This is a genomic window from Vibrio sp. 10N.261.55.F4 (assembly GCF_041470465.1).
GTDB classification, from domain to species: Bacteria; Pseudomonadota; Gammaproteobacteria; order Enterobacterales; family Vibrionaceae; genus Vibrio; species Vibrio crassostreae_C.
Genome location: NZ_JBFRMM010000024.1, coordinates 1 through 57,671 on the forward strand (window position 1 = coordinate 1; position 57,671 = coordinate 57,671).

Below are 57,671 nucleotides of genomic sequence, written 5' to 3' on the forward strand. Positions count from 1 at the left end.
ATCCGCGATGAACCAAAAAAAAGCCCGTCTAAAACGGGCGAATAGTCACAGATGCATTACACAAAAGTGGATACTGATGTTACTCAGTGGATTCACTTGCACTGATTTGCTTAATAGCTAGTCAGTAAATTTACAATAACGCAAATTTAACTTTGTGACTACTTATGCTTTTATTTTGAGTAACTATTTATTGATGGTGTGTTCTTCTTATGACGAGGTTCACACTAAAAATGTACTCAATGAAATATTAAAATGAAGTTTGCGAAGCATGATCTAAACGATCATCGACTGATGTCCGCGACGGTCGGTGCACATAGCGCCATAAGATCATTGAGATCCAGCGCAACGCCAGCCATTCGGTCGCCGGAGCTAATGGTTACGGTCGAGTTGTTTTGAATGGAAGGATCAAAAATGATCGGCATGTGTCTCTTGAGAGCGAGCGGACCAACACAACCCACTTTAAAACCGGTGATCGCTTCAACATCAGCGAGCGACACGCAGGTCATTCGACGGCAATTCAGTACCGAGCGTACTTTCTTGGGGTCGACAGAGCGATCGCCAGCAGTACAGGCTAACGCATACTGGTTGCCCATATCCTTGAGCAGGATGCACTTCACCATTTGAGAGGCGTCGATGCCTCGCTCTTGTGCAGTTTCTTCAATGCTGGTGGTTGGCTTGCTTTGCATCAGCAGGCGATAATTCACCTGCTGTTGATCCAGCCATTGTGTAATCTGCGTTTCCACGTGGTTACTCGTCGTCAAGGCTGTACGGCAGTGGCAGGATATTCCATGTTTGATCAGGCTGCGCGGTCAGTCGCAGCTGAACATCGTCATCAAGGTTGTTTGGCAGTACCATCAAACCAATCGCTCGGTTATCAGCAAATTGATAGACGTTTAATAGTCGGCCTGCGCCACGCCAGTTCTCACCCACACTACGTTCCAGTTCAATAGGGTTTTCTAACGACAGCACGTCCGCAGTTGTGCCCGACACAATGCGCATCTCACGCTTGTTCATGCCACGGTACTTAGCACGAGCAACCGTTTCTTGACCTGTGTAACAGCCTTTTGAAAAGCTGATACCGCCAATCGCTTGCAGGTTAAGCGCTTGAGGGATGTGCTCGTTTTGCTCTGCTTTCGATAGGTTAGGCTGAGCATCAAGAATTTCATGATATTGCCAAAGTGTTTCTGATACTTTCTCCGCAGCGCTGTTTGATACCAAGGCTTCAGCGGCTTCTTCTGTCACAAGTAGAGCCCAGCGGTTATCTGCAACTTGAACCGCTGTACCACCAGAGATAGCACGCACATTACCTTGGCTTTCTGAAATAGAATCAATGTATTGATTAGCTGACGAACCCATCACACCGATAACAACGTCAGACGTTTGCTCGATATCGACCTTAGAGAACACCGCGTACTTCTTGATTTCAACGAGCTCGACTTCAATCGCTGATTTAGGTTGCATGAGTGCGTAGCCACCGTTGTGGTGGAACAAACGAAAGATACTCCATACCTTTCCTTTTGCATCACAGTGCGCGCCTAATGTGGATTCATCATTAGGAAGAGTGACGACATCGCACGTTACTTGACCCTGTAGGTACGACTTTTTGTCATCGCCTATCATGGTAATTGCACTCCAGTCTGATACGTGTGTCATCATCAGTTCTGGAAGCGATTCATTTTGCGTATGAGCGAGTGGCTGAAATATGTTTTTCCAATCCATTTTATCTTTCCTAAGAATTTTATTTGGCTCTATGTTAATCCGGTTCTGTTTCTTTGTCAGCCTAGGTTTTTTTGTGAGCTTAGATAGGGACTGTGACTCACATAGTAGTTGCAGGGCGTATGACTTGTTACACTCCGAGAAAGAAAAATTATAGGTGAGGATAGCCAATGTACACTGCAGAGCAGAAAGCACGAATTAAATGGGGTTGCCGTCGCGGCATGTTAGAACTTGATGTAGTCATCATGCCATTTTTCGAAGAGTGTTTTGATTCATTGCAAGAGCAGGAACAGCGCGAGTTTGTTTCTCTATTAGAGTGTGATGATCCAGATTTGTTTACTTGGGTAATGGGCCACGGACGCAGTGAAAACCTAGGCCATGCATCAATGGTTGATAAAATTGTCGCACACAACCTCAGCAAGGTTCGTTAAGCTTCAGCTTAACCCTTCGTATTCCGCATTATTTGCAAAAGGCACTATTTTTGGGTGCCTTTTGTTTTTCATCGTCCTGTCTTCTATTCCACTTGCCGCCAGCCTTTATTGCTTAGCTTTAATGATCCGCTTGTTCAGAAACAATCATGTGATTCTAAATAGTGTCTATGGGCGTTTTGATTACAGAGAGGATGGTGATATTCGACTCAATGACCGAACTTACCGACTCAAGTCCGTTGATAAGATCTGGGCGCAGTTCTTCGTTAAATTGCAGTTTGAATGTGGGCACTCGGTACTGCTTTGGCGGGACAGCTGTTGCGAGCGAGAATATCGCCATTTTCTGGCGAACTTACAACGAGCGCGCTAGAGAAGCCAAACTATTCGATGAAAGAAAGTATTAGATAAAAGAAAGCGTTAGACAAAAGAAAAGGGAGCACTCGGCTCCCTTTCGTTTAATCATTTTCCGCTGACGGCTAATTCGCTAAGCACGTTTAACCAATTATTATGATTGGCGTTTCTCTGGCGTCAGAATCGTTGGGCCACTGTCTTCTGCAAGTTCAGGGTAATCCAACGTGTAGTGGAGGCCGCGGCTCTCTTTACGTTGCATTGCACAACGAACCATTAGTTCTGCCACTTGTAGCAAGTTACGCAGTTCTAATAGGTTATTCGAAACCTTGAAGTAGCTGTAGTACTCATGAGTTTCTTGTTGCAGCATCTGAATGCGACGCAATGCTCGCTCTAGTCGTTTATCCGTTCGAACAATGCCCATGTAATCCCACATGAATAGGCGCAGTTCGTGCCAGTTGTGTTGAATGATAACTTCTTCATCACTGTTGGTGACCTGGCTTTCATCCCATGCTGGCAGTTCAGCGCACAGTTGAGATTGGTCGATGTTCTCAACGATATCTTTTGCTGCTGCCCATGCGTAAACCACACACTCAAGCAGTGAGTTAGAAGCCATTCGGTTTGCACCGTGTAAGCCGGTGTAGCTCACTTCGCCAATCGCATACAAGTTCGTTAGGTCGGTTTGACCCTGCTTATTCACCATGACACCACCACACGTGTAGTGAGCGGCTGGTACGATAGGGATCGGCTCTTTGGTCATGTCGATGCCCAAGTCCATCAAGCGAGTATGGATCATCGGGAAGTGCGCTGTGATGAATTCTTCAGGCTTGTGGCTGATATCAACATACATACAGTCGGCACCCAAGCGCTTCATTTCGAAGTCAATTGCACGAGCAACCACATCACGTGGCGCCAGTTCACCGCGCTCATCGAAGTCCTTCATAAAGCGAGAACCATCTGGACGACGCAAGTAAGCACCTTCACCACGCAGTGCTTCCGTTAGTAGGAAGTTACGCGCTTCTGGGTGGAATAAACAAGTTGGGTGGAACTGGTTGAACTCAAGGTTTGCCACACGACAACCCGCACGCCAAGCGATAGCAATACCATCACCTGAAGAAACATCTGGGTTAGAGGTGTATTGGTAAACCTTTGAAGCGCCGCCTGTTGCTAATACAACAAACTTAGCGCGCACGGTTTCAACATGTTCTTGGTTACGGTTCCAAATGTAGGCACCGATCACCTTGTCTTTTGAACCACCAATCTTATCTTCCGTGATCAAATCCAGCGCATTGTGGCGCTCGAAGATCTCGATATTTGGGTGGTTGTTGACGTTATCTTGTAGTGAGGTTTGCATCGCCATGCCAGTTGCATCGGCAGCGTGCAGAATTCTGCGGTGACTGTGGCCACCCTCACGAGTGAGGTGATATTTTGGTTGGCCTTCTGTGCTGTTCTCATCTTTATCAAATGGAACACCACCATCAATCAGCCATTGCACACACTCTTTCGCATTTTCAGCAATGAATTGAACTGTATCTTCTTCGCATAACCCAGCCCCAGCGATTTGAGTATCCTCTACATGAGACTCAATACTGTCCGACTCATCGAACACCGCGGCGATACCACCTTGTGCGTAATACGTCGATCCTTCGCTGCGTGGTCCTTTGCTTAATACAATTACTTTTGCATGTTCTGCTACGCGTAAGGCTAATGACAAGCCTGCCGCACCACTTCCTACCACTAATACATCACACTGATGTTCACGGTTTGCGTTCATAAAACTTATTAAATCCCGGGCTATAGTCGAGTTGTCCACTCTCAATTGACTTTGTCTTGTTTTAGGAGTTTGGCTAAGACTGTTATAATCTCTCCAGAGTCATCCTTAAACGCTATGCAAAATCAATATATAGACAGCTATCTAGAAATATTTAATTGCTCAATACCATTGCTTTTGCTCAAGTTTCCCCAAATTGATAGGGATAGCTATTTTTATTACATCACATTGTGAAACAATAATGGCAAATAATTTTAAGAAAGTTGGAACTTTCGGTATTTGGCTTAGTCACAATAGTGCTCTTGTAGACGGTGGTGTCAATACTACATTTCGCATAATTAGTACCCATATCTGTGAAGGTGAGGGTTATAACAATAGGAGTACCCGCTCGAATGAACGAGCAGCTAACCGATCAAGTGTTGATTGAGCGAGTTCAGAGTGGAGATAAGCAGGCATTTAACTTACTAGTGGTTAAGTATCAAAACAAAGTTTGTAATCTTATCTCTCGATACGTGAATAATTCCGGTGATGTACCTGATGTAGCACAAGAAGCTTTTATTAAAGCTTACCGCGCGATACCTAACTTTCGTGGCGAGAGTGCCTTCTATACATGGTTATACCGAATTGCCGTGAACACCGCTAAAAATCATATCGTTGCCCAAAGCCGTAGGCCGCCAGCAACCGATGTAGATGCAGAAGATGCAGAATATTACGAAACAGGCAGCGCGTTAAAAGAAATATCGAACCCTGAGAACTTAACGCTGTCTAAAGAATTGAAACAAGTTGTTTTTGGAGCGATTGAAGCGCTACCAGAAGACTTAAAAACTGCAATGACGTTGCGAGAGCTCGAAGGTTTGAGCTACGAAGAGATTGCAGAAGTAATGGATTGCCCTGTAGGAACCGTACGTTCGCGTATTTTCCGAGCTCGTGAAGCGGTGGAAAAGAAAATCAAACCTCTTTTGCAACGCTAGAACTTGTAATAATTATGGTGAAAATAATGGCTGATAAAGAAAAGCTTTCGGCACTCATGGATGGTGAAACGATCGATAAAGCTCTCATTGTAGATCTAGAATCTGATCAAGAAAGCATGGATACTTGGCAGAGTTACCATTTAATTGGTGATGTTATGCGTGGGGATTCGCCAGAAACTCCAGAGTGGAACATTGCTAATAGTGTAGCGGCAGCGCTTGAGAACGAGCCTGCACATGGTTCAATGTCGAACCTGCACCAAGTGAATGTTGAACCTACTGTTGCTCCAATTGAAGAGCAACCTAAACCTCAGCAAGCGAAGCGTCAGCTTCCGGCGTGGTTACAACAGTTTGGACAAGTTGCCGTGGCAGCGTGTGTTTCATTAGCCGTTGTATTAGGTGTTCAACAATATGGTGGTAGCGACCCTGCAGCACCAGAGCAGTTGCCTGTACTCCAGACGATTCCATTTGCCGGTTCTGCGGAACCAGTAAGTTTAACGCGTGACTCTGTTGAGAAACCAGCATCTGAAGCTAACTTGCAAGAGCAGCGCAAACGCGTTCATGCATTGTTAGAAGATTATGAGCTGCAGCTAAGATTAAACAGTGATGCATCGCCAATGCAAGATGCACATCTAGAATCGGACATTGAATGAAGAAAATCCTGGTCAGTGCACTGACACTGTTCAGCTTGATGTCTCCAACAGCCTTTGCAGAGGAAACCACTGCAAAGGACTTGTTGCATCAAATGAACGAGGCCAGTCAGCATCTAAATTACGAACTCTCCTACATTTTGATAAAGAAGAGCAGTATTGAGCCTCTTGTTTATCGCCATGCGGTTAACGACGACCAACAACTTGCACACCTTGTTTATCTAAGCGGCCCTGTTCGTGAAGTCATTCGACGTGGCAACGAAGTTAGCTACATCGAGCCGGGTACAGAGCCATTTACGATTCAGTCAGGCAGCATGGTTGCGCCTGTTATTCCGATGATTAATCGAGATATCGAATCTCTGAATCAGTACTACGACTTTGTGAAAGTTGGTCGCTCTCGTGAAGCAGGTAGCACCACTCAAGTGCTGCGTGTCGTGCCGAAAGATGGCCTTCGCTACTCTTACGTGGTTTGGGTAGACGAAAAAACGAATCTTCCTTTGCGTGCCGACCTTTTGGATCGTGATGGCGAAGTGCTTGAACAGTACCGCACTATCTCTTACGTGGTGAACGATAAGATTGCTGAGGCTATGGGTGGCTTGAGCCAAGCTCAATTGCCGAAAGTTTTATCATTACCGGAAGGCTTAGTGAGTGAAACTAACTGGCAAGCGTCGTGGATTCCTGAAGGGTTTAAATCAAAAGAGCTTAGCCGCTATCAAATGGCTGCGACCGATAAAATGGTTGAAAGTCAGCTTTTCAGTGATGGACTGTTTAACTTTTCGGTTTATATCGCGGAAAAAGATGAGCATTCATTGAAAGGGCAGCTGGTGCGTCAAGGGCGTAGAACCTTGCACAGCTTAGTGATTGGCGATAAAGAGATCTCTGTGGTTGGTGACATTCCGCCGGCAACTGCAAAACGTATTGCTCAGTCAGTTACATTTAATAAATCGGTACAAGCGCAATGATGACCGCGCTGGCGACCGTTAGCTCGGTTGAACAAAAAGGTAAGCAATACTTTGTTCAATTGAGCTGCGAACAACAAACCAGTTGTAGCAGCTGTTCTTCTCAAAAAAACTGCGGTACGGGTATTGTGACCAAGGCTGTTGGCAATAAATCTTTGTTTTGGCAGCTTAAAACCAAAAGCTTAGTCAAAGCTGGACAAATCGTAGAAATTGGCTTTCCAGAAAAAAGCCTACTTCAGTCGGCGGCGATTGTTTATCTCATCCCACTTTTTATGTTGATGATTGGTGCTGGTTTTGGGCAACTCTTGTTACAACCCTTACTCCAGGGCGGCGAGGGCATTGTTATCTTAAGTGCAGCACTGTTTACTGCTGGTGGGATTGCCTTAGCGAAGCGGTTAGCCAAACCCATGGAAGACAAATCCAAGCAAGAAGTCGTCTTGATTCGAATCCTAGGTGAGTCTCTCGTCTAATTTATGATGCTTCTTGCCCTTAAATTGGGTAGAATCTGCCAACTTGATTGAAATGCCGCCACCAATGCTGACTGTAGATTGGACGCGTCGCGGCTTTCTTATTATCCCTATTCAAAGAGTTTAGTCACACCAAGCCTATGAAGCACATTCGTAATTTTTCGATTATCGCCCACATCGACCACGGTAAGTCGACCCTTTCTGACCGCTTAATCCAAGTTTGTGGAGGATTAAGTGAACGTGAGATGGCAGCTCAAGTCCTCGATTCTATGGATATAGAACGCGAGCGTGGTATTACAATTAAAGCGCAGAGTGTGACTTTAGATTACAAAGCTAAAGATGGTGAAACTTACCAACTTAACTTTATCGACACTCCTGGACACGTAGACTTCTCTTACGAAGTATCTCGTTCTCTAGCGGCTTGTGAAGGCGCACTACTTGTAGTGGATGCTGGCCAAGGTGTTGAAGCACAAACTCTAGCAAACTGTTACACAGCAATCGAAATGGAACTGGAAGTAGTGCCAATCTTGAACAAGATTGACCTACCAGCTGCTGAACCAGAACGTGTTGCTGAAGAAATCGAAGAGATCGTTGGCATCGATGCGATGGAAGCGACTCGCTGTTCTGCGAAAACAGGTTTGGGTGTTGATGATGTTCTAGAAAACATCGTGACGGCAATCCCGCCACCGGAAGGTGATCCTGAAGCGCCTCTACAAGCGTTGATCATTGACTCTTGGTTCGATAACTACCTTGGCGTAGTTTCTTTGGTTCGTATCAAAAACGGTAAGCTGAAGAAGAACGATAAGATCAAAGTAATGTCGACAGACCAAGTATGGGGTGTTGACCGTCTAGGTATCTTCACGCCTAAGCAAATCGATACTACAGAGCTAAATACTGGCGAAGTAGGTTGGGTTGTTTGTGGTATTAAAGACATCCTAGGTGCACCAGTTGGTGATACGTTGACGCTTGCAAAAGGCGGCAGCACTGAACGTCTACCTGGTTTCCAAAAAGTGAAGCCTCAGGTATACGCTGGTCTATTCCCTGTATCATCTGATGACTACGAAAACTTCCGTGACGCGTTAGGCAAATTAAGCCTGAACGATGCATCACTGTTCTTTGAACCAGAAAGTTCAGCAGCACTTGGTTTTGGTTTCCGTTGTGGCTTCTTAGGAATGCTTCACATGGAGATCATCCAAGAGCGTCTAGAGCGTGAATACGACCTAGACCTAATCACAACTGCTCCAACAGTAGTGTATGAAGTTGTAAAAACAGATAAAACGGTTCTGTACGTTGATAGCCCGGCTAAACTGCCAGCAGTTAATGACCTAGAAGAAATTCGCGAACCAATTGCACGCTGTAATATTCTGGTACCTTCTGATTACCTAGGTAACGTAATTACACTGTGTGTTGAGAAGCGTGGCGTACAAGTCGACATGGTTTACCACGGTAACCAAGTTGCTGTGACGTATGATCTTCCTATGGCAGAAGTCGTTCTAGACTTCTTCGACCGTCTGAAGTCAACGTCTCGCGGTTACGCATCATTGGATTACAACTTCCAACGCTACGAGCCATCAAACATGGTACGTGTCGACGTATTGCTGAATGGCGAAACCGTTGATGCATTAGCGATCATTACGCATAAAGATATTGCCCAGTCTCGTGGTCGTCTACTGGTAGAGAAGATGAAAGAATTCATCCCTCGTCAGATGTTCGATATCGCGATTCAAGCAGCGATTGGTAACCACATCATTGCTCGTTCTACAGTGAAACAACTGCGTAAGAACGTAATCGCAAAATGTTATGGTGGTGATATCAGTCGTAAGAAGAAACTTCTTAAGAAACAAAAAGAAGGTAAGAAGCGTATGAAGCAGATCGGTAACGTTGAACTGCCTCAAGAAGCTTTCCTTGCAATCCTTCATGTTGGAAAAGACTAACTTTATCCAGCATTAAACGAATAATTTAAAGTGAAAGAGTAGCTCGCTACTCTTTCACTTTCGTTATTTTTAAAGAAATGAAATTTAAGGGATATCAATGGCTAATACATTTTCGCTTATTTTAGTGATCGTAACTCTAGTGACCGGCATTGTATGGGCGTTGGAAAAGTTTGTGTGGGCGAAGAAACGCCAGCAAAAACTTGCTGACGTTGAAGCACAATCGAATGGCCTAGACGCTGAAACCAGCGCAAAAGTTACGGCTCAGCCTTGGTGGGTTGAGAACAGTGTGTCCATTTTCCCGGTAATTGCATTTGTTTTGGTTCTGCGTTCATTTATTTATGAACCGTTTCAAATCCCTTCTGGCTCGATGATGCCAACGCTTTTGGTTGGTGACTTCATCTTGGTAGAGAAGTACGCGTACGGTCTAAAAGACCCAGTATGGCGCACTCAACTGGTAGAAACGGGCAAGCCAGAGCGTGGTGATTCAATCGTATTTAAGTACCCACCTCAGCCTAACATCGACTACATCAAGCGTGTTGTTGGTATGCCAGGTGACACCATTCGCTACAGCAGTCGTAAAGAGATCTGCATTCAGGCGAAGGGTACAAGTAGCTGTGAACCAGTGAAACTAAGTAATGTTGAAGAGAGCCAATTTATTCAAGATGGTGTGCCTCTGATTCAGCTGAACGAACAGCTTGGAGACGTAGAACACCAGATTTTAGTTAACCCATTGCGCCGCGATCGTGTGCAAGCATATCAGCCTCGCAATGGTGTTAACGAATGGGTCGTTCCAGAAGGCCAGTACTTTGTGATGGGTGATAACCGTGACAACAGTGCCGATAGCCGTTACTGGGGCTTTGTCCCTGAAGCAAACCTTGTTGGTAAGGCCGTTGCTATTTGGATCAGCTTCGAATTCGAACGCGGTTCAGACAGTGTACTTCCAACATGGATTCCTACTGGTGTGCGTTTTAATCGCATCGGTGGGATTCATTAATCGATCACATAACACATCGAGAGAGCATGAATTCTCCAATTGATAAACTAGAGAGAAAGATTGGCTATCAGTTTAATGATGCCGATCTTATCCACTTGGCGCTGACTCACCGCAGCGCCGCAGGTAAACATAACGAACGTCTTGAGTTTCTGGGCGATTCAATTTTAAGTTTTGTTATCGCTGATGATCTTTACCACCGTTTTCCTAAGGTAAACGAAGGTGATATGAGCCGCATGCGCGCAACATTAGTACGTGGTCATACATTGGCAGAACTAGGTCGTGAATTCGAACTAGGAGATTACTTAAAATTAGGTCCAGGTGAGTTGAAGAGTGGCGGTTTCCGTCGTGATTCTATTCTAGCGGATGCGGTTGAAGCGGTCATCGGCGCTGTCTATTTAGATAGTGATACCGAGACGGTTCGCGGCATTATTTTAAGCTGGTACCAATCTCGCCTAGATGCTATTCAGCCTGGAGTATCTCAAAAAGATCCGAAAACTCGCCTACAAGAGTTTTTGCAAGGTCGAAGAAATCCTCTACCTGTCTACACAGTGACTAATATTAAAGGTGAAGCACACAACCAAGAGTTTACGGTTGAGTGTGAAGTGGCAGGTGTGGATAAACCTGTTATCGGTAAAGGCACTAGCCGCCGCAAGGCAGAACAAGCGGCTGCTGAAACAGCATTAGAGCAACTAAGCAATGTCTGATAACAACCAAGATTTCGATATCGATGCATTCTTTTCATCTGATAGCAAAAAAACAGGCCTACCGGAAAACCAACACTGTGGCTTCATCGCTATTGTCGGTCGCCCAAATGTAGGTAAGTCGACGCTTCTGAACCATATTCTGGGTCAGAAGATTTCTATTACATCACGTAAACCACAGACGACACGTCACCGTATTATGGGCGTTGAAACTGAGGGTGATTACCAAGCGATCTTTGTTGATACTCCTGGACTTCATATTGAAGAAAAGCGTGCCATCAACCGCTTGATGAACCGTGCGGCGAACAGCTCATTGAGTGATGTAAACCTAGTATTCTTCCTTGTCGATGGTACTCACTGGACTGACGACGATGAGATGGTTCTGAACAAACTGAAGAAGACTGACTTCCCAGTTGTACTTTGCATCAACAAAGTAGATAACGTTCAAGACCGTACTAACGTGATGCAGCACATGATGGAAGTCTCTAAGAAGATGGACTTCATTGATGTAGTGCCAATCTCAGCGAAGCAAGGTAAAAATATTGATGTACTGCGTAAGCACGTACGTGAACATTTACCTAAAGCGACACACCACTTCCCTGAAGAATACGTGACTGATCGCTCGCAACGTTTTATGGCCTCTGAAATTATCCGTGAAAAGCTGATGCGCTTTACGGGTGACGAGCTACCTTACTCGGTAACGGTTGAAATCGAACGTTTCGATTACAACCCAGATAACGATGGCTTCCACATCAATGCACTGATTCTTGTTGAGCGTACAGGCCAGAAGAAAATGGTGATTGGTAAAGCGGGCGAGAAGATCAAAACGATTGGTCGTGAAGCGCGTATCGATATGGAAGAGCTATTCGGCCGTAAGGTTTACCTAGAGACTTGGGTCAAGGTTAAATCTGGCTGGGCTGATGATGAGCGTGCACTTCGCTCGTTAGGCTACATCGACGATCTATAATATATTGAACGTCACTTTCTGAGATTAAGAAAGTTGAACTGAAGATAAACCCAAGAGAGAGTGCGAACTCTCTCTTTTTGTATCTGTAATAAGGGTAAGTGATTGAGCGAAGGGTTACAGCGATGCTTTGTGTTGCACCGTCGACCATACAGTGAGTCGAGCCTGATCTTGGACGTCTTCAGCGAAGAGTTCGGTCGGGTGACGTTGATGTCTAAAGGCGCTCGCAGCAAGCGTTCCAATTTGAAAGGTGCATTACAACCTTTTACGCCGCTATTGCTTAAGTGGTCTGGTAATGGTTCGATGAAAACCTTACGCCAAGCTGAACCCATCAGCTTGGGGCTCCCTCTCGCCGGTATTAATCTGTATTCAGGCATGTACGTGAACGAGCTTATCGGTCGGGTATTGATGGCGGAAGTACCGATGCCTGCACTTTTTCACGACTATCTTCATGCTTTAACAGAGCTGGCGCATAATGATAATCCTGAGCCAGCACTGCGTCGCTTTGAGCTGGCTCTATTATCTGCTATGGGTTACGGCGTCGACTTTTTACACTGCGCGGGCACTGGCGAAGCGATTGATCCGAGCATGACTTATCGCTATCGAGAGCAGAAAGGTTTCATCGCTTCAGTACGTCGAGATAACCTGACTTTTATGGGCGATGAACTTATTGCAATCAGCGAACGTAGGTTTATCACTAAAGAGCAGTTAAAAGCGGCAAAACGCTTTACACGCATAGCCTTAAAGCCGTATCTTGGCGGCAAACCATTAAAAAGTAGAGAGCTATTTATGCCAACAATAGCCCTCTCCAGAGCACGGAGTATTGGAAAATGAGCTCAATCCTTTTAGGCGTTAATATCGACCATATTGCAACACTACGTAATGCACGTGGTACTAAATACCCAGATCCAGTACACGCAGCTGAAATCGCTGAACGTGCTGGTGCAGATGGCATTACTATTCACCTGCGTGAAGACCGTCGTCACATCGTTGATCGCGATGTGCGTATTCTGGCTGAAACACTTCAAACTCGCATGAACTTGGAGATGGCCGTAACGGACGAGATGGTTCAAATTGCACTCGATACTAATCCTGAGTTTGTTTGTCTGGTTCCTGAAAAACGTGAAGAGCTAACCACTGAAGGTGGCTTGGACGTAGTTGGTCAACTAGAGAAGATCAAAGCGGCGACACAAAAACTGTCTGCAGCAGGTATCAAGGTATCTCTGTTTATCGATGCTGACCGTGAGCAAATCGACGCAGCAAAAGCGTGTGGCGCACCGTTCATTGAACTGCACACTGGTCATTACGCGGATGCTAAAACAGAAGAAGACCAACAAGACGAGCTGAAAAAGATTGCTGCAGGCGCAAGTTACGCAGACGATCTTGGTATCACAGTCAATGCGGGTCATGGTCTGACTTACCACAACGTAGCCCCAATTGCGGCTCTTCCTGAGATCTACGAGCTGAACATCGGTCACTCGATCATGGGACGTGCAGTGTTTGATGGTTTGAACAAAGCCGTTGCAGACATGAAAACCGTGATGGAAACAGCACGCAACAACGCTTAATTTTCTAAACAGTAAGCGTTAAGTCGTATGCGACGAATTAGTAGAGTTAATAGATAGAAGTTTGTTAGTAGGGTAAGCATGGCTGTTGTTGGATTGGGTACAGATATCGCAGAAATTGAACGTGTCGAGAAGGCGCTGTCGCGAAGTGGCGACGCTTTTGCTCAGCGTATTTTGACTGATTCTGAATTTGAAGTATTCCAGCAACTCAAGCAAAAAGGGCGTTACCTTGCAAAACGTTTTGCTGCCAAAGAAGCGGCATCTAAGGCGTTAGGTACGGGTATCGCGCTGGGTGTGACCTTCCACGACTTTGAGATTTCAAATGATGAGCATGGCAAGCCAGTTCTGAGCTTGCATAAAAAAGCGCGTGAAATCGCAGAGGCGAATGGCACAACATCGATTCATCTGACTATCTCGGATGAGCGTCACTACGCTGTGGCAACGGTGTTACTCGAATCGTAAACAGATTATCGCGACTTTATATCTAGTGCTCTTGGCTCTAGACAGAAAAAAGCAGAGCTCATGAGCTCTGCTTTTTTATTGGCGGGTAAACCCTCTAAAGAATACTAGTGAGTAACAAGTACCCGCTAGGCCTTCGCCTGTTTCAAGTAGTGAATCGCGGTTGCTTGAACCTTATCTAATTCATCCTGAAGCTCGAAAAGCTCAGGTTCAATGTCTTCAACAGAAGTACCTGAACGCAGCTCTTTCTCTATTGTCGCACATACCGATTTTAGCCTTGGTACGCCGCTGTACGAGCTGCTGCCATGCATCTTGTGAATGATGTGTATCAGCTCTTCAACTGGATAGTCACTGTCTTCTATCGCTTTGTCTGCTGCCTCATACACCTCTGGAATAAAGTCGACGAGCATTTGCAGCATATCGCGTGCGAGGTCTTCTTTATTGGCGGCTTGTTTCATCGCAGCTTGCCAATCAATGATGATGTTTGTGTGTACGCTGGCTTCAGTTTCTGACACTGGACCGTTGTCGACTTCAGCGGAGACCGCTGGGTGGTCTGGATCTATTTTTTCGATGAGCTCAACCTCAGAGGTCGAGCTCCAATGAATCAGAACCTGCTGTAAAACATGCTCTTCAATCGGTTTGGTTAGGTAGTCATCCATGCCCGCTTCAAGCAGTCGATCTCGTTCGCCAATCATTGCATGTGCGGTCACGGCAATTACAGGTGTATTCGCATTGTTCGCCAGTTTTTTGATGTTCTGACAAGCGGTTACACCGTCCATCTGTGGCATTTGAATATCCATGAAGATGATATCAAATGGCGTCTCTGTCGCTTTGTCTATCGCCTGCTGACCACTGGTACAACTGATGACGGTTTCTACACGCTCTTTAAGCAGCGCGGTAATCAACTTAAGGTTGGCTGGGTTGTCGTCTACTGCCATCACAGTAAGCGGTAACTTCTCTTCAGAATGCGTTTCAATCGCTGGTGCAATCAAGGTAGGTGCCTGATTCGATACCAGAGTTTGCAGCAACTTCTTACGAGAAAGAGGCTTGGTGATGCACTGAACATCGACCTCTTTCATTAGTTGCTCACCCAACGCTAGCTCGGTACTTGGTGTACCAATAATCACGTTTTGAGCAATCTTCTTCGCACCGATCGCCCAACCACTCACAGTATCAAATTGATACTCTTGGTTGGCGGCTAGGTTAAGCAGAACGTAGTCATACGAGGTCGTCTCATCTGGCATCACCGAACGATACGTTACCACTAAGCCTTCTTGGGTTAGGATTTGCTGAGTAATCGATGCCGCTTGCATGTTTGGCTCGATAAGCAGCAGTTGTTTGTCTTGCAGACACTGCGTCTCAATCAGCTCTGTCATCGGCATATCAGTCGTTGATAGTCTCAAGGTGAACCAGAAGGTAGAGCCTTGGTGAAGACGACTGGTTAGGCTGATCTCTCCGCCCATTTGGCTGACCAGTTTTTGGGTGATAACCAGACCTAAGCCTGTACCGCCGTAACGACGAGAGATACTTGCATCGGCTTGGCTGAAAGCTTGGAAAAGCTGAGCTTGTTGACGCTCAGAAATACCAATACCCGTATCGCGAACCATGAATTGCAGCTCGATGTTGTCTTCACTTTGTGAGCGAAGCTCAACGCTGATATCAATGTTGCCGCGTTCGGTAAACTTGATTGAGTTACCAACAAGGTTGGTTAGGATCTGCTGAATACGCAGTGGATCGCCCACCACACCTGGCGGTACTTTAGGGTCGATCTTCAGTGTCAGTTCTAGGCCTTTCTCATGAGCGTTGGTTGCTTGAAGGTTTACTACCTCTTCAAGGCTGGCTTGGAATTCAAATGGGATGTTCTCTAGGGCTAATTTACCGGCTTCAAGTTTCGAGAAGTCCAAGATATCGTTGATGATGCTAAGCAGGTTGTTTGCCGAGCGTTCAATGGTTTGTAGGTAATCGGTTTGACTGTTCGATAGGTGAGTCTTGAGCATTTGACGAGTAAAGCCAATCACACCGTTCAGCGGCGTTCTCAATTCGTGAGACATATTCGCTAAGAACTCAGACTTAACACGAGCCGCTTCTTGAGCGCGTTTCTTCGCGATGTCTAACTCAACGTTTTGAATCTCTAGCTGTTCAAGAGTTTCACGCAAATCTGATGTGGCCTGGTCGATACTGTGCTGCATCTCGACGTGATACTCTGATAGCGATACCGCCATCGCATTGATACCGTTTTTCAGCGAGTCTAGCTCACCATGCATCTTACCTTCGATACGCACATCTAGGTGACCTCGACGAATTCGGTCGACCATGTTTTTCATGTGTGTGATCGGTTGAGTGACATCGTGCATTAAGCGGAACGCAAACACGCCCGATAAACCAAGCCCGAGAATCAACACTAAGAATGCAGAGAACACTTCTTGATATTGCTGCAATCGAAGTGATGAAAGATCTAATTCAATCGCAATGTAGCCGATCGCTTGATTAGCTTGAGACTGACCGTTGGCTGAATTGATGTACTGGCCTTCGGCGATGATAGGTGTCCGCAGAATCAGCGTATTATCGAGAAGGTTCGATGAGCTTAAATGCGGGATCGGTTTATCTTTGGGGTAGGTCAGGCTTTCAAAATCGGGGTGGAAGTTTGAGGTTACAAACAACTCATGACGCTCATCAAACACCGCGATACTGCGCACTAGCTTAGAATTCTTTCGATGCGCATAGCTAATAAGCTGACGAACAGACTCTCGACTTTCGAGCTTCATGCCTGATTCACTCGCAATCGCAAGTGGCTCAATGATGCTAGTACCAGTGTTAACCACTTGACCTTCAAGGTCTTGATAGCGGTTAAATGAGAAAAATGCACTCAATAGCAACCCAATAATCAGGGTTGGAGCTAGAGTTAAGGTAATTACACGGGCTCTTAAGCCATATCTGGTCATGTTCTTTAATTACATCGAGGTCTGGATATGGGAAAATAACGCACACAATGGCGGTTAAGTGAACGGTAAGCTTAATCAAAGCCGTGACGTTCGACAATGATTCCAAGACATAATAGTGAGTCCTGGATACCAATTACTTATTAAAAGATACATTAGGCACAAGCAATGGCACGTTTTTTCCAACCAAAAAAGAAAACTCAACTCGAGACCAAGCATCAATCGGTTTTGGTTGAACGAATGGATCACAATGGCGCTGGCATCGCTTATCAAAAGAATAAACCGGTTTTCATTGATGGCGCATTGCCCGGTGAGCAGGTGGTTATTCAACTTACTGAGAGCAAAAGTAAGTTTTCGCGAGCTAAACTCATCAAGTTATTGAAGCCGAGCGAGCAGCGTTTAAAGCCGTTTTGTAAGCACTTTAATCAGTGTGGTGGCTGTCACCTTCAACACCTAGGTTACTCTTCTCAGGTTGAGCATAAATCGCAATCTCTGACGCACCTGATGAGCCAATACCAAACGGCGAACACTGAAGTTGCACAACCTATTGTCGGTGATGAAACCGGTTATCGACGTCGCGCACGTATCAGCCTATTTGTTGATAAGAAGACACAACAGCTTCAATTCGGTTTCCGTAAGAAGCAGAGTAAGCAGATTGAAAACATCACCGACTGTGCCGTGCTTGATCCTCGCCTTAATGTGTTGCTGCCAAAACTGAAAAATTTACTGAACACTTTCAACAGCCTTACGTCTTTAGGACACGTTGAATTGGTGTTGGGCGATACTGGCCCTGTTATGGTGCTACGTCACCTTAAACTTCTGGTTGAAAAAGATGAGCAAGCGCTGATTGCGTTAGCAAAAGAAGAAGGCGCTACGCTGTATTCGATGCCTGAAACCGATAAGTTGGTTCGCTTAGTCGGCGATACACCTTCTTACAGCGAAACTGGCGTGACGTTACCGTTTGAGCCAAACCACTTTATCCAAGTAAACCAGAAAGTGAATCAGCAGATGGTGGCTCAAGCGATTGAGTGGCTAGAGCCTCAAGCGGATGAGCGAGTGCTAGACCTGTTTTGTGGTCTCGGTAACTTTAGTCTGCCTATCGCGCAACAATCGGCGTTTGTGGTTGGTGTAGAAGGCGTTGATGAAATGGTTCAGCAAGCCGCATCTAATGCAGCGTTAAACCAGTTAAGCAATACAGAATTTTACCAAGCTAACCTTGAAGAAGACTTATCTTCACAGCCTTGGGCAAAAGAGAAATTCGATAAAGTATTGCTTGACCCGGCACGTGCGGGAGCGAGTGGGATCGTTGATCAAATTTCAGCGTTAGGAGCGAAGCGTGTGGTTTATGTTTCGTGTAATCCTGCTACTCTAGCTAGAGATTCTGAGAGCTTAGAAAAACAAGGCTATCAATTAGCCAAACTGGGTATGTTGGACATGTTCCCACACACCAGTCATCTAGAATCTATGGCTCTCTTTATCAAGGCTTAGAGGCCCTTAAACAAGGCTTCAAATGAATCACAAAGGCGCAGGGAAGCCTGCGCTGATATCAATATGGTCGAACTAACTTGGAACCAGTTAGTCATATTGAATTGGGTATAAAACATAATAACTAGGAAGGCATGATGGTTGCGGTACGAAGCGCACATTTAAACCCAAGCGAACAGTTTGAGCTAGAAAGTTGGATTGCGTCATTGAATCAAGACGCAAAAACCTCGAATAAACTGATTAAAGTTTATCGTCACTGTGAAGAACTTTTAAAAGATCACGAGCAAGCATCGCTCTTGCTTTGGCGTGGCCGTGAGATGATCGAAATCTTGGTCACCTTGTCCATGGACCGTGCCACTTTAATTGCTGCACAACTTTTCCCCGTCGTCTCAAGCGGCGTTTTTGAGCGCGAAGCGTTTGAAGAAAGCTACGGTAAAGAAACCGTAAAGTTGATCGATGGCGTTGAAGAAATGGCGGCCTTAGGCCAGTTAAACGTGACCCTTGAAGGCAGTGCTGCCTCGGGTCAAGTTGATAACGTTCGACGCATGCTACTGGCTATGGTCGATGATTTCCGCTGCGTAGTCATCAAACTCGCTGAACGAATCTGTAACCTTATCGAGGTAAAAAAAGCGCCTGATGCTGTGCGTCGCGCGGCCGCAAAAGAGTGTTCTAACATCTATGCCCCACTGGCAAACCGTTTAGGTATCGGCCAACTTAAGTGGGAAATCGAAGATTACGCATTCCGCTACCAACAACCAGATACCTACAAGCAGATTGCAAAACAGCTGTCTGAGCGTCGTATCGTTCGTGAACAATACATCACAGATTTCGTTGATGATTTAACCGCAGAAATGCAGCGTTCAAACATCAATGCTGAAGTGAGTGGCCGACCAAAACACATCTACAGTATCTGGCGCAAAATGCAGAAGAAAGGCTTAGCCTTCGATGAGCTTTTTGACGTAAGAGCAGTACGTATTATCGCTGACCAACTGCAAGACTGTTACGCCGGCCTTGGGGTGGTACACACTAAATACAAGCACCTCCCGAGCGAATTTGATGACTATGTGGCGAACCCTAAGCCAAATGGTTACCAGTCGATTCATACCGTAGTACTTGGCCCTGAAGGCAAGACCATTGAGATTCAGATCCGTACTAAGCAAATGCACGAAGACTCTGAGCTTGGTGTGGCGGCGCACTGGAAGTACAAAGAAGGAGCTTCAAGCGGCCGTAGTGGCTACGATGAGAAAATCACTTGGTTGCGTAAACTTATCGACTGGCAAGAAGAGATGTCGGACTCTGGCGAGATGCTGGATGAGGTACGTAGCCAAGTCTTCGATGACCGTGTATACGCATTTACTCCACGTGGTGACGTGGTCGACTTACCAATGGGCGCAACCCCGTTGGATTTCGCCTACCACATCCACTCGATGGTCGGACACCGCTGTATCGGTGCCAAAGTAGCGGGGCGTATCGTACCGTTCACTCATAAACTATCGATGGGCGATCAAGTTGAGATCATCACGCAGAAAGAGCCGAACCCATCTCGTGACTGGTTAAATCCAACCACAGGTTTTGTTCATTCTGGTCGAGCTCGAGCGAAAATCAACGCTTGGTTCCGCGCACAAAGCCGTGAGAAAAACCTAGAAGCGGGTCGTGATATCCTGGAAGTTGAGCTAGCGAAAGTAGGCGCAACCCTAAAAGATGCTGATCAATACGCACTAAAACGCTTTAACGTGAATACGCCAGACGAACTCTATGCAGGTATTGGTAGTGGCGACTTGCGTATTAACCAAGTGGTTAATCACATCAATGCGCTAGTGAATAAGCCAACGGCGGAAGAAGAAGACAAGAAAGCGCTAGAGAAACTGCTTGAGTCGGAAAACAAGCCGGCACAACAGAGTCGTCCGAAGAAAGATGCGGTAGTGGTTGAGGGCGTTGATAACCTAATGACGCACCTAGCGCGTTGCTGTCAGCCAATCCCAGGTGATGTGATTAAAGGTTACATCACTCAAGGTCGTGGTATCTCAGTGCACCGCGCTGACTGTGAACAGCTAGGCGAGCTAAGCGTGCATGCGCCAGAACGTATCATTGATACCGTTTGGGGTAATGGCTTTGTCGGCTCATACATCCTAACGCTGCGTGTTGAAGCGCTAGAACGTAATGGCTTGTTGAAAGACATCACCTCACTGTTCTCGAACGAGAAGATCAGTGTGACGACAATGAAGAGCCGCATCGACTACAAGCGTCAGCTATCGGTAATGGATTTCGATTTGGAAGTGACCAATATTGAGATTCTGAGCCGAGTGACAAGTCGAGTCGAGCAGATCAAAGATGTAATGAGCGTTAAGAGACTTGGATGATCCTTTTGTGTCATTTATGTCATTCCCTACAGTGAGGGACGAACGTGATAGGGAATCTCGCCAAGCGGTTTGAGATCCCCAACTCGCTCATACTTCACTCTTGGAGATGACGAAAAATAGAAAGGTGAGTGGTTTTGGCTGCTCACCTTTTTTAGTTTTAAGAAAAGAATTAGATTAAAACAATCAAACAGAATAATAGGAAAGCACCATGAGCCACCCGATTGAACAACTAGAACAAATTATGACTAAGCTGCGCGATCCAGAAGGTGGCTGTCCTTGGGATTTAAAACAAAATTTTGAAACAATTGTCCCGCATACTATCGAAGAGACGTACGAAGTGGTGGATGCGATTCACAACAAAGATTGGCCGAACCTACAAGAAGAGTTGGGTGACTTGTTGTTTCAGGTGATCTTCTATAGCCAGTTAGCGAAAGAACAGGGGTTGTTTGAGTTCTCTGATGTGGTTGATGGCATTAACGAAAAGCTAACACGCCGCCATCCGCATGTGTTTTCTGATACCGAGTTTGCGAGCGATGAAGAAATTAATGCCAACTGGGAAGCTGAAAAAGCCAAAGAAAAAGCTCAGGCAGGCAAAACTCAAGAAAGTATTCTAGACTCAATACCAAACTCTCTACCTGCGCTTTCACGTGCTACAAAGATTCAAAAACAGGTAGCGAAATATGGCTTTGATTGGGACTCTATTGGCCCAGTGGCTAATAAGGTTTTAGAGGAAGTCGATGAGGTGCTGGAAGAGGCACTTCAAGTGACGCCAAATGAAGATTTGGTTGAAGAAGAGTTGGGAGACTTGCTGTTTGCGACGGTCAATTTGGTACGACATTTAGGTAAAAACCCAGAATCGGCACTCAATAAAGCCAATCTCAAGTTTTCGCGTCGCTTTAAAGGGGTGGAACAAAAAGTTCGTCAGCAAGATAAAAATTTGACTGACTTTTCACTACAACAGCTTGATTCCATGTGGGATGAAGTCAAAGTGGCGGAGAAAAGATAACCAAAGCTTTTATCATGAATTGATTTGAAGCAAAAAATAAAAAATAGCAGTGTGATAGATTTCACGTTGTGGCGATAAGGGGCTTCTGGTATATTTTCATCCCGTCCAGAAGTAGTCCATTTCCCTCATTCAACCAATTTCAGGTTAAACATGACGACAAATTACATTTTTGTTACTGGCGGGGTTGTATCCTCTCTAGGTAAAGGTATTGCTGCAGCATCTCTTGCAGCTATTTTAGAAGCTCGTGGTCTTAAAGTGACCATGATGAAGCTTGACCCTTACATCAACGTTGATCCAGGCACTATGAGCCCGACTCAGCACGGTGAAGTGTTCGTTACGGAAGATGGCGCTGAAACAGACCTTGACCTTGGTCACTATGAGCGATTCATTCGCACCAAGATGACTAAGCGTAACAACTTCACTGCAGGTCGTGTTTACTCAGACGTACTAGCAAAAGAGCGTCGCGGTGATTACCTAGGTGCAACTATTCAGGTTATCCCACACATCACTAACTCTATCAAAGAGCGTGTAATTTCTGGCGCAGCTGGCCACGATATCGCGATCGTTGAAGTTGGTGGTACGGTTGGTGATATCGAATCTCTACCATTCATGGAAGCGATTCGTCAGCTAGCAGTAGAACTAGGCCGTGAACGCGCAATGTTCATGCACCTTACTCTAGTGCCATACCTAGCAGCTGCGGGCGAAGTGAAAACTAAGCCAACGCAACACTCTGTAAAAGAGCTACTGTCTATTGGTATTCAGCCAGACATCCTAGTTTGTCGTTCAGACCGCAACATTCCTTCGAACGAGCGTAAGAAAATTGCTCTGTTCTGTAATGTGCAAGAAAATGCAGTTATTTCTATGCGCGATGTTGACTCTATCTACAAGATCCCTCAGCTTATTAAAGCTCAAGGTACTGATGAACTTGTATGTAAGCGTTTCGGCATCACAGCTCCAGAAGCAGACCTGTCTGAATGGGAACAAGTAATTTACGAAGAAGCTAACCCAACGGGTGAAGTGACGATTGGTATGGTTGGTAAGTACATTGAACTACCAGACGCATACAAATCAGTAAATGAAGCGCTAAAACACGCGGGCTTGAAAAATCGCCTAAGCGTTAATATTAAATACGTAGATTCACAAGACGTTGAGTCTCGTGGCGTAGAAGTTTTAGAAGGCCTAGATGCAATCCTAGTTCCTGGTGGCTTTGGTGACCGTGGTGTTGAAGGTAAGATTCTTGCTGCTCAATACGCTCGTGAAAACAAAGTACCGTACTTAGGTATCTGTCTAGGTATGCAAGTAGCACTTATCGAGTACGCTCGTAACGTTGCGAAAATGGAAGGGGCACACTCTTCTGAATTCTGTACTGAAACTAAGTACCCAGTTGTTGGTCTTATCACTGAGTGGACTGATGGCGAAGGTAAAGTTGAAGAGCGTACAGAAACATCTGACCTTGGCGGCACAATGCGTCTTGGTTCACAGCTTTGTCACCTAGCGAAAGGGACGAAAGCTTACGAATTATACGGTAGCGCGACGATCCATGAACGTCACCGTCACCGTTACGAAGTGAACAACAATCTTCGTCCACAAATCGAAAAAGCGGGCCTAAAAGTATCGGGTCTATCTGCGGACAAGAAACTGGTTGAAGTTATTGAGAACCCGAACCACCCATGGTTCGTTGCTGCTCAATTCCACCCAGAGTTCACTTCAACACCTCGCGATGGTCACCCATTGTTTGCAGGTTTCGTTAAAGCGGCTGGTGAGTTCCAGCGCGGCGAGTTAGAGAAGTAAAAAGGAATACAGGTAGCTGCGTAAGTTGTGCTGCTACCTTTAAATTTGACATTTATATATTCAACGAGAAGGAAACATTCAATGTCTAAGATCGTTAAAGTTCTAGGTCGTGAAATCATCGATTCACGTGGTAACCCAACTGTAGAAGCTGAAGTACACCTAGAAGGCGGTTTCGTAGGTATGGCTGCTGCTCCATCTGGCGCATCTACTGGTTCTCGCGAAGCTCTTGAGCTACGTGACGGCGACAAATCACGTTTCCTAGGTAAAGGTGTTCTTAAAGCTATTGAAGCTGTAAACGGCCCAATCGCTGAAGCTCTAGTTGGTACTGACGCTAAAGCACAAGCTGACGTTGACCAAATCATGCTTGACCTAGACGGTACTGATAACAAGTCTAAGTTCGGCGCGAACGCTATCCTAGCTGTATCTCTAGCTAACGCAAAAGCTGCTGCTGCTGCGAAAGGCATGCCTCTATACGAGCACATCGCTGAGCTAAACGGTACTGCTGGTCAGTTCTCTATGCCTCTACCAATGATGAACATCATCAACGGTGGTGAGCACGCAGATAACAACGTTGACATCCAAGAGTTCATGATCCAACCAGTTGGCGCTAAAACTCTTAAAGAAGGTCTACGTATCGGCGCTGAAGTATTCCACAACCTAGCTAAAGTTCTTAAGTCTAAAGGCTACAGCACTGCAGTTGGTGATGAAGGTGGTTTCGCTCCTAACCTTAAGTCTAACGCTGAAGCTCTAGAAGTTATCGCAGAAGCTGTTGCAGCTGCTGGTTACGAACTAGGTAAAGACGTTACTCTTGCTATGGACTGTGCAGCATCTGAGTTCTTCGACAAAGAAGCTGGTATCTACAACATGAAGGGCGAAGGTAAAACTTTCACTTCTGAAGAGTTCAACCACTACCTAGCTGAGCTAGCGAACAACTTCCCAATCGTTTCTATTGAAGACGGTCTTGACGAGTCAGATTGGGATGGCTTCAAGCACCAAACTGAACTTCTAGGCAACAAACTTCAAATCGTTGGTGACGATCTGTTCGTTACAAACACTAAGATTCTTGCTGAAGGTATCGAGAAAGGCGTAGCTAACTCTATCCTTATCAAGTTCAACCAAATCGGTTCTCTAACAGAGACTCTAGCTGCTATCAAGATGGCTAAAGACGCTGGCTACACTGCAGTAATCTCTCACCGTTCTGGCGAAACTGAAGATGCAACTATCGCTGATCTAGCGGTAGGTACAGCTGCAGGTCAAATCAAAACTGGTTCTATGAGCCGTTCTGACCGTGTTGCTAAGTACAACCAACTTATCCGTATCGAAGAAGCTCTAGGTTCTAAAGCTCCTTACAACGGTCTTAAAGAAGTTAAAGGTCAATAATTCGTCCTATTTGGCACTGTAGCTGCGTTAACTGCAGAAGATTCACTAAGTCACATAGGAAACTATGCTCCATAGCTGAATCTTCTTTGTTGCCTTGCTACAGCACCAACTAGTTAGAATTATGCACTAATACTTTTGAATGCCTCGCTTATGCGGGGCATTTTTTTGTCTGTAGAAAACTGAATGAAAGAAGCTCTAGGCTCTAAAGCTCCTCCTTGTCACATATAAAGTTCGTCATTCCCTAGACTGACGAAGGAAGGAGTAGGGAATCTCATTGTTTTCCTGACAATGACTCCCCGACTTATTGATTCCCTGACACCACATATCTCGCACCAATAAGCTCATTATGGTATATATGTGCCTTATTCTAGTTCCTTCTTTTTCAACCGGCGAAAGGTGTTATGCGAATTTTTGCTTTAGTACTGCTCATAGTGTTTGGCTGGCTACAACACACACTGTGGCTCGGTAAAAATGGTATCTCTGATTACTACGGTGTGAACAACGAAATCCAAGTTCAACAGCAAGTAAATGAAAAGCTGCATATTCGAAATGCAGAAATGTTTGCTGAAATTGACGATCTACGCCAAGGCTTAGACGCGATAGAAGAACGCGCACGTCATGAACTTGGAATGGTCAAAGAAGGTGAAACGTTTTATCGCATCATTGGTGAGGAATCCCATTAATGTCGACTCAACTTCAAAGTGTGATTGCCGTTGTACCTGCGGCGGGCGTCGGTAGCCGAATGAAGGCAGACCGCCCTAAGCAATATCTCAAGATTCACGACAAAACAATTTTAGAGCACACCATTGAGAAATTACTGTCTCACCCACAAGTCGCTCAAATTGTCGTTGCGATCAGCGATGATGACCCATACTACCCTGATCTAGCACTCAACCTGAACCCGCAAGTGATCAGAGTGTCAGGCGGAAGCGAGCGAGCGGACTCCGTACTCTCTGCTTTAGATTACATTGCAGAGCAACAGCTCGGTGAGTGGGTAATGGTGCACGATGCTGCAAGACCTTGTGTCCAGTTGGGTGACATCGATAAGTTGATTTCAGGCGCGATGAACCACGATGTCGGGGCTATTTTGGCCGCGCCCGTTCGTGACACGATGAAGCGAGGTGCCCAAGGGCAGATTGAGCATACCGTTGAACGAGCTGATCTATGGCACGCACTGACGCCGCAAATGTTTAGAGCAGAACCTCTCTGGAATACATTAAGTGAGGCGCTTCAACAAGGTGTTTCAATTACCGATGAAGCTTCAGCCTTTGAGTGGAAAGGTTTATCGCCCGCATTAATCGCTGGGCGTTCAGATAATTTTAAGATTACTCAGCCAGAAGATTTAGCGCTCGCTGAGTTCTATTTAAGTCAGAATAAGGAATAATGATGATTCGTATTGGCCATGGCTTTGATGTACATAAGTTTGGTGGTGAAGGCCCGGTAATTATTGGTGGCGTGAGCGTCCCTTATGAACAAGGTCTTATTGCACACTCAGACGGTGATGTTGCCCTACATGCGTTATGTGACGCTCTATTAGGTGCGATTGCTGCGGGTGATATTGGACGTCATTTCCCAGACACTGATGATGAGTGGAAAGGTGCAGACAGTCGAGAGCTATTGAAAGATGTTTATCGTCGAGTAAAAGAGCAAGGCTACGTGATTGGTAATGCCGATATTACTATCATGGCGCAAGCACCAAAAATGGCGCCTCATATAGACTCTATGTGCCAAGCTATTGCACAAGACTTAGAAACCAGCATCAGTAATGTGAATGTAAAAGCGACGACCACAGAGCGTTTAGGTTTTACAGGTCGCAAAGAGGGCATCGCATGTGAAGCGGTGGTCCTAATTACCAAAAGTGCGTAAGCACCAACACGAAAAGAACAGCATGTCAGATATTTTATCTTCATTGGCTTATCTAAACGGTAAACCAACTGCGAAAGCAAAACTAAAAGCAAAAGCCGAACACTTTGTCGTTAATGAAGACTTGGGTTTTGAATTTACCGGCGAAGGCGAGCATCTCATGGTTCGCATCCGTAAAACGGGTGAGAACACGAGCTTCGTGGCCAATGAGCTGGCTAAAGCTTGCGGTGTTAAGTCGAAAGACGTGAGCTGGGCGGGTTTGAAAGACCGCCACGCTGTGACAGAGCAGTGGTTGAGTGTACACCTACCAAAAGGTGAGCCTGACTTTTCAGGGTTCTTAGCACAGTACCCAAGCATTGAGATCTTGGCGACAGCAAGACACAACAAAAAGTTACGTCCGGGTGATTTAGTTGGCAACCAATTCGAGCTGACTTTGTCTGAAGTAACAGACTGTGATGATGTCGTAAAACGTTTGGAAAAAGTCGCTCAAGTCGGTGTGCCAAATTACTTCGGTGCTCAGCGTTTTGGTAATGAAGGTAACAACTTATCTGAAGCTCGTCGTTGGGGCCGTGATAACGTTCGTACTCGTAACCAGAATAAGCGCAGCTTGTACCTTTCTGCGGCTCGCTCGTGGATTTACAACCTGATCCTGTCGGACCGTATTGAGCAAGATGCGTTTGCATCGGCATTGGTTGGCGATATTGTCATGAAAGACGGCGCTCAACTGGCAGTAACAGCAGACAACATTGAAGCTGTAAACCAAGACATTGCGAACGGTTCTGCTTTGATAACTGTTGCTTTGGCTGGCGATAATGCCTTACCAACGATTGATGAGTCTCAAGCGTTAGAGCAAAAACATCTTGATTCTGAACCTGACCTAATGGCGCTGATTCGCGGTAACCGCATGCGCCATGACCGTCGTGAAGCATCGTTAAAACCAACCGATTTAACTTGGGAAGTGAACGAAGATAATGTCACTCTTAAGTTCTCTCTAGACGCAGGTTGTTTCGCAACCGCTATCGTTCGAGAGTTGGTTGAAGAAGTACACGTAGAGAGAACCTACGAGCAATAACGATTCTGCTTGGAGCTGAGTCACTTGATATTGGAATTTAAGTGACTTGGCTTAGCATAGGAACAAAAGAAAGGATACAAGATGAAGATTTTACTCAGCAATGATGATGGTGTGCACGCTCAAGGTATTCATGAGCTAGCAAATGAATTACGTGATCTTGCTGAAGTTATCATTGTGGCACCTGACCGAAATCGCTCAGGTGCTTCAAATTCATTAACTTTAGAACAACCTTTGCGCGTTCAAGAAATTGCAGAAAATACCTACTCGGTACAAGGCACGCCGACCGACTGTGTGCATTTTGCGTTAAATGAACTGCTCAAGAACGATATGCCCGATCTGGTTTTAACGGGTATTAATCACGGTGCTAACCTTGGTGACGATGTGCTTTATTCAGGCACGGTGGCTGCAGCAATGGAAGGGCATTTCTTAGGCGTTCAATCGGTGGCATTTTCATTGGTGGGTAAAAAACATTTTAAGACAGCGGCAGCGATTGCTCGTCGTATCGTCGAACAACATTTAGTCAACCCAATCCCAACTAATCGCCTGTTAAACGTCAATGTGCCTGATTTGGCTTTAGAACAACTCTCTGGTACTCAAGTTACGCGCCTCGGTGCTCGTCACCATGCCGAAGATATGATTAAGCAAAAAGACCCTCGTGGTCATGAAATCTATTGGCTTGGTCCTCCGGGTAAAGAGCAAGATGCTGGCGAAGGTACCGATTTTTACGCAATCGAACATGGCTTTGTATCGGTAACACCGTTACAAGTTGATCTGACGGCGCACGAGTCGTTAGGTGCGATGACAACATGGTTAGGGGAGAAGTAAGTGAGCAATCCACAAGCCGAGCGCTTAGTTACTTTTCTGATTGAAAATGGTATCCGAGACCAAAAGGTTCTTGATGCGATTTACCAACTGCCGAGAGAGAGCTTTTTATCACAGGCGATGTACCATCAAGCTTATGATAATAATGCGCTGCCGATCGGACAGGGGCAAACCATCTCGCAACCATATATTGTTGCTAAAATGACAGAGTTACTTGAGTTACAACAAGATAGCCGCGTTTTGGAGATTGGAACGGGTTCTGGTTACCAAACCGCAGTATTGGCTCAGCTTGTTGATCATGTCTATTCGGTTGAAAGAATAAAGTCGCTACAATGGGATGCTAAGCGTAGGTTGAAGCAACTCGATTTCTACAATATTTCAACTAAGCATGGTGATGGTTGGCAAGGGTGGTCTTCAAAGGCGCCTTTTGATGCGATTATTGTTACCGCTGCTGCAGAGTCGATTCCTCAAGCGCTTCTGCAACAGCTGAAAGATGGTGGTCGTTTACTGATTCCTGTTGGGGATGATGAACAACAACTGTTGAAGATCGTTCGTCACGGCGATGAATTTTTGTCGAGTGTTATCGAAATGGTGAGATTTGTACCTCTTGTTCCTGGTGAACTAGCTTAATAACAAGATTAATGGTGTAGGTGGATAGAGAGTCGATGCGTTCGAAGTTGTTTAAAGGAAGTACTTTACTGCTTAGCTGTGCCCTTGTTGGGTGTGCAGCGAATTCGCCTGCGCCCGTTTCAAACCTAAACAAGAATTACTCATCGATTGATCGTGGTAGTTATCGTGGCAGTTACTATGAAGTTAAAAAAGGCGACACCCTTTACTTCATTGCTTATGTCACCAATAAAGACGTTAAAGACCTCATCGGTTATAACAAGTTGTCTGCTCCTTACACTATCCACCCAGGGCAGAAGCTTAAGTTATGGCGTCCTAGCTACAACGCGCCAGCGTATGGTAAGTCAACGGTAGCGGCAGCAGCAGTTGCTGCGCCTGTCGCCGCATCCACAACGTCATCTGCGGCAAGTAAACCGAAAACCACACCACAAAAGAGCAAAAACTCTAAACCGGCTCCAGCTCAAACTACCACCAAAGTGGTGAAAAAAGATCCACCAAAGAAGGTTGAACAATCCAAATCAAAGGAGTATGTTGGTTCTAAAGGTAAACAGAATGTTACACCGCCCACCAAACCAACAAGTGATAAAGTATCCAAATGGTTATGGCCAACTAAAGGGAGAGTAATCAAGAGTTTCTCTGTAGGCGAACAAGGAAATAAAGGCATAGACATAGCAGGACAGCGAGGTCAGCCAATAGTATCTACTGCAGGGGGAACGGTTGTTTATTCGGGTAATGCACTACGAGGCTACGGCAATCTAGTGATTGTGAAGCACAATGATAATTACTTAAGTGCATACGCGCACAACGACCGACTATTAGTATCTGAAGGGCAAAGTGTGAAACCAGGGCAGAAGATTGCAACAATGGGAAGCTCTGGAGCCAGCAGTGTTAGGCTGCACTTTGAGATTCGTTACCAAGGTAAGTCCGTTAATCCAAAACGATATTTACCTTAAATACAATATGCAAAAATTACGTATTGTATGGAGTGACATAGTCATTTAGCGACATATGAAGTTGTAATGTCATGCTAATTTCGCCAGGGGGAGGCGTTATGAGTATAAGCAATGCAGTAACCAAAGAAGAGTTCGATCTTGACCAAGCAACCACGGAACCGGAAGCTCTTGGAAAAGCAAAACGAACAGTCACTAAGAAAACCGAAGCGAAAGAAGAAGTTGAAGTTACGTCTAAAAGTTTAGATGCCACTCAACTCTACTTAGGCGAAATTGGTTTCTCACCACTACTAACCGCTGAAGAAGAAGTGCTATATGCACGTCGAGCTCTACGCGGTGATGAAGCAGCACGTAAACGCATGATCGAAAGTAACCTGCGTTTAGTGGTAAAAATTTCACGTCGTTATAGCAACCGCGGCCTTGCACTTCTCGATCTAATCGAAGAAGGCAACCTAGGTTTGATTCGCGCCGTAGAGAAGTTTGATCCAGAGCGTGGCTTCCGCTTCTCAACTTACGCGACATGGTGGATTCGTCAAACCATTGAACGTGCGTTAATGAATCAGACTCGCACTATCCGTTTGCCAATCCATGTTGTGAAAGAGCTGAACATCTACCTACGTACTGCAAGAGAGCTATCACAAAAGCTTGACCATGAACCAACGGCAGAAGAAATTGCTTCTAAGCTAGATAAGCCGGTTGGTGATGTGAGCAAGATGCTTCGTCTAAACGAAAGAGTGAGCTCTGTTGATACGCCAATTGGTGGTGACGGTGAGAAAGCGCTGTTGGATATTATTCCAGACATCAATAATTCAGATCCTGAGGTTTCAACTCAAGATAGCGATATCAAGAACTCGTTGATTTTCTGGCTTGATGAGCTGAATCCTAAGCAGAAAGAGGTGCTTGCGCGTCGCTTTGGACTACTGGGTTATGAACCGTCAACATTAGAAGAAGTGGGCCGCGAAATCAGCCTGACTCGTGAACGTGTTCGTCAAATCCAAGTTGAAGGTCTTCGCCGTCTACGTGAGATTCTTATCAAGCAAGGTCTGAATATGGAAAACCTGTTCAACGTAGAAAACGACTAATTGAACGGATGATGCTTCTCTAAATAGAAGACAAATAAAAACGCTGACTTTAAGTCAGCGTTTTTTTGTTTGTGGCTTTGGTATTTCATGCCGTCTAATCAAAATAGCAGTACGGCCATAACAAGCTACTTGGTAAGAAACTAAAGCAGCTTCTTCAAGCGGTAAAGTTCTTCTAATGCTTGGCGAGGAGTTAGATCATCAGGATCAACATTCGCTAGCGCTTGCTCTACTTCACTCGGTTCTGGGATCAGGCTCAGTTGGTTTGCGATATCGACACCGCTTGGCTTCGATGTTGGCGACTCCATACTTAACGCTTCTAACTGAGTCAGCTTCGCACGAGCATTCTTGATCACTGCTTTCGGTACGCCAGCTAAACCTGCAACCGCTAGACCATAAGATTTACTTGCAGCACCTTCTTGAACTGCGTGCATAAAGGCAATGCTATCACCATGCTCAACCGCATCTAAGTGTACGTTTGCTAAAGTTGGAAGTTGGTTAGGTAGTTCAGTTAGCTCAAAGTAGTGCGTTGCAAACAGTGTCATCGCATTGATTTGATTGGCTAGCCACTCTGCACTTGCCCAAGCCAGAGACAGGCCATCGTAAGTACTGGTACCACGACCGATTTCATCCATTAGCACAAGGCTGTTTGGTGTTGCATTGTGCAGGATATTTGCGGTTTCTGTCATCTCAACCATGAAGGTTGAACGGCCAGAAGCCAAATCATCGGATGCGCCAATACGCGTAAAGATACGGTCGATAGAGCCGATGGTTGCGCTTTCTGCAGGAACATAACAACCGATATGAGCCATCAATGCGATGAGTGCCGTTTGGCGCATGTAGGTCGATTTACCACCCATGTTGGGACCCGTGATGATCAGCATCTTACGTTGATCATTCAGGTCGATAGGGTTAGCAATGAAAGGTTCGTCCATCACTTGTTCAACAACAGGGTGACGACCGGCCTGAATTTGTACGCCAGCAGACTCTGTCATGGTTGGACGACAGTAATCAAGGGTATCTGCACGCTCAGCCAAGTTCTGTAGAACATCAAGCTGAGATACTGAAGAGGCGATATTTTGTAGGCGCTCTAGATACGGCAGTAGTAAGTCAAACAACTCTTCCCACAGCTGTTTCTCGATAGCGAGTGCTTTCGACTTAGAGTTAAGTACTTTGTCTTCGTGCTCTTTTAGCTCAGGAATGATGTAACGCTCAGCATTTTTCAGCGTTTGACGACGAACATAGTGTGGCGGCACAAGATGGCTTTGCCCACGGCTTACTTGAATGAAGAAACCATGTACGTTGTTGTAGCCAACTTTTAGCGTGTCGATGCCATGACGTTCACGCTCTTCTTGCTCAAGCTTATCAAGAAATTCAGTTGCGCCAGCTGCAAGGTCGCGCCATTCGTCTAACTCGGCATTGTAGCCTTCTGCAATCACACCACCGTCACGGATAACCACCGGTGGGTTCTCTTTGATTGCACGTTCAAGCAGCTCAGAAACCTCATCCACAGGAGAAGCATATTGAGCAAGTTGAGTTAGGTATGGGTGCTTCAGTTGCGTCAGTGTTTCAGCAAGCTCTGGCAAATATTCCATTGCTTGGCGAAGACGCGCCATATCGCGAGGGCGAGCAGAGCGAAGTGCTAATCGAGCGAGAATACGTTCGATATCACCAATCTGTTTTAAGGTTGGCTGTAGTTCTGTGAATAGAGCCAAATCTTTCATTTCACCAATTGCATCTAAGCGCTGATCGAGTGCAGATATATTGCGCATTGGTTGATGTAACCAACGCTTAAGCATACGGCTACCCATTGCTGTCGCAGTGTGATCAAGTACTTCGGCAAGGGTGTTATCAGTACCACCCCCAAGATTTTGCGTGATCTCCAAATTACGACGAGTTGCAGCATCAAGGATCACCGAGTGATCTTGTTTATCCATCGTGAGTGAACGGATATGAGGGAGGGCAGTACGTTGGGTATCTTTCACGTATTGGATCAAACAACCAGCCGCACATAGACCCAGTTTCGCGCTTTCTACGCCAAAGCCAACCAGATCGCGAGTACCAAACTGCTTATTCAATTGCTGCTTAGCGGTGTCTAATTCAAATTCCCATACAGGGCGGCGGCGGTTGCCATTACGGCTTGCCATTAAATCGACGGGTTCGAAATCTTCAGGGAACAGCAGCTCACGCGGAGAGGTTCTTTGTAGCTCAGCGGCCATCGCTTCTTCTGTTTCTGGCTCGCAAAGTTGGAATCGGCCAGAGGTAATATCAAGTGTCGCATAACCGAATTTACCGTTGTGGTGATAAATGGCTGCAATTAGGTTATCAACGCGTTCAGAAAGCAAGGCTTCGTCGGTTACGGTACCCGGTGTCACGATACGCACTACTGCGCGCTCAACAGGGCCTTTTGAAAGTGCTGGATTACCAATCTGTTCACAAATTGCTACGGACTCACCAAGTTGCACTAACTTTGCAAGGTATCCTTCAACCGCATGGTATGGAACACCTGCCATCGGAATCGGTTCACCATTTGATGAGCCACGCTTAGTCAGTGAAATATCGAGGAGTTGAGAGGCTTTTTTAGCGTCATCGTAGAAAAGCTCGTAGAAATCGCCCATGCGGTAGAACAGCAGAATTTCTGGGTTTTCTGCTTTCAGTTTTAGATACTGCTGCATCATGGGAGTATGTTTTTGATCGGCTTTCACAGTTAACTTCTTTCGTTTATTTCTATTGCGGCTTAGGATACGTGAAAGCGTTTCGTGCGAAAAGCGGCTGATGCGAAAAGATGCGAATCCAAATGATATGACAGTAAATAAAGGGAAGCAGATGATGCAGATGACTCAAGACCTTAGTGAGCAGCTTGGACATTTACTCGCTAAACACAAACACGTGTTAGTGACGGCTGAATCTTGCACTGGCGGAGGTGTCGCGAGTGCAGTCACCGATATTGCGGGCAGCTCTGGATGGTTTGATCGCGCTTTTGTTACGTACAGCAATGAAGCCAAACAAGAGATGATCGGTGTACAGCTTAAAACCTTAATGGAGTTCGGCGCCGTGAGTGAGCCTGTCGTAATAGAAATGGCGAGCGGGGCATTGCAACATTCAAACGGGACGATCTCTGTATCAATCAGTGGCATCGCTGGCCCAGGTGGCGCGACCGAAGATAAGCCTGTTGGTACAGTATGCTTCGCGTGGAAAGCGCTAAATGGCTGGGATAAAGTAGAAACGCATGTATTTACAGGCGACAGATCACAAGTACGCCAACAAGCCACGCACCATGCCCTGCAAGTTATTTATGATTACCTATCAATGGAAGGTAAGTAACATTTGTACAAATTATTTTCATACAGGTATAGACACTGTATGAATCAACAGTATAATGAAAGCCAATTAGTCACCCCTATGTGGGTTAGAAATAGATTCTAGATCGCTTGTTGAGACAACCGATTATGTGGAGATAGAAATGGACGAGAATAAACAAAAAGCGTTAGCCGCAGCCCTTGGTCAGATTGAAAAGCAATTTGGTAAAGGTTCTATCATGCGTCTTGGTGATAACCGCACAATGGACGTAGAAACTATTTCTACAGGTTCTCTATCTCTAGATATCGCACTAGGTGCTGGTGGCCTACCGATGGGACGTATCGTAGAAGTTTACGGTCCAGAATCATCAGGTAAAACAACGCTAACGCTTGAGCTTATTGCTGCAGCACAGAAAGTGGGAAAGACGTGTGCATTCGTTGATGCGGAGCACGCACTTGACCCTATCTACGCTCAAAAGCTTGGTGTTGATATCGATGCACTTCTTGTTTCTCAACCAGATACTGGTGAGCAAGCGCTGGAAATCTGTGATGCACTGGCTCGTTCAGGTGCAATCGACGTTCTTGTTATTGACTCAGTAGCAGCCCTAACACCAAAAGCAGAAATCGAAGGCGAAATGGGCGACAGCCACATGGGTCTTCAGGCTCGTATGCTTTCTCAAGCAATGCGTAAGCTGACGGGTAACCTTAAGCAGTCTAACTGTATGGCTATCTTCATTAACCAAATTCGTATGAAAATTGGTGTGATGTTCGGTAACCCAGAAACAACAACAGGTGGTAACGCACTTAAGTTCTACGCATCTGTTCGTCTTGATATTCGCCGTACTGGTGCGATTAAAGATGGTGATGAAGTTGTTGGTAACGAAACTCGTATCAAGGTCGTTAAGAACAAGATTGCTGCACCATTCAAACAAGCTGAGACTCAAATCCTTTACGGTAAAGGCTTCAACCGCGAAGGTGAGCTTATCGACTTAGGTGTTAAGAATAAGCTAGTAGAAAAAGCAGGCGCTTGGTACAGCTACAAAGGCGATAAGATCGGCCAAGGTAAAGCTAACGCTGGTAAATACCTACGTGAAAACCCAGAAGTTGCTCTAGAGATCGATACTAAACTTCGTGAGTTACTACTGACTCCTGCTGTTCTTGAAGAGAAAGACGTAGAGAAAGAAGAAGAAAACGAAGAGCTATAAGCTCACGTTTTATAGAGTGGATGTTTGAAAGAAGCATCCGCTTTGAAAGAATTTAAAGCCTCGCATATTTTATGCGGGGCTTTTTTATTGGATCTGCTCCGTCGAGCATGTCTTTGGTCAAATCTCTCTCGTTGACTGAGTTTCTTCGGTACTAGGTCGTCAATTTAGTTCTGCTTTTCCACGGCAAGATATAGTGGAATATTCTTCATTTTATCGAATTCCCACTAAAATCCTGCCCAAGGGTGTCTTTTCTACAAGAAAACTAGTCGAAGCCTTAACCATGATCTACAATACGGCAAAATTCTAACTCGACTATTTTCAGGAAGAGCTGCATGTACATGAGCACTGATGAGGTTCGCAACGCGTTCCTTAAGTTCTTTGAGAGCAAAGAACACCAAATCGTAGACAGTTCATCGTTAGTTCCACATAACGATCCAACCCTGCTATTCACTAACGCAGGTATGAACCAATTCAAAGATTGCTTCTTAGGCGCCGAAAAGCGTGCCTACACTCGAGCAACTACGGCTCAGCGTTGTGTACGTGCGGGTGGTAAACACAATGACCTTGAAAACGTAGGTTTCACGGCTCGTCACCACACGTTCTTCGAAATGCTAGGCAACTTCAGCTTTGGCGACTACTTCAAAGAAGAAGCGATTGGATTTGCTTGGGAATTCCTGACTGAAACTCTTCAACTGCCAAAAGATCGTCTACTGGTAACGGTATACGAGACAGATGATGAAGCATTCGATATCTGGAACAAGAAAGTAGGTGTTCCTGCTGACCGTATCGTTCGCATTGGCGACAAAGAAGGCGGTAAACAGTTCGAGTCTGATAACTTCTGGACGATGGGTGACACAGGTCCTTGTGGTCCATGTACTGAAATCTTCTACGATCACGGTGATCACATCTGGGGCGGCCGTCCTGGTACACCTGAAGAAGATGGTGACCGTTTCATCGAGATCTGGAACAACGTATTCATGCAGTTCAACCGTCACGCTGACGGCACAATGGAACCGCTACCTAAGCCTGCTGTAGATACAGGTATGGGTATTGAGCGTATTTCTGCAATCATGCAGGGCGTTCACTCTAACTACGAAATTGATGTATTCCAAAAGCTAATCAAAGCGACTGCGGAAGTTGTTGGTCATGACGATCTATCTAACCAATCGCTACGCGTTATTGCTGACCACATCCGTTCTTGTTCATTCCTAATTGCTGACGGTGTTATGCCTTCAAACGAAGGTCGTGGCTACGTTCTACGTCGTATCATCCGTCGTGCAGTTCGTCACGGTAACAAGCTTGGCGCACAAGGCGTGTTCTTCCACAAACTTGTGGGCGTACTGGCTGAAGTGATGGGCTCTGCGGCAGATGAACTTAAGAAACAGCAAGAGCTGGTTGAAAAAGTACTTCGCATTGAGGAAGAGAACTTTGGTCGTACGCTAGAGCGCGGCATGGTTATTCTTAATGACGCACTAGATGCACTTGAAGGCAAAGAGCTTGACGGCGAAACAGTTTTCAAACTTTACGATACATACGGCTTCCCAGCTGACCTTACTAACGATGTAGCTCGCGAACGCGATTTTACTATCGATGAAGAAGGCTTTGAGAAGGCGATGGAAGCACAGCGTAAGCGTGCACGTGAAGCAGGCCAATTCGGCACGGATTACAACGCGACAATCAAAGTAGACACCAACACTGAGTTCTGTGGTTACACAGCAACTGAAGGTGCTGGTGAAATCTCTGCGCTATTCGTTGACGGCGAAGAGGTTGCTTCACTATCGGCTGGCGACAAAGCAATCATCATCCTTGAAGAGACACCATTCTACGCTGAGTCAGGCGGTCAATGTGGTGATGCTGGTACACTAAAAACAGCGTCGGGTCTTTTCAAAGTACAAGACACTCAGAAGCTAGGTAACGCATTTGCGCACCACGGTGAGCTAGTTGAAGGTGTATTTGCTAAGGGCGATAAAGTAGAAGCAACGGTTGACGCTGAGCGTCGAGCTGCTATCTCACTAAACCACTCTGCCACTCACTTACTTCACTCTGCATTGCGCGAAGTGCTAGGTGAGCACGTTGCTCAGAAAGGTTCTTTAGTTAAGCCAGACAACCTACGTTTTGACTTCTCTAACCTTGAAGCGGTAACACCAGCACAGATTAAAGAAGTAGAGCGTCTAGTTAACGCACAAGTTCGTAAGAACCATGTGATTGAAACGAACATCATGGACATCGAGTCAGCGAAAGAAAAAGGTGCAATGGCACTGTTTGGCGAGAAGTACGATGATGAAGTTCGCGTTCTATCTATGGGCGACTTCTCTACTGAACTTTGTGGTGGTATCCACGCTTCAAACACAGGTGATATCGGCCTATTCAAGATCACTTCTGAAGGTGGTATTGCTGCGGGTATTCGTCGTATTGAAGCGGTAACAGGTGAAGCTGCACTAGATGCAGTAGAAGCTCAAGCTAACGCTTACGAAGAGAAACTGGCTGAGTCAGCTAAGAAAGCGAAATCGCTAGAGAAAGAAATCCAACTGCTTAAAGAAAAGATGGCTGCTGCAGAAAGCGCAAACATCATGGGCAAAGTAGAAGACATCTCTGGTACTAAAGTTTTGGTTGCTGCAATTGAAGGCGCAGACAACAAGAACCTACGTACTATGGTTGATAATGCTAAAAACCAAGTAGGTAGCGGCATCATCCTGATCGCGAACGTAGCAGACGGTAAAGTTGGCTTGATTGCTGGTGTAACCAAAGACCTAATCGGCAAAGTAAAAGCGGGTGATCTCGTCAAGATGGTTGCTGAGCAAGTTGGCGGTAAAGGCGGCGGTCGTCCAGATATGGCTCAAGCGGGCGGTACAGACGTTGCAGCACTGCCAGAAGCGCTTAAATCTGTGCGTACTTGGCTAGAAGAGCGTCTTTAAGCTTAAGTAATTGATACAAAGATGCCCAATCAGTTGATTGGGCATCTTTTATTTTGCCTATTGGAAGTGTGTTTAAACAAGGTTTGATTGAGATTAACCAAGAAGTCTAATGGTGGCGTTAGACTCCTTGGTTAATTTTTTATTGCTTCGCCCTGACGCGGAGTATGTGTTTTTTTGTCATATATAGACATTGGTCTTGGGAAGGTGAGGACGGGTGAAAATGCCTCTTATCGTGCAGAAATTTGGTGGAACGTCGGTGGGTTCAATTGAACGAATCCATCATGTAGCAGAAAAAATCATTGAAGCGAAAAATGAAGGGAACCAGATCGTGGTTGTCGTTTCTGCTATGTCTGGTGAAACAAATCGGTTAGTTAATTTAGCCACGCAAGTTGATAGCGTACCAAACGCTAGAGAACTGGATGTGTTGTTAACGGCTGGCGAGCAAGTTTCCATGGCCTTGTTAGCAATGACGTTACACAAGTTAGGTTATGAAGCGACATCGATGACTGGCTATCAAGCCAAGATACACACGGATTCTAATCATAATAATGCAGCGATTGAGCGTATTGATACTGCTCCGATTCAAGCTCTGCTAGATGACAACCAGATTGTTATTGTTGCAGGCTTTCAAGGATTCAATGCGAAAGGTGATATCACGACATTAGGCCGCGGTGGTTCAGATACTACAGCGGTCGCGCTTGCAGGTGCCTTGCAGGCGAAAGAATGCCAGATCTATACTGATGTAGATGGTGTTTACTCTTGTGACCCTAGAGTCGTAAAACAATCTCAGAAATTAGATACTTTAGACTTTCCTTCTATGGAAGAGATGGCTCGCCGAGGCGCTAAGGTATTGCACCTTCCTTGTGTTCAGTATGCATGGCAGCACAACGTGTCATTGCGAGTGCTTTCAAGCTTTGAACAAGGCGAGGGCACATTGATCGCGGGTAATCAGTGTTTGAATGATATTGCTGGCATCGCCATCCAAAGAGATATGGTGCGTATCGAGTGTTTGAATGAAGATTTACCGTCTTTCATTTCACATTGCCAACTGTTGGGGATCGAAGTCTGTAGTGTGATCGAGGAAACAGAACGGGCAGCACTCATTATTAAACAAGACATAAGTGCCAAATTAAAACTAGTTTTTGCTGAGAAAATCCGTAATAGTGAACAGGTTAGTTTGTTAACTGTGGTAGGAAGCCGAACACAAGAAATTGTGGTCAGTTCACATGGATTGTTGTCTGAAGGCGAAATTGATGTACAGCATCACTTATTGCAGCAGCAGTCTTTAACTTTGGTGATATCACCAACGCAAGTCGATATGGCTGCTAACATATTACACAATGCATACATCGTAGCGCGTGAAACACAGGGTTATCCTAAAAAAGAAGTGCATTTTGGTTAAATAAACTCAATCGATAGTTTACGAAAATATAACTTTTGTTGGATAATGCTCTCGTAGCTAGATAAATTTAGAGATTACTCAAGGAGCAAAGAATGCTAATTTTGACTCGCCGCGTTGGCGAAACACTGATGATTGGTGATGAAGTAACAGTTACTGTACTAGGCGTTAAAGGTAACCAAGTACGTATCGGTGTTAACGCACCTAAAGAAGTATCTGTTCACCGTGAAGAGATCTACATGCGCATTCAAGCTGAAAAAGGTAATGGTAACGTTGCATCTGGCAACTACTAATACTTTTGCGTAGAGAAGAGGCTAGCATTGTTGCTAGCCTTTTTTGATCTTGGGGAACCGAAACACTGATTGGGACACAGATGGGTTGGATAACGGATCGGTCTCAAAGTGGTGAAGTGAATGCTTTGTGATGCTGCGAGATACAGACAAGGTTGAACAGAACTGTTGCTCTGTATTTTGTTTGGCAAAACTCAAGATTTATTCGCTTCCCCTATGGCGAAAATACGCATCCCGTAGTATTGTGCCATCAGCGGTAGCACTTGCTGCTGGAGAAATTAGATAATTGTTTTCGGCTGTTTATTATTGCCAATCTTTCACCTTAATTTTTAAGGGAAAAAGCGCGATTTGAATCTTATAAGTTCAATTTGCAAGCGCTTTGATTAAATAGCAAACGGTTGAGTGTTTTTGTCCAATTTTTTTCAATAAAGTGTTTGACATATTTTCGGTAAAACGTAATATGTGCCTCCGCAAGACGGTGAGGTGGCCGAGAGGCCGAAGGCGCTCCCCTGCTAAGGGAGTATGTGGTTTGTAGCTGCATCGAGGGTTCGAATCCCTCCCTCACCGCCATTTCTTGCGAGTCTAAAATTAGCAATTTAGACAATGTAAATGTGCGTCCTTAGCTCAGCTGGATAGAGTACCTGGCTACGAACCAGGCGGTCGGAGGTTCGAATCCTCCAGGACGCGCCATTCTCTCTTCTCTTACTTGTAAGTGATTTGAGAATAATGAATTAGGTGAGGTGGCCGAGTGGCCGAAGGCGCTCCCCTGCTAAGGGAGTATGTGGTTTGTAGCTGCATCGAGGGTTCGAATCCCTCCCTCACCGCCATTCATTACAGGCCGATGGCCTTTTTTTTTCTTCGTAGCAAGAAGAATGTGATATATTTCACAACTTCATTCTTAATGAATGAACACCGTGCGTCCTTAGCTCAGCTGGATAGAGTACCTGGCTACGAACCAGGCGGTCGGAGGTTCGAATCCTCCAGGACGCGCCACTATTTAAGGGTTTATTTCTTTTAAGAATGAAAGTCCTTGTATTGACTAAGTTGATACTAAAACCGTGCGCTCTTAGCTCAGCTGGATAGAGTACCTGGCTACGAACCAGGCGGTCGGAGGTTCGAATCCTCCAGAGCGCGCCACTATTTAGGGTTTAGTTCTTATAAGAATGTGAATCCTGATATTGATAAATCGTTCGTCGAAAATTAATATCAAAAACCGTGCGTCCTTAGCTCAGCTGGATAGAGTACCTGGCTACGAACCAGGCGGTCGGAGGTTCGAATCCTCCAGGACGCGCCACTATTTAGGGCTTCTTTCTTATAAGAACAGAAATCCTTGTATTGAGTTGTTGTTTACAACGAATTGATACTAAAACCGTGCGCTCTTAGCTCAGCTGGATAGAGTACCTGGCTACGAACCAGGCGGTCGGAGGTTCGAATCCTCCAGAGCGCGCCACTATTTAGGGTTTCTTTTATGAACCCCTGATATTGGGAATACCGATATCGAAAACTGCGCGTCCTTAGCTCAGCTGGATAGAGTACCTGGCTACGAACCAGGCGGTCGGAGGTTCGAATCCTCCAGGACGCGCCACTCTTTAGGGTTTCCTTGTGAACTCCTGATATTGGAAATACTGATATCGAAAACCGTGCGTCCTTAGCTCAGCTGGATAGAGTACCTGGCTACGAACCAGGCGGTCGGAGGTTCGAATCCTCCAGGACGCGCCACTATTTAGGGCTTCTTTCTTATAAGAATGAAATCCTTATATTGATCTGTTGTTAGTAACAATGAATTGATATTAAAACCGTGCGCTCTTAGCTCAGCTGGATAGAGTACCTGGCTACGAACCAGGCGGTCGGAGGTTCGAATCCTCCAGAGCGCGCCACATTATTAGAAAAAGCCTCATTTATACGAGGCTTTTTTTATGTCTGCTGCAAATTTGTTGCGACAATGTTAAATTTGTTCGTTGTTTAACTTGTTGTATTTAAAGTAGTTCTTGATTGCTTCTTTGTTATTCCACCTTTCTCATATCAATTCCCAGAAAAGCCCCGTTTAAGTCACAGTTTAAATATCTAAAAATGACGTATTTGACAGATTTATGTGATCTGATAGGCGAATAATTAACCTTATGTGTGCGTTATCCGTAACAGAACCTTAAACAAAATTGACAAACTTTTACCAATCGAGATAATCCATGGGTCGGGATCACTATTCGCTGAAATCCTGTACGTATGTCAGGATGACGAAGAAAGGAAGCAACATGACTAATATTGGAAGCCTGCTAGGAGATGCGGCGACTCTAATGATAACGGGGATGTCCGTTGTCTTTATTTTCCTAACTATTCTAGTTTACCTCGTTCGGTTGATGTCAAAACTGGTACCAGAAGAAGTACCAGAGCCGATCGCAGCACCTAAAAAAATTCAAAAATCACAATCAAACCCTTCAGCTGTTAGTCCACAGGTAGTGGCAGCAATTTCGGCCGCGGTTCATCAATACCGTGCGTCTACTGCTAAGTAGCATTTAAAGGATTAAAAAGGAGTTTATGAGCATGTCTAAACCACTAGCTATCACAGATGTGGTACTTCGTGACGCGCACCAGTCACTATTTGCTACTCGTATGCGTATCGAAGATATGCTGCCAATTGCGGCAGAACTGGATAAAGTCGGTTACTGGTCTCTAGAGACTTGGGGCGGCGCGACATTTGATTCGTGTATCCGTTTTCTTGGAGAAGATCCATGGGAGCGTTTACGTGAACTTAAAAAAGCGATGCCAAACACACCAATGCAGATGCTACTGCGTGGTCAAAACCTGTTGGGTTACCGTCACTACGCGGATGATGTAGTAGAAAAATTTGTTGAACGTGCCCATAAAAACGGCATGGACGTATTCCGTATCTTTGATGCGATGAATGACGTACGTAACTTTGAAAAAGCAGTGAAAGCAACGATCGACGTTGGTGGCCACGCTCAAGGTACGTTGTCTTACACAACCAGTCCGGTCCACAATTCAGATACTTGGGTTGATTTGGCCAAACGCCTAGAGGACCTAGGTTGTCACTCACTATGTATCAAAGATATGTCAGGTTTATTAAAGCCGTATGAAGCAGAAGAGCTGATTACACGTATCAAAGCATCGTGTGACGTTCCTCTAGCACTGCATAGCCACGCGACAACTGGTCTATCGACTGCAACAGCGGTTAAAGCCGTTGAAGCGGGTATCGACATTCTAGATACCGCTATTTCTTCAATGAGCTGTACTTACGGTCATACGCCAACCGAAACGGTTGTTGCGATGTTAGAAGGTACAGAGCGCGACACGAATCTTAAACTAGACCAAATCGAACCCATCGCGGCTTACTTCCGTGATGTACGTAAAAAGTACGCGAAATGGGAAGGTCAGCTAAAAGGTGTCGATTCTCGCATCTTAATCGCTCAAGTTCCTGGCGGAATGTTAACTAACATGGAAGGCCAGCTTAAAGAGCAAGGCGCCGCCGATCGCATGGATGAAGTTCTAGAAGAGATCCCACGCGTACGTAAAGAGCTTGGTTACATTCCTTTAGTAACACCAACTTCTCAGATTGTCGGTACTCAAGCGGTTATTAACGTCTTAACGGGCGAACGCTATAAGAGCATCACGAAAGAGACTGCTGGTCTACTGAAAGGTGAATACGGTCAAGCTCCTGCTGAAGTGGATGCTGAACTGCAAGCGAAAGTTCTAGACGGTGCAGAGCCGATTACTTGTCGTCCTGCTGATTTACTTAAGTCTGAAATGGATACGTTAACGACGGATCTGTTAGAGAAAGCGAAATCAGAGGGTATCTCTCTAGCTGAAGATACGGTTGATGATGTACTGACTTACGCGCTCTTCCCACAAGTGGGTCTTAAGTTCCTTAAGAACCGTCGTAATCCTGAAGCATTTGAACCTGCACCAACGCTAGAAGTTGCGGCTCCAGTTGCTGCAGCTCCTGTACAAGCTTCTGGTGGTATTGAAAGCTACAGCGTGAAGGTTGATGGTCAAGTTTACGATGTTGAAGTTGGCCCACAAGGTGAACTGACATCGGTGGCGCCATCTGCAAAACCTGCTCAGGCTGCACCAGTAGCAGCGTCTGACGCTGAAGCGGTTCCAGCTCCATTGGCGGGTAACATCTTTAAAGTAAACGTTCAGGCGGGTACTGAGGTTTCTGAAGGCGACGTTCTACTAATCCTAGAAGCGATGAAGATGGAAACGGAAGTTCGTGCTGCTCGTGGTGGTATCGTTCAAGAATTGAATGTTAAAGAAGGCGATGCAGTTACTGTAGGCGCTCCACTACTAAGCTTAGCGTAAGGGAGTACCATGGAAGGATTGATGACCTTATGGTCTGAAACAGGGATTGCGAACTTTGAGTTCGGCCAGATCTGTATGATGCTTGTTGGTTGCTTACTGTTGTTTTTGGCAATTCGTAAAGGATTTGAACCGTTACTTCTACTGCCTATTGGTTTTGGTGCTGTATTAGCAAACATTCCAAATGCTGGGTTTACTGATCCAGGTGGTTTGCTCTACTACGTCTACTACATTGGTATTGAGACAGGTATTTTCCCACTGCTGATCTTTATGGGTGTTGGTGCGATGACGGACTTCGGTGCGTTGATTGCGAACCCTAAAACGTTGTGGCTAGGGGCTGCGGCTCAGTTTGGTATCTTCGCGACGCTATTTGGCGCGATCTTGCTGAACTACGTTCCAGGAATGGAGTTCTCGATGGCCGATGCTTCGTCAATTGCGATCATTGGTGGTGCCGATGGCCCAACTGCGATCTTCTTGGCAAGCAAGTTATCTCCGGATCTTTTAGGTGCCATTGCAGTAGCGGCTTATAGCTACATGGCTTTGGTTCCTATCATTCAGCCACCAATCATGAAAGCGTTAACGTCTCCTGAAGAGCGCAAAATTAAGATGGCTCAACTTCGTCACGTTAGCAAAGCCGAGAAGATTCTTTTCCCGCTTGCTGTACTACTGATGACGATTTTGTTCCTACCTTCAGCAACACCTCTAGTTGGTATGTTCTGTTTGGGTAACTTAATGCGTGAAGCGGGTGTGGTTGATCGCCTTTCAAAAACAGCTCAAAACGAACTGATTAACGTTGTAACTATTTTCCTAGGTCTAGGGGTTGGTTCTAAGCTTCAAGCGGATACGTTCTTGAACTTAGAAACACTGGGTATTCTAGGTTTAGGTGCGGTCGCGTTCAGTATCGGTACGGCGGGTGGTGTATTGATGGCTAAGGTGTTGAACCGATTCTCGAAAGAGGACATCAACCCACTGATTGGCGCAGCTGGCGTATCGGCGGTTCCAATGGCGGCACGTGTTGTGAACAAGGTTGGTCTTGAGGCAAACCCTCAGAACTTCTTATTGATGCATGCAATGGGTCCGAACGTAGCCGGTGTACTTGGTAGTGCGGTTGCGGCGGGCATTCTATTAGCTCTCGTGGGCTAGTGGATTTGCTGGGTCATGTATCGTTACGTTAATTGGTCGTCAATTTACGAATGAGCGGTTAACTTAGCCTTATTAAATGGTTTATAGTCAAAGGGATGCTTTCGCATCCCTTTCTTTTTATTAATTAGGGTGCTTGCTCATTAGGGCTTTTATCAATCAAGGAAATGTGGAATGGAAAATAAACAGATTGCGATTACTCAATTCGGCGGCGTCGAAAACCTAAGTATTCAAACCAGTGCGATCCCTGAGCCTAAGGCTGGAGAAGTGGTGGTTAAAGTTTCCTTTTCAGGCATTAATCCGATTGATGTCAAAACCCGAGCGGGCCTTGGTTGGGCGGCAGCACAAAACAAAGATAACCTACCTTGGGTACCTGGCTACGATATTTCAGGGCAAATTGTCTCGCTAGGCGAACAGGCTGAACGCTTTACTGTTGGTGATAACGTAGCTGGCTTTATTGGTTTTCCACTGCAAGGTGGCGGTTACAGCCAATATGTGTGTGTTCCAGAAGCTGCATTAAGTATGGTTCCTGATTCTGTCACTCTAGAAGCGGCAGCTGCATTACCACTCGCGAGTCAAACAGCGGCACAAGCGCTCAACAAAGCCGAAGTGAAAGAAGGCGACCGCGTGCTTATCTTGGCGGGCGCGGGCGGCGTTGGTCACCTTGCGGTTCAAATTGCAGTGGCAGCAAAAGCAGAGGTTTACACAACCTGCAGCGAAGCCAACCTTGATTACCTTGCGACGCTAGGTGCTCACGCGATTAACTATAAGTTTGCGCCAGCATCAGAAAGAGTATCTGATGTCGATGTGTTGATTGATTTGGTCGGTGGCGATACCGCGCTTGATGCATTGAAGTGCCTAAAAGATGGCGCAAGAGTAGTAACCGTTCCAACTCTATCTGCAGAACTGATCTGCGAAAAAGCCACACTACTAGGTTTTACTGCATCAGGCATGCTAGTTGAACCAAACCCTGAGCAAATGGACACCATGCTTTACATGGTCAGTGTCGGATTGCTCAAAACAGAAATTCAAGGTATCTACCAGTTAGACGAGGCGCAGTCGGCGCACCTGCAGGTTGAAACCGGACACACCAGAGGCAAGGTGCTACTTAAAATGCAAGAAAGTTGATAGGCAGTGTTAGAATTTTTTAACTCCCTTTTTGAAAATATCGCGCTGTGGTTCTCGGACTCGGCGCTGTGGGTACTCTTCATCAGTGGCTTCTTGAGTGCCACGTTACTACCCGGTGGTTCAGAAGCTAGCCTTGTGGCTGCATTGAGCTTAGATCAGTTTTCAACCTCATCGATCATTCTAGTGGCGACATTAGGCAATACCTTAGGCGGCCTGACTAACTATTGGATTGGTTTGTGGTTGCCTAATCGAACTCAATCTGAAAAGCATGGTCATAAGGCTATGGCTTGGCTGAGTCGCTATGGCTACTGGACACTGTTATTTAGTTGGTTACCGATCATTGGTGACCCTTTGTGTCTCGCTGCGGGTTGGCTAAGAATGAAATTCATCCCTAGCGTTATTTTGATAGCGATTGGCAAAGCCGCTCGCTATAGCTTACTTGCTGCTATCTACTTCGGTTTTTTCTAAGGAGAACCTATGAAAAAGGTTTTACTTGGTACATTTTCTCTTATCGCCATTGCTGGCTGTTCTTACAATGTACCTAGCTCAACGCCCTTCTTTTCCTCGTTACCTGAAGGTGTCACTCTGTTAGAAGAGGTTAAGCCCTCTAAAGATAAAGTAGTGATTCCTTACACCAAGTATCAGCTTGAAAACGGTCTGACAGTTATTCTTTCCCCTGATGATTCCGATCCGTTGGTGCATGTTGATGTAACTTATCACGTCGGTTCAGCACGTGAAGAGATAGGCAAGTCGGGATTTGCTCACTTCTTTGAGCACATGATGTTCCAGGGTTCAGAGAACGTTGGTGACCAACAGCACTTTAAGATCATTACCGAAGCGGGTGGCTCGTTAAACGGCACGACCAACCGTGACCGCACCAACTATTTTGAAACTGTTCCTTCTAACCAACTTGAGAAAATGTTGTGGTTAGAATCAGACCGAATGGGCTTCTTGTTGGATGCTGTTTCTCAGAAGAAATTTGAGGTTCAAAGAGGCACGGTCAAGAACGAGCGAGCGCAGAGCTACGAAAATCGTCCTTACGGCTTGATGTGGGAACGCATGGGCGAAGCGCTTTACCCTGAAGGTCACCCTTACTCTTGGCAACCAATCGGCTATGTTGAAGATCTTGACCGTGTTGACGTGAATGATCTTAAAGCGTTCTTCCTGCGTTGGTACGGCCCAAACAATGCCGTGTTAACGATTGGTGGTGATATCGACGTTGATGACACGCTAGAATGGGTTAACAAGTACTTTGGTTCAATTCCTCAAGGCCCTGAAGTGAAGGCGGCAGAGAAGCAACCTGCTGTTCTAACAGAAGATAAATACATCACCTTAGAAGACAATATTCGTCAGCCGATGGTGCTGGTGGGGTGGCCAACAACGTATCGCGGTGAAGAGACGCAAGCTTCACTGAATGCATTGTCTAACGTGTTAGGTTCAGGTACCAACAGTTACCTATATCAAAACCTCGTAAAAACGCAGAAGGCCGTCAGCGCTGGCTCTTTCCATGATTGTGCTGAGTTGGCGTGTACCATGTACGTGTATGCAATGGGCAACTCAGGTGAAAAAGGCGATTTGACGGTTCTCAATAAAGAGCTGATGGATACCCTGGAGCAATTCTCGAAAGAGGGCGTTGAGCAAGAGCGTTTAGACCAGATCACTGGCATGGCCGAAGCGAATGCTGTTTTTGCATTGCAAAGCGTTAAAGGTAAGGTGTCGCAACTCGCGTCGAACCAAACCTTCTATGGTCAGCCTGATCGCATTGAATCACAACTCGATCAAATCCGAGCGGTGACGCCTGAGAGCGTGAGCAAGGCATACCAAGATTTCATCGAAGGTAAGCACAAGGTTACCTTGAGTGTGGTTCCTAAGAAAAAACTCGATTTGGCGGTTCGTGAAGCGACCTTTACCACGCCACCACGTACGTTGCCGGAATACAGCAAGGTGACGGAAGATCAACTGGATTTCAGAAAGGCACCGGATACCTTTGATCGCAGTGTGATGCCAGAAGTGAACTTTGGTGTTGAGGCGACCATGCCTGAGTTGTACCGCATGCACTTTGCAAATGGCACTGACTTAATTGGTACCGTGACCAGTGAAACTCCGACAGTACAGCTGCAAATTCAATTGCCTGCAGGCGAACGCTATGTTCGCAAAGGGCAAGAAGGCCTAGCGAACCTAACGGCTTCGATGATGGAAGAAGGCTCAACTAAACGAACCGTTGAAGAGTTACAAGCGACCTTAGATAAACTTGGTAGCAGCGTGAGCATTAGTGCGGGCAGCTACACCACAGATATTTCAGTCTCGACGCTAGAGAAAAACTTGCCTCAAACCTTAGCGATTGTGCAAGAGGTTCTATTCGATCCTAAGTTCGATGAGCAAGATTTTGAGCGCGTTAAGAAACAGATGCTAGAAGGCGTTGTGTATCAGCATCAGCAGCCAAGCTGGATGGCTTCTCAAGCAACCCGTGAAGTGCTGTTTGGTGACACTGTTTTTGCTCGTGCAAGTGATGGTACTAAGGAATCTCTATCGAAATTGACCTTAGACGATGTGAAAAAATTCTATGCGCAACATTACACACCAGAAGGTGCCAATATTGTTGTGGTGGGAGACATCTCGAAGAAAGAGGTAGGGAAACAGCTACAATTCTTTGAAGAGTGGCAAGGCGATGCGGCACCATTAACGCGTCCACAGATCGTTAAAGAGCTTTCTGGTCAGCACCTGTACTTAGTTGATAAACCGGGTGCGCCGCAAAGCATTGTTCGCTTGGTTCGTAAGGGCCTGCCGTTTGATGCGACGGGCGAATTGTATTTGAGCCAGTTAGCTAACTTTAACTTAGCGGGCAACTTCAATAGCCGTATCAACCAGAACCTACGTGAAGACAAAGCCTACACTTACGGTGCAAGCGGTTACTTCGCAAGTACTCGTGAAACTGGCGCAGTGGTATTTAGCGCGCAGGTAAGGGCGAATGCGACGGTTCCATCGATTCAAGAGTTTATTAATGAGCTGAATGAGTTTAGCCAAAGTGGATTAACTGACGAAGAGGTGAAATTTATGCGCCTTGCCGTCGGTCAACAAGATGCACTTAAATACGAAACGCCAAGTCAAAAGGCGGGGTTGTTGAGTAATATTGTTGCATTGAGCCTTGATGAAGATTACCTACAACAGCGTAATCAGATAGTTGAAACGGTTTCAAAAGAGACCTTAAACGAGCTATCTAAGAAATGGTTTGACCCGAATGATTATCAAATAATCGTTGTTGGTGACGCGACTTCGCTTCGCCCGCAATTAGAAAAGTTAGATATTCCAATAGAAGAGCTTGAAATCATTCGTTAGAGTACACATTAAAGGGGGAGGGAAGAGACTCTACTTTTCTCCTCCAACCTAATTTATGATAGTTCTAATCAGAACAATATAAGATAAGTGAACTGAATTTTGACTGATTTTGCTGCGCGACTAAAGCAAGTTGCAACCAACCCTAAGACCTTCTCTCAATTTGGTCGTGGTGTTGAAAGGGAAACATTACGCTACACGGAAGATGGGCACCTTGCTACTGGGCCGCACCCTGAGGCTTTGGGATCTGCGTTGATGAACGAATGGGTAACGACCGATTTCTCTGAGTCGCTACTGGAATTTATCACGCCTGTTTCTAACGACGTTCCGACGCTTTTGAATCAGTTGTCTGATATCCACCACTTCACGCAAACCAAGTTAGACGGCGAAAAACTATGGCCGCTTTCTATGCCTTGTTACGTTGGCAGTGAAGATTACATTCAGCTAGCGCAATACGGCACCTCGAATAACGGTAAGATGAAGACCCTATATCGTGAAGGCCTAAAACGTCGTTACGGTAGCCTGATGCAGATTATCTCTGGTGTTCACTTCAACTTCTCTTTCCCAGAAAGCTTTTGGGATAGCCTGTTTGGAGAGCAAACTGAAGAAGCGCGTTGTGAATCTAAGTCAGATGCTTACTTTGGTTTGATTCGTAACTACTACCGCTTTGGTTGGTTAATCCCATACTTCTTCGGTGCTTCACCTGCGCTATGTTCTTCTTTCATCAAAGGAAGAGAGACAAACCTGCCTTTTGAAAAGATTGGCGAGACACTGTATCTGCCAAAAGCAACGGCACTGCGCCTGAGCGACCTTGGCTACACGAACAGTGCGCAAAGTGTGTTGAAGATTGGTTTCAACAGCCTAGACCAATACCTTGAAGGTTTGAATCAAGCGATTCGCACACCATCAGAAGAATTTGCCGAGATTGGCACTAAGGTTGATGGTGAATACCGTCAGTTGAATAGCAACGTACTGCAAATTGAAAATGAGCTTTACGCTCCAATCCGCCCTAAGCGTGTGGCGAAGAGTGGTGAGAAACCATCTGAAGCATTGGCACGCGGTGGTGTTGAGTACATTGAGGTTCGTTCTTTAGATGTAAACCCATTCAGCTCAATTGGTATCAATGAGCAGCAGGTTCGCTTCCTAGACTTATTCCTAACGTGGAGTGTGCTAACGGACTCTGCTGAGATGGATAACTGCGAGCTTGAATGCTGGCGCGATAACTGGAACAAGGTGATCCTACAAGGTCGTCAGGTTGGTCTAGAGCTGCAAATCGGTTGTCATGGTGAGCGATTGTCTCTGCAAGATTGGGCGAAGCGTGTCTTCAAAGATCTGCGCTCTATTGCCGAGATGATGGACGCTGAACAAGGTGGTCGTGCATACCAAGAAACATGCGATACGCTTGAGGCTTGGATTGATAACCCTGAGCTAACTATTTCTGGCCAGTTGCTAGAAGAGACCAAAAAATTGGGCGGCTTAGGTAAAGTGGGTTGCGCGTTAGGTAAAACGTACGCTCAGCAACACAAAGCGCACCAATACAAAGTATATTCAGCTGAGTTGATGGAAGCAGAAGTTCAACGTTCTGTGATTGCTCAGCAACAAAGTGAAGAAGCAAGCACTCAAGATTTTGATAGCTTCTTAGCGGATTATTTTTCGTATTTAAAAGCATAGCGAGACTTTGGTGGAAAGGAAGCAAGCCTTATTAGGTCAGCCTACTCGAGTGAGTAGTAAATGGTTACCTGTAGTGACTGTTGGTGTTGTCTCTAGCCTGTTGGTTGGATGTGCAACGCCACCGCCAAAGCAGCAAGATAATTTGTGTAGCATCTTTCGAGAGCACCCTTCATGGTATGAAGATGCCTTGGATATGCAAGAAGAATGGGGAACGCCGATTAACGTTGCGATGGCTTTTGTGAAACAAGAGAGTAGCTATCGTCATGATGCGCGCCCACCTAAAGATTACATTCTTGGCTTTATACCGTGGGGGCGTGTAAGCAGTGCCTACGGTTATGCACAAGCTCAAGATCCTGCTTGGGAAGACTTCCAAAAGGCGACCAATAACGGTGGTTCAAGAACCAACTTTGATGATGCATTGATGTTCATCGGTTGGTATACCAGCGAGACGCGTCGTCAATTGGGCATCTCACTATGGGACCCATATAACCAATACCTGGCTTATCATGAAGGCCGTGGTGGTTATAAGCGTAAGTCATACAACAGCAAGCCATCGCTAATTAAGGTGGCGCGCAAAGTCGAACAGCAAGCAAAAGATTATGGATGGCAGCTGAAACAGTGCCGCAAAGAACTAGAAGACAATCGAAGCTGGTTTTTCTAAAGCCAGCCGTCATGGAGAAGAGCAATGCCTTTATTAGATAGTTTCACTGTTGATCACACACGCATGAACGCACCTGCCGTTCGTGTTGCTAAAACAATGCAAACCCCAAAAGGGGATACCATCACTGTGTTTGACCTGCGTTTTACTGCGCCAAACAAAGACATCCTATCTGAGAAAGGTATCCATACTCTAGAGCACCTATATGCTGGTTTCATGCGTAATCAATTGAACGGTTCAGATGTAGAGATCATCGATATCTCACCGATGGGCTGTCGCACTGGTTTCTACATGAGCCTGATTGGTACGCCTACAGAACAACAAGTGGCTGACGGTTGGTTGGCAGCGATGCAAGACGTACTGAAAGTTGAGAACCAGAATAAGATCCCTGAGCTGAACGAATACCAATGTGGTACCGCGGCAATGCACTCTTTGGATGAAGCGAAAGAGATCGCGAATGCGATCATCGCTGCAGGCATCTCTGTAAACAAGAATGATGAACTGGCACTGCCAGAGTCTATGCTGCAAGAGCTTAAGATCGACTAGTCATTGATAGCTACCCTAGATAGGGCGAGTTAGATACTAAAAGGCCCGGTTCAATGAACCGGGCCTTTTTCGTCAACGTATTTTAGGGCGAGACAGAGATTCACTGATAACTCAGTTAGCCGTTCACGATCTGTGGGAACACGCGAACCAGTTTGATGCGGTTCTCTTCAAGCTCAACAATTTCCATTGGGTGGCTGGCAACCTGAACACTCAGGTGACTCTCAGGAATATCTTCAAGATGTTCCAGTATCAAACCATTCAGCGTTCTTGGGCCATCGGTAGGCAGTGCCCACTGTAAGCCTTTGTTGATATCTCGGATATTGGCACTGCCTTCAATCAAGAAGCTGCCATCGCTTTGCGGAGTAATCTCTTCAGATAAGCTTGGGGTGATTGAGGTGGTAAACTCACCTACGATCTCTTCTAGAATATCTTCTAATGTAACCAAACCATTGATGTCGCCATACTCATCAACAATCAAACCGATGCGCTGCTTATTGCGTTGAAACTTAAGCAGTTGAATATTGAGTGGTGTCGCTTCAGGAATAAAGTAGATCTCATCCGCGGCACGCAACAGGGTTTCTTTATTGAATTCGTTCTTTTCAAGCATCAGACGGTAAGCTTCACGCAGCCTAAGCATGCCGACCACTTCATCTATTTGGTCACGGTACAGCACTACGCGACCATGAGGCGAGTGGGTAAGTTGACGAACGATCGATTTCCAGTCGTCATTGATGTCGATACCAGTAATCTCATTACGCGGCACCATGATGTCGTTCACGGTGACGTGCTCTAAATCCAGAATAGACACCAACATATCTTGGTGACGTTGAGGGATTAAGCTACCGGCTTCATTTACCACGGTTCTAAGCTCTTCGGAGCTCAAGTGGTCGGTTGCATCATGGCTGGCTTTAACGCCTAAGATACGAATGAAGCCGTTGGTAATGAAGTTCACTAAGATCACCAATGGTGATAGCACCTTCATCAGTATCATCAAAAGGATACTACTCGCGTAAGAGACACGTTCAGGAAATAGAGAAGCGATGGTCTTTGGGGTTACCTCGGCGAATACTAGGATCACGAGAGTCAGGGTACCAGTAGCGATAGCCACACCGATATCCCCGTAGATGCGCATACCAAGAATAGTAGCGATCGCAGATGCAAGAATGTTGACGAGATTGTTGCCGATGAGGATGAGGCCAATCAATCTGTCTGGGCGGTTCAGAAGTTTTTCTACACGTTTGGCACCTTTATGACCCGTATTGGCCAAGTGCTTTAAACGGTAGCGGTTCAGGGACATCATGCCCGTTTCGGAACCAGAGAAATAACCAGAAATTACAATGAGACACGCGAGTAGCGCAAATAAGATACCCGTTGATATGTCGTCCAAAACTATTCTTTTCCTATTTGTGTATCTTGATTAATTTATGACCGAACATGGTCGAGATGTCAATTGAATCTAACGGACTCAATATTTTAAAGGCAAGGTGTGTGAGACCTTGCCTTCATATTACAGACTAATTCAGGATGATTTCCTGAACGAAGCGGCTACCGAAGTAGGCTAATGTGAGCATGCTGGCACCGGCAAGTGCGAACCAAGTGACTTTTTGTCCACGCCAACCTTTCTGATAGTGACCCCATAGAAGTATGGAGTAGATAACCCAAGCAATAAAAGACAATACAGCCTTGTGTGCTTTTCCTTGAGCAAACATATCTTGTACGAAGATAAGGCCTGTCAATAAAGTACCTGTTAATAAGCCATTACCGATCAGAATGATCTTGAAAAGCTGTCTTTCCACCATCATTAAAGGAGGTAGGTTAGGGTTTATCACTAACGCTTTTTTCTTTTTAAGTTTGTGATCTAGCCACGCAAGTTGCAGGGCGTATAGCGCACCGATAGTCAACGTCGCGTATGAGAACAAAGCCAAAGAGATGTGCAGTAGCAGCTTTGGGTCATTCTCTAGATGTTTGATGAAGGTGCTTGAAAGAAAAGTGGCAGCCATTAGATTTAGAGCAGCGAAGCTATAAACAACCGGCAAGATGAACCACAAACGGGTTTTGAGCATCGCACCGCTCATGACCAAAGATATGATTAAACTGATTAATGAAGCAACGTTCAAGATACTGAGGTTTTGGCCACTGGCATTAAAAATCAAATCGCCAAGCAACCAAGCATGGAAAGCTAGAGCAAGTAATGCGCTGATAAACACCGTTTTTACACGGATTCCTGTTTGGTGCACGAGACCTGGAATGATCGTGGAAATCGCCATTGTATAAAGAAAGGCTGCTGCGATCGCAATAAGACTGTCCATGGTATCCATTTTAATGATTACTAATTGGCGAATTATACCTCGCATCGCTCTTTGGGGCTATGGCGAACCTCATTCAATTCCAAGTGAATAATGTCTCACATCACAAGCACGGATGATTAACGCTCTACAACGGGTATGACTCTAATCCGCGCTAATGTATACTCACAGTAATAGTCGCAGTTTTGAGCGAAGAGAAAACTATGTTTGATAATTTAACGGATCGTCTATCCAAAACGCTGAAGAACATCAGCGGTAAAGGTCGTCTGACCGAAGACAATATTAAAGAGACGCTGCGTGAAGTACGTATGGCGCTACTTGAAGCCGACGTTGCACTGCCCGTTGTCCGCGATTTTGTTAAGCGCGTAAAAGAAGGCGCTGTGGGTGTTGAGGTTTCTAAATCTCTAACGCCTGGTCAAGAATTCATTAAGATCGTTCAAGCTGAACTTGAAGCGGTGATGGGTGAGTCTAACGAGGCTCTTAACCTAGCAGCGCAGCCGCCAGCCGTTATCTTAATGGCGGGTCTACAAGGTGCGGGTAAAACCACATCGGTAGGTAAGCTATCTAAGCTTCTAACTGAGCGTGACAAGAAGAAAGTCTTGGTTGTGTCTGCCGACGTTTACCGTCCAGCGGCAATCAAACAGCTTGAAACGTTAGCAAGCGATGTTGGCGTAGACTTCTTCCCATCTTCAGCTGATCAAAAACCTCTTGATATTGCAAACGCTGCAATCGACCACGCGAAGAAGAAATTCTACGACGTGCTACTTGTCGATACTGCGGGTCGTTTGGCTATCGATGAAGAGATGATGGGCGAGATCAAAGAGCTTCATACTGCAATTAAACCAGTAGAGACACTGTTCGTTGTTGATGCAATGACAGGTCAAGATGCTGCGAACACTGCAAAAGCCTTTGGTGATGCGCTACCACTAACCGGTGTTATCTTGACGAAAGTGGATGGTGATGCGCGTGGTGGTGCTGCTCTGTCTGTTCGTCATATCACAGGCAAGCCGATTAAATTCTTGGGTGTTGGTGAAAAGACTGACGCACTAGAACCGTTCCACCCAGATCGTGTAGCTTCTCGTATCTTAGGTATGGGCGACGTACTGTCTCTTATTGAAGACCTACAGAAAAACGTTGATACCGAGAAAGCAGAGAAACTGGCTAAGAAGTTCAAAGAGAAGAAAGGCTTTGACCTTGAAGACTTCCGTGAACAACTAGGTCAGATGCAAAACATGGGCGGCATGATGGGCATGATGGATAAGCTTCCAGGCATGTCTCAGCTACCAGATAACGTTAAAGATAAAGTTGATGACAAGATGTTCAAGCAAATGGAAGCGATCATCAACTCTATGACCATGAAAGAGCGTCAACGCCCTGACCTAATCAAAGGCTCTCGCAAAAAGCGTATTGCCGCTGGTTCTGGTACACAGGTACAAGATGTAAACCGTATGCTTAAGCAGTTCACCCAAATGCAGAAGATGATGAAGAAGATGCAGAAAGGTGGCATGAAAGGCATGATGCGCAACATGCAAGGCATGATGGGCGGCGGTGGAGGTATGGGCGGAATGGGTGGTGGCTTTAACCCGTTTGGTCGATAATCTACAAATGTAAGCTTTAGCTACGTTACTTTTCATAGTGTTAGCCGTGTCACAGAAAGTGTACGGCAGCTATGTTGGTGAAAAAATAGCTAAAGCCCTTGCATTGCACCGGAATAAGAGTAAAATTCCGGGGCTTTAATTTGGCACGAGACCCCAAGCTATTTACTTATACTTGGGGTTAATTATTTTATTAAGAAAGCAAAGAGGACGACATGGTAACCATTCGTTTGGCACGTCACGGTGCAAAGAAGCGCCCATTTTATCAAATCGTAGTTGCGGATAGCCGTAACGCTGCAACTGGCCGTTTCATCGAGAAAGTAGGTTTCTTTAACCCTACAGCTCAAGGTCAAGAAGAAGGTCTACGTCTAGACCTAGATCGTGTTAACCACTGGGTTGGTCAAGGCGCATCTCTATCTGATCGTGTAGCTAAGCTAGTTAAAGACGCTCAAAAAGCGGCTTAATTCTTTTTTAAAGAGAAATAGCTTATGTCGATGAAGGGTAAAGAAACTATGAGCGAGCAAAATAATAGAATTGTCATGGGTAAACTTGGGTCTACCTATGGTATTCGTGG

At 45.6% G+C, this 57,671-nt stretch carries 50 protein-coding genes and 10 tRNA genes (1 of these 60 running past the window's edge); 53 read left to right on the top strand and 7 right to left on the bottom strand.

The window, feature by feature from the left end:
- Positions 1–281 precede the first annotated feature (281 nt).
- Together AB4249_RS12845 and ygfZ are read right to left on the bottom strand one after the other, a co-directional pair.
- Positions 282–743: an aminoacyl-tRNA deacylase gene (locus AB4249_RS12845; RefSeq protein WP_029235114.1), complete on the bottom strand. Its 462-nt coding sequence runs from the start codon at positions 741–743 to the stop codon at positions 282–284.
- A gap of 4 nt (positions 744–747) precedes the next feature.
- Complete coding sequence (gene ygfZ, locus AB4249_RS12850) at positions 748–1,719, bottom strand: tRNA-modifying protein YgfZ (protein WP_102398276.1); 972 nt, start codon at positions 1,717–1,719, stop codon at positions 748–750.
- A 167-nt stretch (positions 1,720–1,886) separates the two neighbouring features.
- Between ygfZ and AB4249_RS12855 the strand changes: the two genes are divergently transcribed.
- Both AB4249_RS12855 and AB4249_RS12860 read left to right on the top strand, forming a co-directional pair.
- Positions 1,887–2,147: a succinate dehydrogenase assembly factor 2 gene (locus tag AB4249_RS12855; protein ID WP_004735374.1), complete on the top strand. Its 261-nt coding sequence runs from the start codon at positions 1,887–1,889 to the stop codon at positions 2,145–2,147.
- Positions 2,095–2,514 carry a protein YgfX gene (locus AB4249_RS12860; RefSeq protein WP_324295273.1) on the top strand — a complete coding sequence of 140 codons (420 nt, stop codon included), beginning with the start codon at positions 2,095–2,097 and terminating at the stop codon, positions 2,512–2,514. The genes AB4249_RS12855 and AB4249_RS12860 overlap by 53 nt, the downstream gene beginning before the upstream one ends.
- A gap of 135 nt (positions 2,515–2,649) precedes the next feature.
- Here the strand turns inward: AB4249_RS12860 and nadB are convergent, their stop codons facing one another.
- The gene (nadB, locus tag AB4249_RS12865) at positions 2,650–4,266 is read right to left on the bottom strand and encodes an L-aspartate oxidase (protein ID WP_017059049.1); all 1,617 of its coding nucleotides are present in this window, start codon (positions 4,264–4,266) and stop codon (positions 2,650–2,652) included.
- 389 nt (positions 4,267–4,655) lie between these two features.
- On the opposite strand from nadB, the gene rpoE reads away from it, so the two are divergent.
- From rpoE to acpS, 11 genes are all read left to right on the top strand, one after another.
- A complete protein-coding gene (gene rpoE / locus AB4249_RS12870) occupies positions 4,656–5,234 on the top strand; it encodes an RNA polymerase sigma factor RpoE (RefSeq protein ID WP_008223963.1) in 579 nt (192 codons plus the stop codon).
- A gap of 26 nt (positions 5,235–5,260) precedes the next feature.
- The gene (locus AB4249_RS12875; protein WP_017063205.1) at positions 5,261–5,884 is read left to right on the top strand and encodes a sigma-E factor negative regulatory protein; all 624 of its coding nucleotides are present in this window, start codon (positions 5,261–5,263) and stop codon (positions 5,882–5,884) included.
- Positions 5,881–6,843: a sigma-E factor regulatory protein RseB gene (gene rseB, locus AB4249_RS12880; protein WP_065584110.1), complete on the top strand. Its 963-nt coding sequence runs from the start codon at positions 5,881–5,883 to the stop codon at positions 6,841–6,843. Before AB4249_RS12875 ends, rseB begins: the two co-directional genes overlap by 4 nt.
- A complete protein-coding gene (locus tag AB4249_RS12885) occupies positions 6,840–7,310 on the top strand; it encodes a SoxR reducing system RseC family protein (RefSeq protein WP_017059046.1) in 471 nt (156 codons plus the stop codon). Before rseB ends, AB4249_RS12885 begins: the two co-directional genes overlap by 4 nt.
- A 137-nt stretch (positions 7,311–7,447) precedes the next feature.
- Positions 7,448–9,241 carry a translation elongation factor 4 gene (gene lepA, locus AB4249_RS12890; RefSeq protein WP_017059045.1) on the top strand — a complete coding sequence of 598 codons (1,794 nt, stop codon included), beginning with the start codon at positions 7,448–7,450 and terminating at the stop codon, positions 9,239–9,241.
- Between the two features lie 97 nt (positions 9,242–9,338).
- Positions 9,339–10,235 (top strand): signal peptidase I, encoded by an 897-nt coding sequence (lepB, locus tag AB4249_RS12895; RefSeq protein WP_017068697.1) that lies wholly within the window; start codon positions 9,339–9,341, stop codon positions 10,233–10,235.
- A gap of 26 nt (positions 10,236–10,261) precedes the next feature.
- Positions 10,262–10,939: a ribonuclease III gene (gene rnc, locus AB4249_RS12900; protein ID WP_017066012.1), complete on the top strand. Its 678-nt coding sequence runs from the start codon at positions 10,262–10,264 to the stop codon at positions 10,937–10,939.
- Positions 10,932–11,903: a GTPase Era gene (gene era / locus AB4249_RS12905; RefSeq protein WP_017059042.1), complete on the top strand. Its 972-nt coding sequence runs from the start codon at positions 10,932–10,934 to the stop codon at positions 11,901–11,903. The genes rnc and era overlap by 8 nt, the downstream gene beginning before the upstream one ends.
- A gap of 102 nt (positions 11,904–12,005) precedes the next feature.
- Complete coding sequence (gene recO / locus AB4249_RS12910) at positions 12,006–12,734, top strand: DNA repair protein RecO (RefSeq protein ID WP_019826299.1); 729 nt, start codon at positions 12,006–12,008, stop codon at positions 12,732–12,734.
- Positions 12,731–13,468: a pyridoxine 5'-phosphate synthase gene (pdxJ, locus tag AB4249_RS12915; RefSeq protein ID WP_137001310.1), complete on the top strand. Its 738-nt coding sequence runs from the start codon at positions 12,731–12,733 to the stop codon at positions 13,466–13,468. The genes recO and pdxJ overlap by 4 nt, the downstream gene beginning before the upstream one ends.
- Before the next feature lie 78 nt (positions 13,469–13,546).
- Positions 13,547–13,927 carry a holo-ACP synthase gene (gene acpS, locus AB4249_RS12920; RefSeq protein WP_017059039.1) on the top strand — a complete coding sequence of 127 codons (381 nt, stop codon included), beginning with the start codon at positions 13,547–13,549 and terminating at the stop codon, positions 13,925–13,927.
- A gap of 125 nt (positions 13,928–14,052) precedes the next feature.
- Here the strand turns inward: acpS and barA are convergent, their stop codons facing one another.
- The gene (gene barA / locus AB4249_RS12925; RefSeq protein ID WP_372103511.1) at positions 14,053–16,866 is read right to left on the bottom strand and encodes a two-component sensor histidine kinase BarA; all 2,814 of its coding nucleotides are present in this window, start codon (positions 16,864–16,866) and stop codon (positions 14,053–14,055) included.
- A 165-nt stretch (positions 16,867–17,031) separates the two neighbouring features.
- Between barA and rlmD the strand changes: the two genes are divergently transcribed.
- The 13 genes from rlmD (at position 17,032) to rpoS (ending at position 31,301) form a co-directional block, all read left to right on the top strand.
- Complete coding sequence (rlmD, locus tag AB4249_RS12930) at positions 17,032–18,351, top strand: 23S rRNA (uracil(1939)-C(5))-methyltransferase RlmD (RefSeq protein ID WP_372103515.1); 1,320 nt, start codon at positions 17,032–17,034, stop codon at positions 18,349–18,351.
- A 134-nt stretch (positions 18,352–18,485) separates the two neighbouring features.
- Entirely contained in the window at positions 18,486–20,708 is a 2,223-nt protein-coding gene (gene relA, locus AB4249_RS12935) for a GTP diphosphokinase (protein WP_017059036.1), read from the top strand.
- Between the two features lie 208 nt (positions 20,709–20,916).
- Positions 20,917–21,714, top strand: a complete 798-nt coding sequence (mazG, locus tag AB4249_RS12940) for a nucleoside triphosphate pyrophosphohydrolase (RefSeq protein WP_137001308.1) — start codon at positions 20,917–20,919, stop codon at positions 21,712–21,714.
- Positions 21,715–21,864: 150 nt separating this feature from the next.
- Positions 21,865–23,505, top strand: coding sequence for a CTP synthase (locus AB4249_RS12945; protein WP_017063214.1), 1,641 nt, complete (start codon positions 21,865–21,867; stop codon positions 23,503–23,505).
- An 81-nt stretch (positions 23,506–23,586) separates the two neighbouring features.
- Positions 23,587–24,885 carry a phosphopyruvate hydratase gene (gene eno / locus AB4249_RS12950; RefSeq protein WP_017063215.1) on the top strand — a complete coding sequence of 433 codons (1,299 nt, stop codon included), beginning with the start codon at positions 23,587–23,589 and terminating at the stop codon, positions 24,883–24,885.
- Between the two features lie 401 nt (positions 24,886–25,286).
- Positions 25,287–25,568 (top strand): cell division protein FtsB, encoded by a 282-nt coding sequence (gene ftsB / locus AB4249_RS12955; RefSeq protein WP_010435786.1) that lies wholly within the window; start codon positions 25,287–25,289, stop codon positions 25,566–25,568.
- Positions 25,568–26,269, top strand: a complete 702-nt coding sequence (gene ispD / locus AB4249_RS12960) for a 2-C-methyl-D-erythritol 4-phosphate cytidylyltransferase (RefSeq protein WP_372103518.1) — start codon at positions 25,568–25,570, stop codon at positions 26,267–26,269. The genes ftsB and ispD overlap by 1 nt, the downstream gene beginning before the upstream one ends.
- A gap of 2 nt (positions 26,270–26,271) precedes the next feature.
- Positions 26,272–26,751, top strand: coding sequence for a 2-C-methyl-D-erythritol 2,4-cyclodiphosphate synthase (gene ispF / locus AB4249_RS12965; protein WP_017067356.1), 480 nt, complete (start codon positions 26,272–26,274; stop codon positions 26,749–26,751).
- 22 nt (positions 26,752–26,773) lie between these two features.
- The gene (truD, locus tag AB4249_RS12970; protein ID WP_102394113.1) at positions 26,774–27,820 is read left to right on the top strand and encodes a tRNA pseudouridine(13) synthase TruD; all 1,047 of its coding nucleotides are present in this window, start codon (positions 26,774–26,776) and stop codon (positions 27,818–27,820) included.
- A gap of 81 nt (positions 27,821–27,901) precedes the next feature.
- Entirely contained in the window at positions 27,902–28,645 is a 744-nt protein-coding gene (gene surE, locus AB4249_RS12975) for a 5'/3'-nucleotidase SurE (protein WP_372103520.1), read from the top strand.
- Positions 28,646–29,272, top strand: a complete 627-nt coding sequence (locus AB4249_RS12980; protein WP_017633213.1) for a protein-L-isoaspartate(D-aspartate) O-methyltransferase — start codon at positions 28,646–28,648, stop codon at positions 29,270–29,272.
- Between the two features lie 35 nt (positions 29,273–29,307).
- The gene (gene nlpD, locus AB4249_RS12985) at positions 29,308–30,222 is read left to right on the top strand and encodes a murein hydrolase activator NlpD (protein ID WP_372103523.1); all 915 of its coding nucleotides are present in this window, start codon (positions 29,308–29,310) and stop codon (positions 30,220–30,222) included.
- A 98-nt stretch (positions 30,223–30,320) separates the two neighbouring features.
- Positions 30,321–31,301 (top strand): RNA polymerase sigma factor RpoS, encoded by a 981-nt coding sequence (gene rpoS, locus AB4249_RS12990; protein ID WP_017059027.1) that lies wholly within the window; start codon positions 30,321–30,323, stop codon positions 31,299–31,301.
- A gap of 140 nt (positions 31,302–31,441) precedes the next feature.
- On the opposite strand, the gene mutS is transcribed toward rpoS, so the two are convergent.
- Positions 31,442–34,003 carry a DNA mismatch repair protein MutS gene (mutS, locus tag AB4249_RS12995; RefSeq protein WP_017059026.1) on the bottom strand — a complete coding sequence of 854 codons (2,562 nt, stop codon included), beginning with the start codon at positions 34,001–34,003 and terminating at the stop codon, positions 31,442–31,444.
- 124 nt (positions 34,004–34,127) lie between these two features.
- On the opposite strand from mutS, the gene pncC reads away from it, so the two are divergent.
- From pncC to luxS, 24 genes are all read left to right on the top strand, one after another.
- Positions 34,128–34,622 (top strand): nicotinamide-nucleotide amidase, encoded by a 495-nt coding sequence (gene pncC, locus AB4249_RS13000; protein WP_029235458.1) that lies wholly within the window; start codon positions 34,128–34,130, stop codon positions 34,620–34,622.
- Between the two features lie 139 nt (positions 34,623–34,761).
- On the top strand, positions 34,762–35,802 hold the full coding sequence (gene recA, locus AB4249_RS13005) for a recombinase RecA (RefSeq protein WP_017056586.1): 1,041 nt from the start codon (positions 34,762–34,764) through the stop codon (positions 35,800–35,802).
- A 332-nt stretch (positions 35,803–36,134) separates the two neighbouring features.
- Complete coding sequence (gene alaS, locus AB4249_RS13010) at positions 36,135–38,717, top strand: alanine--tRNA ligase (RefSeq protein WP_102333129.1); 2,583 nt, start codon at positions 36,135–36,137, stop codon at positions 38,715–38,717.
- 220 nt (positions 38,718–38,937) lie between these two features.
- Positions 38,938–40,119, top strand: coding sequence for an aspartate kinase (locus AB4249_RS13015; protein ID WP_017063224.1), 1,182 nt, complete (start codon positions 38,938–38,940; stop codon positions 40,117–40,119).
- 92 nt (positions 40,120–40,211) lie between these two features.
- The gene (gene csrA, locus AB4249_RS13020) at positions 40,212–40,409 is read left to right on the top strand and encodes a carbon storage regulator CsrA (protein WP_004415691.1); all 198 of its coding nucleotides are present in this window, start codon (positions 40,212–40,214) and stop codon (positions 40,407–40,409) included.
- Positions 40,410–40,883: 474 nt separating this feature from the next.
- Positions 40,884–40,976, top strand: a tRNA-Ser gene (locus tag AB4249_RS13025).
- Between the two features lie 43 nt (positions 40,977–41,019).
- A tRNA-Arg gene (locus AB4249_RS13030) sits at positions 41,020–41,096 on the top strand.
- Between the two features lie 44 nt (positions 41,097–41,140).
- Positions 41,141–41,233, top strand: a tRNA-Ser gene (locus AB4249_RS13035).
- 89 nt (positions 41,234–41,322) lie between these two features.
- Positions 41,323–41,399: transfer RNA gene (locus AB4249_RS13040), tRNA-Arg, on the top strand.
- A gap of 67 nt (positions 41,400–41,466) precedes the next feature.
- Positions 41,467–41,543, top strand: a tRNA-Arg gene (locus AB4249_RS13045).
- 80 nt (positions 41,544–41,623) lie between these two features.
- Positions 41,624–41,700: transfer RNA gene (locus tag AB4249_RS13050), tRNA-Arg, on the top strand.
- 79 nt (positions 41,701–41,779) lie between these two features.
- Positions 41,780–41,856 (top strand) — tRNA-Arg (locus AB4249_RS13055).
- A 58-nt stretch (positions 41,857–41,914) separates the two neighbouring features.
- Positions 41,915–41,991 (top strand) — tRNA-Arg (locus AB4249_RS13060).
- 57 nt (positions 41,992–42,048) lie between these two features.
- Positions 42,049–42,125 (top strand) — tRNA-Arg (locus AB4249_RS13065).
- Positions 42,126–42,206: 81 nt separating this feature from the next.
- A tRNA-Arg gene (locus AB4249_RS13070) sits at positions 42,207–42,283 on the top strand.
- Positions 42,284–42,658: 375 nt separating this feature from the next.
- Positions 42,659–42,916: an oxaloacetate decarboxylase subunit gamma gene (locus AB4249_RS13075; RefSeq protein WP_004741884.1), complete on the top strand. Its 258-nt coding sequence runs from the start codon at positions 42,659–42,661 to the stop codon at positions 42,914–42,916.
- Positions 42,917–42,947: 31 nt separating this feature from the next.
- The gene (gene oadA / locus AB4249_RS13080; RefSeq protein WP_017059560.1) at positions 42,948–44,723 is read left to right on the top strand and encodes a sodium-extruding oxaloacetate decarboxylase subunit alpha; all 1,776 of its coding nucleotides are present in this window, start codon (positions 42,948–42,950) and stop codon (positions 44,721–44,723) included.
- Between the two features lie 9 nt (positions 44,724–44,732).
- A complete protein-coding gene (locus AB4249_RS13085; RefSeq protein ID WP_019825842.1) occupies positions 44,733–45,863 on the top strand; it encodes a sodium ion-translocating decarboxylase subunit beta in 1,131 nt (376 codons plus the stop codon).
- Positions 45,864–46,034: 171 nt separating this feature from the next.
- Complete coding sequence (locus AB4249_RS13090; RefSeq protein ID WP_017065778.1) at positions 46,035–46,988, top strand: NADP-dependent oxidoreductase; 954 nt, start codon at positions 46,035–46,037, stop codon at positions 46,986–46,988.
- Between the two features lie 6 nt (positions 46,989–46,994).
- Positions 46,995–47,456, top strand: a complete 462-nt coding sequence (locus AB4249_RS13095) for a YqaA family protein (protein ID WP_017059555.1) — start codon at positions 46,995–46,997, stop codon at positions 47,454–47,456.
- 9 nt (positions 47,457–47,465) lie between these two features.
- On the top strand, positions 47,466–50,324 hold the full coding sequence (locus tag AB4249_RS13100; RefSeq protein WP_017063228.1) for a pitrilysin family protein: 2,859 nt from the start codon (positions 47,466–47,468) through the stop codon (positions 50,322–50,324).
- Between the two features lie 99 nt (positions 50,325–50,423).
- Positions 50,424–51,992, top strand: a complete 1,569-nt coding sequence (gene gshA / locus AB4249_RS13105) for a glutamate--cysteine ligase (RefSeq protein ID WP_017063229.1) — start codon at positions 50,424–50,426, stop codon at positions 51,990–51,992.
- A gap of 10 nt (positions 51,993–52,002) precedes the next feature.
- Positions 52,003–52,653 carry a hypothetical protein gene (locus AB4249_RS13110; RefSeq protein WP_017629422.1) on the top strand — a complete coding sequence of 217 codons (651 nt, stop codon included), beginning with the start codon at positions 52,003–52,005 and terminating at the stop codon, positions 52,651–52,653.
- A 24-nt stretch (positions 52,654–52,677) separates the two neighbouring features.
- The gene (luxS, locus tag AB4249_RS13115) at positions 52,678–53,196 is read left to right on the top strand and encodes an S-ribosylhomocysteine lyase (RefSeq protein WP_017056597.1); all 519 of its coding nucleotides are present in this window, start codon (positions 52,678–52,680) and stop codon (positions 53,194–53,196) included.
- Positions 53,197–53,311: 115 nt separating this feature from the next.
- On the opposite strand, the gene AB4249_RS13120 is transcribed toward luxS, so the two are convergent.
- Both AB4249_RS13120 and AB4249_RS13125 read right to left on the bottom strand, forming a co-directional pair.
- On the bottom strand, positions 53,312–54,583 hold the full coding sequence (locus tag AB4249_RS13120) for an HlyC/CorC family transporter (protein WP_017063233.1): 1,272 nt from the start codon (positions 54,581–54,583) through the stop codon (positions 53,312–53,314).
- Between the two features lie 127 nt (positions 54,584–54,710).
- Positions 54,711–55,505 (bottom strand): inner membrane protein YpjD, encoded by a 795-nt coding sequence (locus AB4249_RS13125; RefSeq protein WP_017079954.1) that lies wholly within the window; start codon positions 55,503–55,505, stop codon positions 54,711–54,713.
- Positions 55,506–55,705: 200 nt separating this feature from the next.
- On the opposite strand from AB4249_RS13125, the gene ffh reads away from it, so the two are divergent.
- The 3 genes from ffh to rimM all read left to right on the top strand — a co-directional run.
- A complete protein-coding gene (gene ffh, locus AB4249_RS13130; protein WP_010435884.1) occupies positions 55,706–57,100 on the top strand; it encodes a signal recognition particle protein in 1,395 nt (464 codons plus the stop codon).
- Between the two features lie 212 nt (positions 57,101–57,312).
- Positions 57,313–57,561, top strand: a complete 249-nt coding sequence (rpsP, locus tag AB4249_RS13135) for a 30S ribosomal protein S16 (RefSeq protein WP_004410028.1) — start codon at positions 57,313–57,315, stop codon at positions 57,559–57,561.
- Positions 57,562–57,585: 24 nt separating this feature from the next.
- Positions 57,586–57,671: the start of a ribosome maturation factor RimM gene (gene rimM / locus AB4249_RS13140; protein WP_017063236.1), read on the top strand. The gene runs 469 nt beyond the window's last position; 86 of the gene's 555 nt are visible here — the first part of the coding sequence; the start codon lies at positions 57,586–57,588; its stop codon lies off the right edge, out of view.

Coding starts and splice junctions, on each gene's coding strand:
- ygfZ (WP_102398276.1), bottom strand. CDS start 1,719: ATGGATTGGAAAAACATATTTCAGCCACTCGCTCATACGCAAAATGAA.
- AB4249_RS12855 (WP_004735374.1), top strand. CDS start 1,887: ATGTACACTGCAGAGCAGAAAGCACGAATTAAATGGGGTTGCCGTCGC.
- AB4249_RS12860 (WP_324295273.1), top strand. CDS start 2,095: ATGCATCAATGGTTGATAAAATTGTCGCACACAACCTCAGCAAGGTTC.
- nadB (WP_017059049.1), bottom strand. CDS start 4,266: ATGAACGCAAACCGTGAACATCAGTGTGATGTATTAGTGGTAGGAAGT.
- rpoE (WP_008223963.1), top strand. CDS start 4,656: ATGAACGAGCAGCTAACCGATCAAGTGTTGATTGAGCGAGTTCAGAGT.
- AB4249_RS12875 (WP_017063205.1), top strand. CDS start 5,261: ATGGCTGATAAAGAAAAGCTTTCGGCACTCATGGATGGTGAAACGATC.
- rseB (WP_065584110.1), top strand. CDS start 5,881: ATGAAGAAAATCCTGGTCAGTGCACTGACACTGTTCAGCTTGATGTCT.
- AB4249_RS12885 (WP_017059046.1), top strand. CDS start 6,840: ATGATGACCGCGCTGGCGACCGTTAGCTCGGTTGAACAAAAAGGTAAG.
- lepA (WP_017059045.1), top strand. CDS start 7,448: ATGAAGCACATTCGTAATTTTTCGATTATCGCCCACATCGACCACGGT.
- lepB (WP_017068697.1), top strand. CDS start 9,339: ATGGCTAATACATTTTCGCTTATTTTAGTGATCGTAACTCTAGTGACC.
- rnc (WP_017066012.1), top strand. CDS start 10,262: ATGAATTCTCCAATTGATAAACTAGAGAGAAAGATTGGCTATCAGTTT.
- era (WP_017059042.1), top strand. CDS start 10,932: ATGTCTGATAACAACCAAGATTTCGATATCGATGCATTCTTTTCATCT.
- pdxJ (WP_137001310.1), top strand. CDS start 12,731: ATGAGCTCAATCCTTTTAGGCGTTAATATCGACCATATTGCAACACTA.
- acpS (WP_017059039.1), top strand. CDS start 13,547: ATGGCTGTTGTTGGATTGGGTACAGATATCGCAGAAATTGAACGTGTC.
- barA (WP_372103511.1), bottom strand. CDS start 16,866: ATGACCAGATATGGCTTAAGAGCCCGTGTAATTACCTTAACTCTAGCT.
- rlmD (WP_372103515.1), top strand. CDS start 17,032: ATGGCACGTTTTTTCCAACCAAAAAAGAAAACTCAACTCGAGACCAAG.
- relA (WP_017059036.1), top strand. CDS start 18,486: ATGGTTGCGGTACGAAGCGCACATTTAAACCCAAGCGAACAGTTTGAG.
- mazG (WP_137001308.1), top strand. CDS start 20,917: ATGAGCCACCCGATTGAACAACTAGAACAAATTATGACTAAGCTGCGC.
- AB4249_RS12945 (WP_017063214.1), top strand. CDS start 21,865: ATGACGACAAATTACATTTTTGTTACTGGCGGGGTTGTATCCTCTCTA.
- eno (WP_017063215.1), top strand. CDS start 23,587: ATGTCTAAGATCGTTAAAGTTCTAGGTCGTGAAATCATCGATTCACGT.
- ftsB (WP_010435786.1), top strand. CDS start 25,287: ATGCGAATTTTTGCTTTAGTACTGCTCATAGTGTTTGGCTGGCTACAA.
- ispD (WP_372103518.1), top strand. CDS start 25,568: ATGTCGACTCAACTTCAAAGTGTGATTGCCGTTGTACCTGCGGCGGGC.
- ispF (WP_017067356.1), top strand. CDS start 26,272: ATGATTCGTATTGGCCATGGCTTTGATGTACATAAGTTTGGTGGTGAA.
- truD (WP_102394113.1), top strand. CDS start 26,774: ATGTCAGATATTTTATCTTCATTGGCTTATCTAAACGGTAAACCAACT.
- surE (WP_372103520.1), top strand. CDS start 27,902: ATGAAGATTTTACTCAGCAATGATGATGGTGTGCACGCTCAAGGTATT.
- nlpD (WP_372103523.1), top strand. CDS start 29,308: ATGCGTTCGAAGTTGTTTAAAGGAAGTACTTTACTGCTTAGCTGTGCC.
- rpoS (WP_017059027.1), top strand. CDS start 30,321: ATGAGTATAAGCAATGCAGTAACCAAAGAAGAGTTCGATCTTGACCAA.
- pncC (WP_029235458.1), top strand. CDS start 34,128: ATGCAGATGACTCAAGACCTTAGTGAGCAGCTTGGACATTTACTCGCT.
- recA (WP_017056586.1), top strand. CDS start 34,762: ATGGACGAGAATAAACAAAAAGCGTTAGCCGCAGCCCTTGGTCAGATT.
- alaS (WP_102333129.1), top strand. CDS start 36,135: ATGTACATGAGCACTGATGAGGTTCGCAACGCGTTCCTTAAGTTCTTT.
- AB4249_RS13015 (WP_017063224.1), top strand. CDS start 38,938: ATGCCTCTTATCGTGCAGAAATTTGGTGGAACGTCGGTGGGTTCAATT.
- csrA (WP_004415691.1), top strand. CDS start 40,212: ATGCTAATTTTGACTCGCCGCGTTGGCGAAACACTGATGATTGGTGAT.
- AB4249_RS13075 (WP_004741884.1), top strand. CDS start 42,659: ATGACTAATATTGGAAGCCTGCTAGGAGATGCGGCGACTCTAATGATA.
- oadA (WP_017059560.1), top strand. CDS start 42,948: ATGTCTAAACCACTAGCTATCACAGATGTGGTACTTCGTGACGCGCAC.
- AB4249_RS13085 (WP_019825842.1), top strand. CDS start 44,733: ATGGAAGGATTGATGACCTTATGGTCTGAAACAGGGATTGCGAACTTT.
- AB4249_RS13090 (WP_017065778.1), top strand. CDS start 46,035: ATGGAAAATAAACAGATTGCGATTACTCAATTCGGCGGCGTCGAAAAC.
- AB4249_RS13100 (WP_017063228.1), top strand. CDS start 47,466: ATGAAAAAGGTTTTACTTGGTACATTTTCTCTTATCGCCATTGCTGGC.
- luxS (WP_017056597.1), top strand. CDS start 52,678: ATGCCTTTATTAGATAGTTTCACTGTTGATCACACACGCATGAACGCA.
- AB4249_RS13125 (WP_017079954.1), bottom strand. CDS start 55,505: ATGGACAGTCTTATTGCGATCGCAGCAGCCTTTCTTTATACAATGGCG.
- ffh (WP_010435884.1), top strand. CDS start 55,706: ATGTTTGATAATTTAACGGATCGTCTATCCAAAACGCTGAAGAACATC.
- rpsP (WP_004410028.1), top strand. CDS start 57,313: ATGGTAACCATTCGTTTGGCACGTCACGGTGCAAAGAAGCGCCCATTT.